The sequence below is a fragment of the Cupriavidus sp. MEYA8 genome (assembly GCF_059278825.1).
Genome location: NZ_CM181221.1, coordinates 2,470,328 through 2,526,681, shown reverse-complemented (window position 1 = coordinate 2,526,681; position 56,354 = coordinate 2,470,328). Strand labels below are relative to the sequence as shown.

The following is a 56,354-nucleotide window of genomic DNA, read 5'->3' as shown; positions in this document are numbered from 1 at the left end:
GCTCTACCGGTACGTCGTCAACCATCCCAATATCAAGACCGTCGAGCCGCTGATCCACCAGATCGCCAGCAGGCAGGACGTCGATCCCGCGCTGGTCAAGGCGGTGATGGCGGTCGAGTCGGGTTTCAACCCGGGTGCGGTCTCGCCAAAGGGTGCGATCGGGCTGATGCAGGTGATTCCCGACACCGGCGCGCGCTTCGGCGTCAGCGCCGACCAGCGCCGCACGGTCGAACAGAAGCTGGCCGACCCGCGCACCAACATCACGGCTGGCGTGCGCTACCTGCGCTGGCTGATGCAGCTGTTCCCGAACAACCTGGAACTGGTGCTGGCGGCGTATAACGCGGGCGAAGGTGCGGTGCAGCGTTACAACAACCGGATTCCGCCGTACCCCGAGACGCGGCAGTATGTCAGCACGGTCCTGCAGTTCTACCGGTTCTACCAGCCCGCCCAGGGCGCGGGGCCCATGCGCGCCAGTGCCATTGCCGACGGGCCGCGCGTAAAGATGGTGATCGGCGGGCGGCGCAATATGCCCTGACCGGCATGACCGAACCACAAGCAACCCGGCGCGCTGCTGCAATATGGCGCGCCGAATTCTTGCCTATCCATGGAACAACAAGACATCACGTTTCAACCTGAAGAGCCGGCCGATTCGCTGACGCTGGCCCGCTACGCCGAGCGCGCCTACCTTGACTACGCCGTCAGCGTGGTCAAGGGCCGCGCGCTGCCGGAAGTGGCCGACGGCCAGAAGCCGGTGCAGCGCCGCATCCTGTTCGCGATGCACGAGATGGGCCTGCGCGCCGATGCCAAGCCGGTCAAGTCCGCGCGCGTGGTCGGCGACGTGCTGGGCAAGTTCCACCCGCACGGCGACCAGTCCGCCTATGACGCGCTGGTGCGCCTGGCGCAGGACTTCTCGCTGCGCTACCCGCTGATCGACGGCCAGGGCAACTTCGGCTCGCGCGACGGCGACGGCGCCGCGGCGATGCGGTACACCGAAGCGCGCCTGACGCCGATCTCGCGGCTGCTGCTCGACGAGATCGACCAGGGCACGGTCGACTTCGTCCCCAACTACGACGGCTCGATGCAGGAGCCGAAGCTGCTGCCGGCGCGGCTGCCGTTCGTGCTGCTCAACGGCGCCTCCGGCATCGCGGTGGGCATGGCCACCGAGATCCCGCCGCACAACCTGCGCGAGGTCGCCGCGGCCACCGTGGCGATGATCCGCAACCCGAATATCTCGCTGGCCGAGCTGCTGGCGCTGATGCCGGGCCCGGACTATCCCGGCGGCGGCCAGATCATTTCGCCGGCGGCGGACATTGCCCAGATCTACGAGAACGGCCGCGGCAGCCTGAAGGTGCGCGCGCGCTGGACCATCGAGGAAATGGCGCGAGGCCAGTGGCAGATGGTGGTGAACGAACTGCCGCCGAATACTTCCGCGCAGAAGGTGCTGGAAGAAATCGAGGAAATCACCAATCCCAAGATCAAGGCCGGCAAGAAGGCGCTGACGCCGGACCAGCAGCAGCTCAAGGCCACCGTGCTGGCGGTGCTGGACGCGGTTCGCGACGAATCCGGCAAGGACGCGCCGGTGCGGCTGGTGTTCGAGCCCAAGAGCAAGAACATCGACCAGCAAGAGTTCATCCAGGCGCTGCTGGCGCATACCAGCCTGGAGTCGGGCGCGCCGATCAACCTGGTGATGATCGGCACCGATGGCCGCCCGCGCCAGAAGGGCCTGCGCGAGATCCTGGGCGAGTGGATCGCGTTCCGCTTCGACACGGTCACGCGCCGCACGCGCCATCGCCTGGGCAAGGTCGAGGACCGCATCCACATTCTCGAAGGCCGGATGCTGGTGCTGCTCAATATCGACGAGGTGATCCGCATCATCCGCGAGAGCGACGAGCCCAAGCCCGCGCTGATCGAAGCCTTCGAGCTGACCGACCGCCAGGCCGAGGACATCCTGGAAATCCGCCTGCGCCAGCTGGCGCGGCTGGAAGCGATCAAGATCGAGAAGGAACTGAAGGACCTGCGCGAAGAGCAGGCCGACCTGGACGTGCTGCTCAAGTCCGAGACCATGATGCGCCGCCGCATCATCAAGGAGATCGAGACCGACGCCAGGCAGTACAGCCCGGAAGACAAGGATCCGCGCCGCACGCTGATCCAGGAAGAACGCCGCGCCGCGGCCGAAGTGCGCGTGATCGACGAGCCGGTGACGGTGATCATGTCGCAGAAGGGCTGGGTGCGCACGCGCCAGGGCCATGGCCACGATCCGCAGCAGTTCACCTTCAAGGCGGGCGATGCGCTCTACAACACCTTTGACTGCCGCACCGTCGACGTGCTGCTGGTGTTCGGCACCAATGGCCGGGTCTATTCCGTGCCGGTCTCCAGCCTGCCGGGCGGGCGCGGCGACGGGGTGCCCATCACCACGCTGATCGAGTTGCAGTCCGGCAGCCAGGTGGCACACACCTTTGCCGGCAGCGCCAGCCAGCGCATGCTGATCGCCACCGCCGGCGGCAACGGCTTCCTGACCACGGTGGCCGACATGACCGGCCGGCAGAAGGGCGGCAAGTCGTTCCTGACGCTGGACGACGGCGATGCCCCGCTGCCGCCGGCGCCGATCGGCGACGAGGCCACGCATGCGGCCTGCCTGTCCGGCAATGGCCGCCTGCTGCTGGTGGCGCTGGATGAGGTCAAGGTGCTGTCGGCCGGCGGCCGCGGCGTGATCCTGATGGAGCTGGAGCCCAGGGAGAAGCTGCTGCAGGCGGTGGCCGTGGGCGCGCCGGGGCTGATGCTGTCGGGCGCGGGCCGGGGCGGCAAGCCGTCGTCGCAGAAGCTGGCCGGGCAATCGCTGCTGCCGTATGTCGGCAAGCGCGCGCGCAAGGGCAAGCAGATCGAGGCGAAGCTGAAGGAGCCGAGGATCGATCCGGTGCGGGTGGAGGCGCCGGGCAACGGCAACTGAGTTTCGCCGGAGCCAGTGTTTGCTCCCCTCTCCCATTCATGGGAGAGGGGAGCAAACAGCAGGATCAATCCACCCCCACAAATCCCCCCGTCTGATGCGCCCACAACCGCGCATACAGCCCCCCATGCGCGAGCAATTCCGCATGCGTGCCGCTCTCCACGATATGCCCGTTGTCCAGCACCACCAGCCGGTCCATGCGCGCGATCGTCGACAGCCGGTGCGCGATGGCAATTACCGTCTTGCCTTGCATCAGCGTTTCCAGGCTGTCCTGGATCGCCGCTTCCACTTCCGAATCCAGCGCCGAGGTCGCTTCATCGAGGATCAGGATCGGCGCGTTCTTCAGCAGCACCCGCGCGATCGCGATGCGCTGGCGCTGTCCGCCTGACAGCTTCACGCCGCGTTCGCCCACCTGCGCCTCCAGTCCGGTATTGCCGTGGGCATCGACCAGGCCGGGAATGAACTCGTCCGCGCGCGCGCCGTGCAGCGCATTGGCCAGGTCGGCCTCGGTGCTGGAGGGTTTGCCGTACAGCAGGTTCTCGCGGATCGAGCGGTGCAGCAGCGAGGTGTCCTGCGTCACCATGCCGATCTGCGCGCGCAGGCTTTCCTGCGTGACATCGGCGATGTCCTGCCCGTCGATCAGGATGCGGCCGCTTTCCACGTCATAGAGCCGCAGCAGCAGGTTGACCAGCGTCGACTTGCCCGCGCCGGACGGGCCGACCAGGCCGATCTTCTCGCCCGGCCGCACCGTCAGGTTGACGCCCTCGATCACGCCCGAGCCCTTGCCGTAGTGGAATCCCACCTGCTCGAAGCGGACTTCGCCCTGCGTCACGCGCAGCGGCTGCGCATTGGCGCGGTCATTGACCTTGCGCGGCACGGCGATGGTCTTCATGCCGTCCTGCACCTGCCCGACGTTCTCGAAGATGCCGTTGACCACCCACATGATCCAGCCGGACATATTGTTGATGCGGATCACCAGGCCCGTGGTCAGCGCGATCGCGCCAGTGGTGACATGCCCGGTGCTCCACAGCCACACCGCCAGCCCGGTGGTGCCGGCGATCAGCGCGCCGTTCATGGCGGTGATGGTGACGTCCATGCCGCTGACCATGCGTCCGGCCAGCCGGGTCTTTTCGGTCTGCTCGGCCATGGCGTCGCGCGCGTAGTCCTCTTCCTGCCGGGTATGGGCGAACAGCTTGAGCGTGGTGATGTTGGTATAGCCGTCGACGATGCGCCCCATCAGCCGCGAGCGCGATTCGGTGGCGATCACCGAGCGCTCCTTCACGCGCGGCACGAAGTACAGCAGCGCGGCCACGTAGCAGGCGATCCACAGCAGCAGCGGGATCATCAGCCGCCAGTCCGCCTGCGCGAACAGCACCAGCGAACTGACGGCGTAGATCACCACGTGCCACAGCGCGTCGACCGCCTGCACGGCGGAGTCGCGCAGCGAGAAGCCGGTCTGCATGATGCGCTGGGCGATGCGCCCGGCAAAGTCGCTCTGGAAGAACGACAGGCTCTGCTTGAGCACGTAGCGGTGGTTCTGCCAGCGGATCAGGTTGGACAGGCTGGGGTTGATGACCTGGTGCACCAGCACGTCGTGCAGGCCGAAGAAGATGGGCCGCAGCAGCACCGCCACCACCAGCATCCACACCAGCTCGTTGCGATGCCGGCTGAAGAATTCCGCGCCGGGCGTGGTCTGCGCCATGTCGACCAGCCGGCCGAGGAAGCTGAACAGCGCCACCTCGATCAGCGCGCCGACCAGGCCCACCAGCAACAGCAGCACGAACACGCCCCAGACTTCGCGCAGGTACCAGGTGTAGAAGCGCAGGACCTGGCCTGGCGGCTCGCGGTCGGGCATGGGACGGAAGGGGTCGATCAGTCTTTCCAGGCGACGCAACATGGCAGGGTTCCCGTTGTGTGCCACGGCGCGCCCAGTCGTCCGTGTTGTCCTTGCAGGATCCGGGGGGCGCTTGCGGCGGATCAGACGCAACATGATACGCGCGTTGCCCAATGGAAAAGCCCCACCAGGGGCGGGGCCTTGTCCGAAACGCCTTGCCGAAATTGCCGCGGCGGCAGGGCACTCAGGGGTGGTGGATCACCATATGCGTGAACGGCGGCACGTAGGCCTGCAGCGTCACGAACAGGCCCACCAGGATCGCCAGTACGATCGAGTGGAAGAACACGTAGCGCAGGATGTCGCCTTCGTGGCCGTACCACTTGGTCGCCGTGGAGGCCACCACGATGGACTGCGCGTCGATCATCTTGCCCATCACGCCGCCCGAGCTGTTGGCCGACGCCATCAGCACCGGCGACAGGCCCAGCTGCTCGGCGGTGGTCTTCTGCAGGCCGCCGAATAGCACGTTCGAGGCCGTGTCCGAGCCGGTCAGCGCCACGCCCAGCCAGCCCAGCATGGTGCCGAACAGCGGGTAGAGCACGCCGGTGTGGGCGAAGGCCAGGCCCAGCGTGGCATCAAGGCCCGAGTAGCGGGTCAGGTAGCCGACGCCGAACATCGCGCAGATGGTCAGCAGCGAGTAGCGCACCAGCTTGATGGTTTCCCAGTACTCCTTGAACAGGCGCGGCACCGAGTAGCCCATCAGCAGGCCGCCGGCGATCGCCGAGACAAAGATGCCGGTGCCGGCCATCGACAGCACGTTGAAGTTGAACACGGCGCCTTCGATGACTTCCTTGGGCACCACCGGCGGCACCTTGACGATGGCCTTGTCGAGACCCGGGATCGGGAATTTCCAGGCCCACACGCTATCCATCAGCTTCTTGAACTCGGGGATGCCCCAGACGAACACGAACACCGTCAGGATCACCCACGGCATCCAGGCCTTGGCCACCGAGATGCCGGCCGAGGCGGCGCTGGCGGCGGCATCGGCTTCCAGCGCTTCGGGATGGTCAACCTTGGATTCGTCGTGGCGGCCCAGGATCTTGGTCGAAGTCCAGATTTCCTTCGGATGCCAGACCTTCAGGAACAGCGTCAGCGCGCCCATCGACACCAGCGCCGCGATCACGTCCACCAGCCACGGGCCGTGGAAGTTCGACACCAGGAACTGCGGGATGGCAAAGCTCACGCCCGCGACCAGGATCGCCGGCCAGATCGCCAGCATGCCGCGGAAGCCGGCAAAGGCCCAGATCAGCCAGAACGGCACGATCACCGAGAAAAACGGCAGCTGGCGGCCGATCATGGCCGACAGGTCGAGCAGGTCCAGCCCCGTCACCGAAGCCAGGCCGATGATCGGCGCGCCCAGCGCGCCGTAGGCCACCGGCGCGGTATTGGCGATCAGCGCCAGCCCCGAGGCGGCCAGCGGCGAGAAGCCCAGGCCGATCAGGATGGCGCCGGTCACGGCCACCGGCGTGCCAAATCCGGCGGCACCCTCGAAGAAGGCGCCGAAGCTGAACGCCACCAGCAGCAGTTGCAGGCGGCGGTCCTCGGTGATGCCGGAGATCGAGTTCTGCAGCACCTTGAACGATCCGTTCAGGGTGGTGAGCCGGTGCAGGAAGATGATGTTCAGCACGATCCAGCCGATCGGGAACAGCCCGGAGACGATGCCGAGCCCCGCCGCCTTGCCGGCCATCGCCGCCGGCATGCCGAACACCGTGGATGCGACCACGATGCCGATCAGCAGCGCCAGCCCCGCGGCCAGGTGTGCCTGCATATGAAAGAACGCCAGCGCTGCCAGCAGCACGGCGACGGGAATGCCCGCGGCAATGGTCGACAGCGCCATATTGCCCAGCGGGTCATAGACTTGACTCCACACGATCGAAATCCTCCTCAGGTTGGCTCGGGAGCCCGGGCGATCTGCGTGCCCTGGGGCGACCCGCTTGCGCTTTGCACCGGCGCGCGGCATCCGCCGCGCGCGGGAAAGAACCAGCGATTGTAGGAACGGGTTCCGTGTTCGCTTCCGTACATTGCGTCATGCATGGCATGAGCCACATTCAGGGACTAGGGATTCCCCGAAGGGCATGGCAGCGCACGTGGGACGCACCCGGCACACCGCCCAGAGTACTCTAAACGGCGCCTGTTGCAAAAGTATGCCTGCCTGCGCGTGGCCCGGATGACTGGCCTGGCAGCCATGGCGGGGGACTGGCGCGAGCGCGGTGTAGCGGCGCATACTGGCGTTCGCCATGACGCGGGCGCTGCCCGCATGCCAACATCGAACGAGCTGCCCCATGACTGAATTCCTGCCCGCGTGGCCGCTGCTGACCGCCTTCGTGCTGGCCAGCCTGGCGCTGGCCATCACCCCCGGCCCGGCCGTGGTCTATATCGTGACGCGCACGCTGGCGCAGGGCCGGCAGGCCGGGCTGGCGTCGATCGGCGCGGTGGCGCTGGGCAACCTGGGTAACGCCATCGGCGCGTCGCTGGGGCTGGCGGTGCTGTTCTCGGTGTCGGCGCTGGCGTTCTCGGTGGTCAAGTACGCAGGTGCGGCCTACCTGATCTGGCTCGGCATCCGCGCGCTGCGTGGCGGCGCTGCGGCGGCGGGCGGCGGTACGCCGGAGGTGGCGCAGCGCAGCCTGCGCCAGGTGATGCGCGACGGCTTCGTGGTGGCGCTGCTCAACCCCAAGACCGCGATCTTCTTCGCCGCCTTCCTGCCGCAGTTCATGAACCCGGCCGGCTCGGCGCTGGCGCAGAGCCTCGCGCTGGGCGTGGCCTTCGTGCTGATCGCCGCCACCACCGACGCCTGCTACGTCATGGCCGCGGCCGCGGTGATGCCGGCGCTGCGCCGCGCCGGGCGGGCACGCGCATTCGGCCGCTACCTGACGGGGGCGGCGTTTATCGGGCTGGGGATCTTTACGGCGACTTCGGGCTCGCGTGCCGCGAAATAGGCAGCTAGAAGCAGAGGAAGGAAAAACTGCCGCCGCTCAGCGCAGCGGCAGTTCCAGGATGCCGCCGGCGGCAGGGCGGGCACGCATTGCCGCCAGCCAACGCTGCAGGTCGGGCCGCGGCTGGTGCTGGATCGGCAGGCCCATCCAGCGGTGCGCGGCGCAAGCCAGCGAGATATCCGCCATGGTGAAGCGGTCGCCGCCGATGAACTCCCGGCCCGCCAGCGCCTTGTCCAGCAGCGCCGCCAGCCGCTCGGTGCGGGCGCACGAGGCCTGGATGGCGGCTTCGTCGCGCTCGCCGTCGGGCGTGCGCACCAGGTTCAGGAACGCCGTCACCATGGCCGGGCTGAAGGCCGTGGTCTGCCAGTCCATCCAGCGGTCGGCCGAGGCGCGCGCCTTGACGTCTTCGGGCCACAGCGTGCCCTCGCCGTAGCGCGCGCACAGGTAGCGCACGATCGCGTTCGATTCCCACAGCACGAAGGGCTCGCCGCCCACGTCCGTGCCGCGGAAATCCTCGATCACCGGGATCTGGCGGTTCGGGTTCAGGCGGACGTAGGCCTCGGTGTCGAGGTCGCCCTTGTTGACGCCGATATCGACGCGCTCATGGTCCAGGTGCAGCTCGCGCGCGCACCAGACCACTTTCTGCACGTTGATGGAGGAGAGTCGGCCCCAGATACGCAGCATGTCGGCTCCTGGATTGCGCGCCCGTGCGGCGTCAGGCCGCGCGCGCTTGCCTGGCGGCAGCGGCGGCGATGGACTCGCGGAACAGCTCGCCCAGGATCGCCACGCCCTGCTCGATGCGCTCGGGCGGCACCGTGACGAACGCCAGGCGCAGCGCATTGCGCTTCGGGTTGCTGGCGTAGAACGGCGCGCCCGGCACATAGGCCACGTTGCGCTTCACCGCTTCTTCCAGGATAGCCATGCTGTCCAGCCCTTCGGGCAGCTCCATCCAGATAAACATGCCGCCTTCGGGCGTGTTCCAGGTCACGCCTTCCGGCATATGGCGCTTGAGCGCGTCCAGCATGGTCTGGCACTGCTTGCTGTAGAGCTCGCGGATGGTCGGGATATGGCGGTCGAGCAGGCCGTCGCGCACGGTCTCATAGGCCACGCGCTGCGTGAAGGTCGGCGTATGCAGGTCCGATGCCTGCTTGGCCTGGCACAGCTTGAAATGCAGCTCGGGCGGGGCGATCACGTAGCCCAGGCGCATGCCGGGAGCCAGGATCTTCGAGAACGAGCCCATGTAGATCACGCCGTCCGGATTCATCGACAGCAGCGTCGGCAGCTGGTCGCCGGTATAGCTGAGCGCGCCGTACGGATCGTCTTCCACCACCAGCACGCCCAGTTCCTGCGCGCGCGCCACCAGTGCCTGGCGGCGCTCCAGCGGCAGGCGGCGGCCGGTTGGGTTCTGGAAGTTGGGCAGGGCGTACAGGAAGCGCGCGCCGGCGGTCAGCTCGGGCGTCAGCGCCTCGGGCACCAGGCCCTTGTCGTCGGTCGGGATCGAGACGAACTCGGGTTCGAACAGCGAGAACGCCTGCAGCGCGCCGAGGTAGCTGGGGGTTTCCACCATCACCTTGCTGCCCGGGTCGATCATCACCTTGGCGATCAGGTCCAGCGCCTGCTGCGAGCCGGTCACGATCAGCACGCGCTCGACGCCCACGCCGTGGCGCTTGGCGATGAATTCACGCAGCGGCAGGTAGCCTTCGGTGGCGGCGTATTGCAGCGCCGCCTGCGGGTTGTCGGCGAATACGCGGGCCGTCGCTGCCTCCATGGCCGCTACCGGGAACGATGCCGGCGAGGGCAGGCCGCCGGCGAAGGAAATGACTTCCGGACGCTCGGTGACCTTGAGGATTTCGCGGATGGCCGAGCTGGTCAGTTGCTGCGCCCGGCGGGAGATGGCCCATTTCATGATGTGTCTCTTGTGGTCTGGGAGGGTGTTTCTGTGTGGCAAGGCCGGCCGGTGGCGGTCGCCCGGGCCGCCGGCCGGCGGAAATTACTGCACCTCGACGATCATCTCGATCTCGACGCAGGCGCCCAGCGGGACCTGCGCCACGCCGAAGGCGCTGCGCGCGTGCTTGCCCTTGTCGCCAAAGACTTCGGCCAGGAACTCGGAAGCGCCGTTGGTGACCAGGTGCTGCTCGGTGAACTCGGTGGTGGAGTTGACCAGGCTCATCACCTTGACGATGCGGGTGACGCGGTTCAGGTCGCCCACGTGCGCGTGCAGCGTGGCTAGCAGGTCGATGGCGATGGCGCGCGCGGCGGCCTTGCCCGATTCGGTGTCGATGTCCTGGCCCAGCTTGCCGGTCCATACCTTGCCGTCCTTGCGGGCGATATGGCCCGACAGGAATACGGTATTGCCGGTCTGCGCGGCCATCACGTAGGCGGCGGCAGGGGCGTTGGCGGTCGGCAGTTCGACGCCGAGGCGGGCAAGGGTGTCGTAGACGGACATGCGTTGGACTCCTGGTCAGTGAATGCGTCCTGGAAGGACAGGGGACGTTTCCGGGGCGGCGGCAGGTGCGCTCTGGCGCACGGCGGCGTTGCGGCCGAGGGCCACGACAGCGATCACCGCCACCGCGAAGGCGATGGTGGGGGCGTCAAGCGGCTCGGCCAGGATCAGCGCGCCGCCCGCCAGCGTCAGGAACGGCTGCAGCAATTGTATCTGCCCGACGCGGGCCACGCCGCCTTTTGCGAGGCCGGCGTACCAGAAAAGGAAGCCGACAAACATCGAGAACACCGAGACATAGGCCATGCCGGCCCAGGCACGCGGCGAGGCCGCGGCGATCGCCGGCAGGTCGCGCAGCGCCAGCCAGGCCACCACCGGCACCAGCACCGGCAGCGACGCCACCAGCGCCCAGCTGATCGTCTCCAGCCCGCCCAGCTCGCGCGACAGCTTGCCCCCCTCGGCATAGCCCAGTGCGCCCAGCACCACCGCGGCAAACAGGTACCAGTCGGCGTGCTGCAGGCCGCCGGCGCCTTGCCAGGCGGCAAAGCCGACCACCAGCGCGCTGCCGGCCACGGCCGACAGCCAGAACGCCGGCGACGGCCGCTCGCGCCCGAACCAGGCCGCGAACACGGCCGTGACCAGCGGCAGCAGGCCGACCACGATGGCGCCGTGGCTGGCCGGCACCTCGCGCATCGCCAGCGACGAGAACACCGGGAAGCCGGCCACCACGCCCAGCGCAGTCACCGCCAGCCGTTGCCACTGGCCGCCGCGCGGGCGGCGTGCCGCGGCCAGCGCGCCGCGCATGGCCAGCAGCGCCAGCGCCAGCAGCGCGGCCAGGACGGCGCGCGCCAGCGCGACGAAGATCGGGTCCAGCTCGGCCACTGCCATGCGCGTGAACGGCAGGGTCTGGCTGAATATGGCCACGCCGATGAAGCCGAGCAGCATGCCGCCTGAATGGGGCGCGGCCGGTATGGAAGCAGGCGAGGGAGTTTGCGAGGGAGTTTGCGAGGGAGTTTGCGAGGGAGTTTGCGAGGGAGCGGACATGGTTGGCGTCTTGTGTTCTTGTCGTTCGGTTCAATGCACGCCGGGCCGGGCGCTGACAGCGATCCACAGCGCGGTCAGCGCCAGAGCCGCGCCCATGGCACGGTTAAACCAGCGCACGCGCTCGCCCTCGCGCAGCCATTGCCGCAGCGCCGCACCCAGCACGCCGTACACGCCGTTGCTGACGAAGCCCAGCAGTGCGAATACGCCGCACACCAGCAGCAGGCGCTGCAGCGGCGCGGTGGCGCCGGCCATATAGGACGCCGCCACCGCCAGCGCCAGCATCCACGCCTTGATGTTGGCGTACTGCAGCACCGCCGATTGCCACACGTTCAGCGGCCGCAGCACCTGCCTTTCGGCCAGTGTCGTGCCGCGCGCGATCTTCCACGCCAGCCACAGCAGGTAGGCCACGCCGGTTAGATGCACCGCCGATGCCAGCGCCGGCTGGCCGAGGACCAGCGCGCCCACGCCGACCGCGCACAGCGCCAGGATGCTGGCAAAGCCGAACGCTACGCCGACGCAGTGCGGCAGCGTCGCGCGCAGGCCGAAGTTGGCGCCGGTCACCGCGGCAATGGCGGTGTTGGGGCCGGGCGTGAACAGGCCGACCGTCAGCAGCGTCAGCAGGGCCAGGAACTGCGCCGCGGTCAGGCCGGTGAGCAGGCCGGAGGTCACGGCCGTCATGCGAACGCCACCACGACGCGGCGGTTGGTGCGGCTCTTCTTCTCGATTTTGGTTACCGCCACGGTGCCGATCTCGCAGGTATTGCCCACATGCGTGCCGCCGCAGGGCTGGCGGTCGACGCCGGGGATCTCGACGATGCGGATGCTCGAGGTCCCCGCCGGCGGCGCCGCGCCGATGGTGCGCACCAGTTCCGGCTGCGCGGCCAGCTCCTGCGGCGTGATCAGCGTGATCCGCACCGGCGTTTCCGCGCGGATCAGCGCGTTCAGGCGCTCGGTCAGGCCGGCCTTGTCCAGCGTCGACTCCGGCAGGTCGAAGTCGATCCGCGCCGAGTCCGGCGAGATGCCGCAGCCGGTCACCGGCACCGGGATCAGCGAGCCCAGCAAATGCAGGCAGGTATGCAGGCGCATCAGCCGGTGGCGGCGCGCCCAGTCGATGGTGACCGTGACGCGCTCGCCCACGCGCGGCAGCGCGGCGTCCGGCGCAGGCATATGCAGGATGCGGCTGCGGTCTTCGGCATAGATCGTGTCGACGATGGTCACGGTGCGGCCGTCGGGCAGCGCCAGCGTGGCGGTGTCGCCGGCCTGGCCGCCGCTGCGCGCGTAGCAGACGGTCTCGTCCAGTTCGATGCCTTCTGCGCTGGCCGCCAGCACGGTGGCGGTGCAGTGAACGAGATAGGGATCGTCGTCGAAACGCTTGCGGGTCGCGGACATCGGTGTCTCCTTGGGATTCTTGTTGCTTGTCTGGTCTGGCTAGCGCAGCGTGCGGATGCCCTGCGGGGTTTCGATCTCGGCCGACAGTTCCGGCTGGCCCTCGCCCTGTTCGATCGCGATCAGGTGGTCCGCGCCCAGCCAGGCCAGGCCCTGCCGCAGCAGTTCGGCGCGCGGATGGCGCCCGGACAGCTTGCGCAGCGCCAGGTCCTGCCGCGGCAGGCTGATGCCAGGGTAGGCGGCCACGTCCCACTGGATCAGGCTGGGGAGCAAGCCGTCGCCGGCGGCATCGGCCTCGCCTTGCCAGCCGGGCAGGGCGCCGTCTTCGGGCACCGTGATGCGCCAGCGCAGGTCGCCGCGCGTCATCGGGATCACCGGCGCGATCCGGGCCGGGTATTGCGACTGCCACAGCGTCAGGTCGGCGGGGCGCTCGACGCGGGCGGCCCAGTGCAACAGGAACGGACCGTTCTCCAGCCGTTGCCGTACCGCCTCGGTGTCGAGGCCGAACCAGCGCGGCCGCGCTGGCGCGGCGGCGGCCGGGTCGATCGCGATCACTTCCAGGTAGATGCCGCCGAACATGCCGAGCACGCGGTTGTGCGTGCCCATGGCGGCATGCGCACCGCCACCCTGGGGAGCAATCCCCAGCAGGTCGGCGACATGGGCGGTGCCGGCGTCCAGGTCGGGCGCGGCGATGACGAGGTGGTCGAGGGCGAGCTTCATCTTGGCTTGATGGTAGACAAGGTAGTCGGTACAGTACCGGTACAGTTCTGCGTATCGTCTTCAGTACAGTTGCAGGAGCCGCACATGGATGCGAACACCAGGGACGCGGATACCACCGCCGCGAATCCCCAGCAGCATAGCGGAAGCGGCGCGCGCGGCACCTCCGCCCAGGCCGGCGGACGCCCGCTGCGCCTGGTGCTGCCGCCCACCGAGCGCCTGCCCGACCCGATCCCGTCGGCCCAGATGACGCTGGTCGAGCAACTGACCGAATGGGCCCGCATGCGCATAGACGAACGCGTGTTCCGCGCCGGCATGCGCATGCCGTCGATCCGCCAGCTGGCGCAGGAAAAGGGCATCTCGCGCTTTACTGTGGTGGAGGCTTATGAGCGGCTGGTGGCGCTGGGCTACCTGGAATCGCGCCGCGGCTCGGGCTTCTACGTGCGCGAGCGTGCGCCGGCCGCGCCCGCGGCGCCGGTGTCGTCCAACGCGGCCGAGGCGCGCAATATCGACGTCACCTGGCTGCTGCGCAGCATGTTCCATACCGCCGAGGCGCACAAGGCGCCGGGGCTGGGCTTCCTGCCCAACGAATGGCTCGATGGCGAGCTGATCGCCAGCGCGCTGCGCGGCCTGGGACGCCAGCCGGGCAACCATTTCCTGGCCAGCGGCACGCCGCAAGGCTTCCTGCCGCTGCGCCAGCAGCTGCGCACCCGGCTGGAGGAACTGGAGATCCGCGCCGGCGCCGAGCAGATCGTGCTGACCTCCGGCATCACCCAGGCGCTCGACCTGATCGCCCGGCTCTACCTGCAGCCCGGCGACGCTGTGCTGGTCGGCGACCCGGCGTGGTTCGTGATGTTCGCGCGCTTTGCCGCGCAGGGCGCGCAGGTGATCGGCGTGCCGTACACCGCCGAGGGGCCGGACCTGGAGGCGCTGGAGCGCATCGTGCAGGCGCGGCGGCCCAAGCTGTTCGTGATCAACTCGGTGCTGCACAACCCGACCGGCACCTCGCTGTCCGCCGCCAAGGCCTTCCAGCTGCTGAAGCTGGCCGAGCAGTACGACTTCCTGATCGTCGAGGACGATATCTACTGCGACCTGTGCCCGCCCGGCCACGCCGCCACGCGGCTGGCCAGCCTGGACCAGCTGCGCCGGGTGATCTACCTGGGCAGCTTTTCCAAGACGCTGGCGGCCAACCTGCGCGTGGGCTTTATCGCCGCGCACCCGGAGATGGCATCGGCACTGACCGACAGCAAGCTGCTGGCGGGCCTGGCTTCGCCCGAGATCAACGAGAGGGTGCTGTACAAGGTGCTGACCGAGGGGCACTACCGCAAGCATGTCGAGCGGGTGCGCACCCGGCTGGACCGCGCCCGCGACGAAACCCGGCGCGAGCTGGAGCGGCTGGGCCTGCGCCTGTTCCCGGGCCAGCATGCCGGCATGTACCTGTGGGCCGATACCGGGCGCGATACCAACGCGATCGCCACCGCGGGGCATGAAGAGGGCTACCTGTTCGCCCCCGGCAGCCTGTTCTCGCCGTCGCAGATGCCGTCGGGGTGGATGCGCTTCAATGTCGCCAGCAGCGGCGACCCGGACATGCTGCGCTTTCTCGGGCGCCAGCTGGAACGGCTCTGAGCCCTCGTTGCCCTGCACGCGTTACATTCCCCGGGCCTTGAAAAATGGCCCGGGCGGCCCTATTTCTGGCGTCACTGGCCCCCGACGGCCACCCGACCATCCCAGATTCGCCTGTTTTCGAGATTCAAAAGGAGAACCATGACCGCACCGCACGAGACGATGAGCTTCCAGGCGGAAGTGAAGCAACTGCTGCACCTGATGATCCACTCGCTGTACAGCAACAAGGAAATCTTCCTGCGCGAGCTGGTCTCGAATGCTTCGGACGCCACTGACAAGCTGCGCTTCGAGGCGATCGCGAATCCGTCCCTGCTGGAAAACGACGCCGACCTGGCCATCCGCATCGAGGCCGATGCCCAGGCACGCACGCTGAAGATCACCGACAACGGCATCGGCATGAGCCGCGACGAGGCCATCCGCAACCTCGGCACCATCGCCCGTTCGGGCACCAGGGAATTCTTCCAGCAGCTGTCCGGCGACCAGCAGAAGGACGCCGCGCTGATCGGCCAGTTCGGCGTGGGCTTCTATTCGGCCTTTATCGTCGCCGACAAGGTCACGGTGGAAACCCGCCGCGCCGGCGTGGGTGCCGAGGAAGCCGTGCGCTGGGAAAGCACCGGCGACGGCGAGTTCAGCGTCGACGCGATCGCGCGCGCCGAGCGCGGCACCACCATCACGCTGCACCTGCGCGAGGGCGAGGACGATTTCCTGTCGGCCTGGCGCCTGAAGAGCATCATCCAGAAATACTCGGACCATATCTCGCTGCCGATCCGCATGCCCAAGGAAGTGTGGGACGCCGAGGCCAGCAGCTACAAGCGCACCGACGAGTGGGAAAGCGTCAACCAGGCCAGCGCGCTGTGGACCCGCAACAAGTCCGACATCACCGACGAGCAGTACACCGCGTTCTACCAGCACATCGCGCACGACAACGAAACGCCGCTGGCCTGGACCCATAACCGCGTCGAAGGCCGCAGCGAATACACCCAGCTGCTGTACATCCCGGCGCGCGCGCCGTTCGACCTGTGGGACCGCAACCACAAGGCCGGCCTGAAGCTGTACGTCAAGCGCGTCTTCATCATGGACGACGCCGAGCAGCTGCTGCCGGGCTACCTGCGCTGGGTCAAGGGCGTGGTCGATTCCGCAGACCTGCCGCTGAACGTATCGCGCGAACTGCTGCAGGAAAGCCGCGACGTCAAGGCGATCCGCGAAGGCTGCACCAAGCGCGTGCTGTCGATGCTCGAAGCGCTGGCCGACAGCGAGGACCAAGCCGAACGCGCCAAGTACGACACCTTCTGGCAACAGTTCGGCCAGGCGCTGAAGGAAGGCACCGGCGAGGACCAGGCCAACCAGGAGCGCGTGGCGAAACTGCTGCGCTTTGCCTCGACCCACAACGACACCGCCGAGCAGAACGTGTCGCTGGCCGCCTATGTCGGCCGCATGAAGGAAGGCCAGGACAAGATCTACTACGTCACGGCCGATACCTGGTCCGCCGGCAAGAACAGCCCGCACCTGGAAGTGTTCCGCAAGAAGGGCATCGAAGTCCTGCTGCTGACGGACCGCGTCGATGAATGGATGCTGTCGTTCCTGCGCGAATTCGACGGCAAGGAACTGGTGTCGGTGGCGCGCGGCGACCTCGACCTGGGCAAGCTGGCCGATGAAGCCGAGAAGGCCGAGCAGGAGAAGGCCGAGGCCGACTGGAAGGACGTGGTCGAGCGCGCCAAGACCGTGCTGGCCGGCAAGGCCAAGGACGTGCGCGTGACGCTGCGCCTGACCGAGTCGGCATCGTGCCTGGTGTCGGACGAGGGCGGCATGAGCGGCTACCTGCAGCGCCTGCTCAAGCAGGCCGGCCAGAAGGCGCCGGACGCCCAGCCGATCCTGGAGCTGAACCCGGAGCATGCGCTGGTCAAGAAGCTGCGAGATCTTCCGGAGGGCGATGCCTTCAGCGACCGCCTGCAGGTGCTGTTCGACCAGGCGCTGCTGGCAGAAGGCGGCATGCTGGAAGACCCGGCCGCCTACGTGCAGCGCGTCAACAAGCTGCTGGCCTGACGGCCGGCGACCGACGCAGCGGCCCCGAAGCAGGTAGTCGGGGCCGCTGCGTTTCTGCCATGCCAGACCCCATCCCGCCCCAGGCCGACCTGCACCAGGGCCTGCCGCCTGTCATCGACCGCAACACCCGCGTGCTGGTGCTGGGCAGCTTCCCCGGCGCCGCCTCGTTGGCCGCGCGCGAGTATTACGCCCATCCCCGCAACCAGTTCTGGCCGCTGATGGCCGCGCTGACCGGCGAACCGATGCCGGCGCTGCCGTATGCCGAACGGCTGGTGCGGCTGCTGGCGCATCGCATCGGCGTCTGGGACGTGCTTGGGGCGTGCATGCGCGAAGGCAGCCTGGACAGCAATATCCGCTACCCGCAGGCCAACGATTTCACGCGGCTGCGCCAGCTGGCGCCGGCGCTCGAGCGCATCGGCTTCAACGGTGGCACATCGGGACGGTTCGCGCCGCAGTTTGCCGCGCAGGGGTATCAGACGGTGGTGCTGCCTTCGTCCAGCCCGGCGCACGCGGCGCGCAATTTCGAGCAGAAGCTGGCGCTGTGGCGCGCGCTGATGGCGTAGCGCCGCGGCCCTGCGCGCGGCCGGCGTGCCCGGGAACATGGCTGCGCCGGCGTTTCGAATGCGGGCGAGGCAATGTGACGCCCGCCGGATTGCCGTGTGCCATCGCGCACCTATACTGGATCAGGGTGACAGATGATTCGAAACCGAGGGTATCGGTCGCTCCTTGTTGTGCGCCTTGCGGCTCCCACTTTCGGACGCAAGGCGATGTCGCATCGGAAGTGAGCGCAATGCGCAGGCGAGGAGGCAATCATGTTCAAGCATCTCCTGCTGGCGGTCGATGGCTCCGACCTGTCCGAATCCGCATTCCGCAAGGCACTTGTGCTGGCGCGGGAGATGGGCGCCCGTGCCACCGTGGTGCGCGTCTGTCCGAACTACCATGTGTTGACCTACCAGGTCGAAATGCTGGAGGACACCCGCGAGACCTACGTCAAGCAGGCCTGGGAAGACGCAACCCGCTACTTGCGCGGCCTGGCCGACGAGGCCGGTGCAGCGGGCGTGGCCTGTGACACGACCTACGCGGTCAATGACCATCCGTACGAGGCCATCATCAAGGCGGCCGAGGACAAGGAATGCGACCTGATCGTGATGGCGTCCCACGGGCGGCGCGGGGTCAAAGGGTTGGTGATCGGCAGCGAGACCCTCAAGGTGCTGACCCACAGCAAGATCCCGGTGCTGGTCTACCGGTAGGCGCGCGGCCGCCGGCCCGCGCCGTGGGCTAGCGCCGCCGCATCCGCGCCGCCAGGCGCGGCAGCGGACCCGTGCGCCAGACGCGGCGGCGCAGGTCGGCCGATATCCGGCCCGTCAGCCCGGATGCGCAGCGGCGTGCCGGGCGGCACGCGCAGCCGCATCACGGCCATGACGTCGCGCGCGTTGGCCGAGCCCGAGGCGGTCGCCAGCATGATGCTGCTGGCAAAGCGGCTGGCGGCCAGGCTCAGGTGTGCGGAACTGCGGCCCTGGAAGATCAGGCCGGCGAGCCCGTCGATCGTTGCTTCTGCCACAGACAGTCACATCCACACGGCGGCCGGGGCTGTGGCGCGAAGAGCGCATTGCAGTGCCTGCCGATCGTCGCGCCGGATCCGGGAAACTGGATTTGGGCAGCACGCTTCTGGCATCCTGAGGGCCTGATCCAATGCCCCGGCCGCCGCGCCCGCAAGCCACCCATGCCACTTTCCGCCTGGACCCACGAAGCGATCCGCAAGATCGAAGCCGACTTCAACCGCTCCGCCGATACCCACCTGATCCCGCTGGACCTGCCGGGCTACCCCGACATCCGTGTCTACTTCAAGGACGAATCCAGCCACCCGACCGGCAGCCTGAAGCACCGGCTGGCGCGCTCGCTGTTCCTGTATGCGCTGTGCAATGGCTGGCTGCGTGAGGGCAGCACGGTGGTGGAAGCGTCCAGCGGCTCGACCGCGATTTCAGAGGCGTATTTCGCCAGGCTGCTAGGGCTGCCGTTCGTGGCGGTGATCCCGGCCGGCACGTCGCGCGCCAAGGTCGAGGCGATCGAGTTCTATGGCGGGCGCTGCCACCTTGTCGACAGCCCGTCGGAGATCTATGCCGCGTCGCACCGCATCGCGCAGGAAACCGGCGGCCATTTCATGGACCAGTTCACCTACGCCGAGCGTGCCACCGACTGGCGCGCCAACAACAATATCGCCGAATCCATCTTCAAGCAGATGGCGGAGGAGGAGCACCCGGTACCGGCCTGGCTGGTGTCCAGCGGCGGCACCGGCGGCACCATCGCCACGCTCGGCCGCTACGTCGCCTATCGCCGCCACAAGACGCGCGTGCTGTGTGCCGATCCGGAGAACTCGGTGTTCTTCGATTATTTCCGCAGCGCCCTGGCGGGCAAGCCTGAACCGGACCTGTCGCTGCCGACCGGCTCGCGAATCGAGGGTATCGGCCGGCCGCGCGTGGAGCGCTCGTTTATCCCCAGCTGCATCGACGCCATGCTGAAGGTGCCCGATGCGCTGTCGTTCGCCGCCATGCGCTACCTGGCCAGGCGCTTCGGCCGCCGCGTCGGCGGCTCGACCGGCACCAACTTCGTCGGCGTGCTGTACCTGGCGCAGCAGATGCGGGCGGCAGGGCAGGCGGGGGCCATCGTCGCGCTGCTGTGCGACAGCGGCGACCGCTATGGCAATACCTACTACGACGAAGACTGGTATGCCGAGCAGCGCATCGCAATCGACGCCGCCGATGCGCTGGTGGCGCGCGCGGTGAAGGGTGAGGCGGTGCTTACGCCGCAGGCGGTGGCCGGGCTGCAGCCGGCCGGCGCCGGCATTCCGGGCTGAATGCAAGGGAATCGCGCCGCCGTCTTTCTGTCAAAATGCCGGCGGCCAGCGCTTCGGCGCCGACCCTTTGCCCACTGATGACCTCATACGATCCCATAGGTTGACTTATCCATGCGTATCTTCGGTATCAGCATCCATATCATCGTTGCGCTGTTCTTCGCCGTGCATGCGGTGCGCACGCACCAGAACATGTACTGGCTGCTGATCCTGTTCCTGTTCCCGGGGCTGGGCAGCCTGGTCTACTTCTTTGCCATCTTCCTGCCCGAGCTGCGCCAGTCGCGCGGCGCGCGCGCGGCCACGCGCGCCATCTCGCAACTGGTGGACCCCAACCGCGCGGTGCGCGAGGCCCGCACCGACTTTGACCGGGCGCCGACCGTGGCGCACCGCATGCGCCTGGGCGCCGTGCTGCTCGAAGCCGGCGAGCCGTCCGAGGCGCTGCAGCACTACCAGGCCGCGGCCAACGGCCCGTTCGCGTCCGATCCGGCGCTGCTGCAGGGCCTGGCCCAGGCGCAGTTCGCCACCGGCGACGCGGCCGCCGCGCTGGCGACGCTGGAAAAACTGTTCGGCGCCAGCCCGCATGCGCGCCAGCAGCCCGACCCCGCCTTGCTGTATGCTCGCGCGCTGGCTGCCACCGGCGCGCCCGGCACGCGCGCCGCGTTCGAGCAGGCACTGACCAGCGCCAGCGACGCCGCGCCGCGCTGCCTGCTCGCCGACTGGCTGGCGGCGCAGCCCGATGCCGCCGACCGCGAACGCGCGCGCGAACTCTACGCCGAAATCGTCCACGACGCCCGCCACTGGCCGCGCCATGCCCGCGAGCACAACCGCGAGTGGCTGCAGCGCGCGCAGGCGGCGCTGGGCAAGTAAGGCGCGTGCCGGCCCGTTGCATGGCCACCGTGTATTTCTCGACAATATGACCCTACTGAAACGCAAATCGATTGAAGCCGTGGCCTCGCGCCGTCCGGCACGTGGCACACGCAACCGTGGCCAGGCGCCGGACTCGCGCGCGGCCCGCGAAGAAAAACGCATGACGCCGCGCTTTGCGCCGGTGACCTTCTCGGAGCTGGACGGCGTGCGCTACCTGCATTTCGGCACGGAGTGGGTGCAGGGCGCGATGCGCCTGCGCAAGCCGGATGCGATCGAGCTGGAATACGCGCAGCAGATGATGGCCTGGCTGCTGTTCCTGTCGCCTTCTGTGGATGAATTCCACGTGGTCCAGCTCGGCCTCGGGGCGGCGGCACTGACCAAGTTCTGCCACCGCCAGTTCAGCCGCGCGCGAGTGACCGCGGTCGAGCTGAATCCGGCGGTGATCATCGCCGGGCGCAGCATGTTCGGCCTGCGCCAGGATGACGCGCGCCTGACCGTGCGCGAGCAGGACGCGTGGGACTACGTGATGGACGGCACCCACGCAGATGCCATCGACGTGCTGCAGGTGGACCTGTACGACGCCACCGCGCGCGGCCCGGTGCTCGACACCACCGCGTTCTACCGCGCCTGCCGCCGCACGCTGAAGGAGCCGGGCGTGATGACCATCAACCTGTTCGGCGACCACGACAGCTTCCCGAAGAATATCGAGCGCATCTGCGAAGCCTTCGATAACCGCGTGCTGGTGTTCCCTGAGGTCCATGACGGCAACATCATCGCACTGGCGTTCAACGGCCCGGAGATCGATGTGGCGTGGGAAGTGCTGGAAGCGCGCGCCGACGTGGTCGAGAAGACCACGGGGCTGCCGGCGCGGGACTGGGTGCAGAAGCTGCGCGCGGCGAACGCGCGGCAGGAAGAGCGGTTGAGGATCTGATCCAAACGCGCCCAAAGAGGAGGTTTGGGTGCTCCAAAGCCGCCTGAACTAGCCCAAGCAAGGTGTTCTCCCTCTCCCGCAAGCGGGCGAGGGAGAACACCGCGAGCCGATGACCAGCCGCCGCCCTCACTCCTTGTGGAAAAACTGCGCCAGCGACCACTCGTCCGTCCGCGCCTCATACTTCAGTCCCTTCTTCATCGCCCACATCGCCAGCTGGCTGTGCGACGGAATGATCGCGTGGTCGGCCAGCGCGAACCTGGCCGCCGTGCGCGCGTTCTCCTCGCGCGCTTTCTCGCTGGAAACGGTGGTCAGCGATTTTTCGATCAGCTGGTCCAGTTGCGGGTTGCTGTACTTGCCCCAGTTCCAAGTGCCATACCCGGTCTTGGGGTTGGGCGTGCCCGTGATCGAGCGCAGCGCCACATCCGCGGCTGCCGAACCCCACCCCAGCATCTGGAAGGCAAAGTCGCCCTGGCGCGCGCGCGTGAAGTAGGCCGCTACCGGCATGGTCTCGACCCTGGTCTGGATGCCGATGCGCGTCAGCATGCTGGCGGTGGCCTGCGCCACCGCGGCGTCGTTCAGGTAGCGGTTGTTGGTGGCATGCAGCGTCAGCCCGAAGCCGTCCGGGTAGCCCGCCTCGGCCAGCAGCTTTTTGGCGCCTTCGGGATCATAGGCGTCGGGTTTGGTGCCCGGATGCCCGAAGATCTGCGGCGACACGATCGACGATGCCGGCACCGCCAGCCCCTCCATGATGCGGTTGACGATGGCGTCGCGGTTCAACGACTTGCTGATCGCGGCACGCACGCGCGCATCCTTGAACGGGTTCTTGCCCAGCGGCTTGCCGGCCTTGTCGGTGACGAAGGGCGGGTTGTCGCGCGAGTGGTCCATTTGCCAGAAGATGGTGCGCCACGAAACCTGCTGCTCGATCTTGAACTTCGGGTTCTGCCTGAGCTTGGCCACGTCGGCCGACGGCACGCTCTCGATCACGTCGACATCGCCCGCCAGCAGCGCGGCGCTGCGCGCGCCGTTGTCGGTGATGATGCGGAACACGGCGCGGTCCCACTCCGGCTTGGGCCCCCAGTAGTTGGGATTGCGCTCCATCACGATTTCCTGCCCGCGCGCGAAGCGCACGAACTTGAACGGCCCGGTACCGATCATGGCCTTGCCCGAGTCGAAATCGGCCTGCGTCAGCGTCGCGGCGACCTTTTTCGGCATGATCGGCACGCTGTTCAGGTCGTTGGCCAGGTTGGCGTAGTTGGGCACGCTCATGGTCAGGCGCACCGTCAGCGGATCGGGCGTGTCGATGCGGGCGATCGGCTTGGTGTAGCTGGTGAACGAGCCGGGGCTGTTGGTCAGCTTGTCCGGGCGCTCCAGCGACGCCTTGACGTCTTCGCTGGTGAAGGGCGAGCCGTCGTGCCACTTCACGTTGGGGCGCAGCTTGATTTCCCAGGTGATGGCATTGACCGGCTTCCACGACAGCGCCAGGCCGGGGATATAGCGGGCGTTCTTGTCCATGAACACCAGCGACTCGAAGACATGCAGCGCGATCGCGTTGTTGGGGCCGGAGTTGTTCCAGTGCGGGTCCATCGAGGTGACGTCGGCGGCCAGCCCGATGCGCAGGTCCTCGGCATGGGCGGCGCCGGCCGGCACCAGCGCCAGGGCGGCACAGGCGGCACTGCCCAGCACCAGCGCGGCGGTGGCGTGGAGCAAGGTGCGGCGGGCGGGCTGGCTGGGCGTGGCGGTTGTCGATGGCATGGGACTGGCTCCTCGTACAGGTCCGGCGCTTGCGGACGGGTTCTCAGGCGGTTTGTCCCGCATTGTGCCGCTAAAGTGGCATGGTTGCAGCGTCCGATGCAAGGCTGCCGGGTCCGGCCCCGGTAAAATGGGGCCATGTTTGCCAATTCCCGCACCATCGTCTCGGCGCAGTCCGATGTCCACGAACACCTTGCCGCGCGTGTCGCGCGCCACCTGGCCGAGCCGTTCCGCAAGCCCATCGGCGAAGCCAGCCGCCGCGCGCTGAGCGCGGCGCTCGACAATTGGCAGCAGGCCGGCGGCGCGCCGCTGATCCTGGATGCCGGCTGCGGCGTGGGCGAAAGCACGCTGCGCCTGGCGACATCATTCCCGGACCACTATGTGATCGGCGTCGACCAGTCCGAAAAGCGCCTGGCCGCTGGCAAGGACTGGTGGGGCGAGGCGCCGATGCCGGCCAATTTCTGCTGGGCGCGGGCCGACCTGGTCGATGTCTGGCGCATGCTGCAGGCCGACGCGGTGCCGGTGGCGCGCCACTACGTGCTGTACCCGAACCCATGGCCAAAGATCGGCCACCTGGGGCGGCGCTGGCAGGGCCATGCGGTGTTCCCGGCGCTGGCGGCGTGCGGCGATTACCTGGAATGCCGCAGCAACTGGCAGGTCTACATCGACGAGTTCGCGCAGGCGCTGGCGCTGGTTGGGCGTCCGGCGCAGGTGGTCGAGCCCTGGCAGCCGGCGCAGGCGATGACGCCGTTCGAGCGCAAGTACGCGGCATCGGGGCATGGGCTCTGGCGCTGCGTCAGCGAGCGGGGTGCCTGAAGCCAGCCAGGAAAACAAAAACGGCCCACGATGTGGGCCGTTTGCTTGCGTGGGCGCGGGAACTCAGTGGAACAGCGGCTGCTGCGTGGGCGCGTCTTCCGGCAGCTCCGCATGCACGATCTCGCCATTGCGGTCGGCATACAGCGGCGTGCCGCAATCCTCGCAATATTCCGGATCGAACAGCGCCGCATGGCGGAAGATATCCTCCACGCCGGCGTTGCGCAGCTCTTCGCAGATCTGTTCGAGCGGGTTGCCCTTCTCGTCGGCATCGACTTCGCCGGCTTCGCGGCCGTAGACCGGCCAGACGATGCCGTAGATCACGTCCTTTTCACCGCGCATGGTGAAGCCGACGCGGTATTCCTCGACCACTTCCTCGCCGAACGCGGCCACCACCGCGGCCAGCTGGCCGGCGGAGATATCGAGCGTGCCGGCCAGGTAGTTGACGGCGGCACGCACGGTCAGAGGACGGATGCTCTTGTCGGACTCACGGCACGACAGGAAGAAGGCGTCGGGGAGCAGCAGCTCGAACTCGCAGCCGGGCAGCAGCAGCGCCACCGACGGCTGGACCTGGGTGCGCCATTGTTCCAGGCACACCGAGCGCTCGGCGTGGTGCTCCTTGGCATCTTCTTGCCAGCGGAACAGCGCCTGCTCGTGCGGGGCTACCACCACGGCCAGCAGGTAGCGCGGGTCGGCCAGGATCGGCGCGGTCTCGGGCAGGTCGCGCAGGTCGACCTTGGGTACCGAGCCGGCCAGCGCGGCCGCGGCCAGCTTGTGCGTCAGCGCAAAGGTGTCGCTGTGGGTGCGCGGCAACTGGTCGATGCTGTACAGGTACGGCGACAGCGCCACCTTGGTGTCGGAAGCCAGTACATGTGCCTGCAAGTGCACGGCGAGCGTCTGGGCCAGCTCCGGCTTGAGCGCGCCCGAGGGGATGGCGTAGCGCGTGTGCGCCAGGATTGGCGCGGCGATCAGCAGCGCGTCGTAGCGCTGGCCATCGACCTCGATGGTGGCCGATTCGGCCAGTGTCTCGGCCTGCTCGGCCAGCACGTCGGAGGCATCGGCGTTGTGCTTGAACAGGTGCTCCAGCGCCGCGTCCAGCGCGGTCTGGCTACCGTTCTTCAACAGGCGGCCCAGGCGCTGCGAGAGCCGCCGTTCCCAGTAGCCATCCTCCATGCGGCTGCCCGATGCGTCGAGGGCGAGCGCATCGGCCACCAACCGCTCGGCGTCGGGGGAAAGACGTGGGGAAGCCTTGGGGCGAAAACCTGCCATAGAAAGAAACCGTTCGTTTATGCGTAAAACGGTATTCTACTCGTTGCGTTGACAAGGCGGCCGCGCGATGCGGCGCGACTTGCCACCGGCGAGGCCGAAGACTTCTTTTTATTTCTGTCCGCCGGCTGCCGGCGCCGTCGGTACGTGGGTCTCGACGCCGTGCTGCTCGCCGGAAATCGACACGTCGCTGCCGCCCTTGGTCAGCAGGTAGAGGGCTGCGCCGGCAACGACGACGAATGCGATGATGATCTTTGCCATGTTGTCTCCAGTGTATGTCTGAAGCGGGGTGGCCCCGCCTCCGGGCCATTGCGGCCCATGTTGTTTGGGACACAGTGTGGCAGCACTGCCTTGCGTGGAACTTACACGCGCGGGATAGGCGCCGAGTGATGCCGGGGCCGCATCATGCGCACCATGACAAACGCCGCCCGGGAAGGCGGCGCTTGCATGGACCATCCGCGGGCGTCAGGCCGCCAGCAGCTGGCGCAGCACGAACGGCAGGATGCCGCCGTGGTTGTAGTAGTCGACCTCGATCGGCGTGTCGATGCGCAGCAGCACCGGCACGCGCTGCACGTCGCCGTTGGCGCGCTTGATCACCAGCACCAGGTCCTGCTGCGGCTTGAGGTCGCCCGGGTTGTCCAGGCCCGTGCCTTCGATGTCGAAGGTCTCGTTGCCGGTGATACCCAGTGCCTGCGCGCTGTCGCTGCCCTTGAACTGCAGCGGCAGCACGCCCATGCCGACCAGGTTGGAGCGGTGGATGCGCTCGAAGCTGCGCGCCACCACGGCCTTCACGCCCAGCAGCTGCGTGCCCTTGGCCGCCCAGTCGCGCGACGAGCCGGTGCCGTACTCCTCGCCGCCGAACACCACCGTGGGCGTGCCCTCGGCGATGTACTTCATGGCCGCGTCGTAGATCGACATCTGCTCGCCGGTGGGCTGGTGGATGGTGATGCCGCCTTCCACGCGCGCGCCGTCCGGCTTGGGCGGGATCATCAGGTTCTTGATGCGCACGTTGGCGAAGGTGCCGCGCATCATCACCTCATGGTTGCCGCGGCGCGAGCCGTAGCTGTTGAAGTCGGCCTTGAGCACGCCATGCGCCTGCAGGTACTTGCCCGCGGGCGAGGTGTCCTTGATCGAGCCGGCCGGCGAGATATGGTCGGTGGTCACCGAGTCGCCGAAGATGCCCAGCGCGCGCGCGTCGCGCACGCTGGCCGAGGCGCCCGACGGCTCCAGGCTGAAGTCCTGGAAGAAGGGCGGCTCGGCGATGTAGGTCGACTTGGGCCAGTCGTACACCTGGCCCTTGGTGCCCTGGATCGCGCCCCACAGCTTGCTCGGCTTCTTGACCTGCTCGTAGTTGCCCTTGAAGGTCTTGGCGTCCATCGCGAACTTCATCAGCGCGTGGATTTCCTCAGAAGTCGGCCAGATATCGCCCAGCCAGACGTCACGCCCGCCCTTGCCCTTGCCGACCGGCTCGGTCATCAGGTCGCGCGTGACATTGCCGGCGATGGCATAGGCCACCACCAGCGGCGGCGAAGCCAGGAAGTTGGCGCGGATGTTCGGGTGGATGCGGGCCTCGAAATTGCGGTTGCCCGACAGCACCGCGGCCGCGACCAGGTCGTTCTTGACGATGGCCTCGTTCAGCTCGGGCGTCAGGTCGCCGGCATTGCCGATGCAGGTGGTGCAGCCGTAGGCGGTCACGCCGAAGCCCAGCTGCTCCAGGTACGGCAGCAGGCCGGCGGCCTTCAGGTATTCGGTGACCACGCGGCTGCCCGGCGCCAGCGAGGTCTTGATGTGCGGCGCCACTTCCAGTCCGGCTTCCACCGCCTTCCTGGCCAGCAGGCCAGCCGCCAGCAGCACGCTGGGGTTGGAGGTGTTGGTGCACGAGGTGATCGCGGCGATCAGCACGTCGCCGTTCTTCACTTCAATGCCGTTGCTGGTGCGGTAGGGCCGATCCAGCTCGGCCGCATCCTTGTTGAAGCCGTTCTCGGCCACCGGCTTGCTGAACAGCGACGCGAACGTGCTCTTGACGTTGCCGATCTCGATGCGGTCCTGCGGGCGCTTCGGCCCGGCCAGCGACGGCGCGACCGTGGACAGGTCCAGCTTCAGCGTCTTGCTGAAGTCGATGTCGCCTGCCTGCGGAATGCCGAACATCTGCTGGGCGCGGAAATAGCCTTCGAACGCGTCGATCTCCGCGTCGGTGCGGCCGGTGCCGCGGAAGTAATCGATGGTCTTTTCGTCGACCGGGAAGAAGCCCATGGTGGCACCGTACTCCGGCGCCATGTTGCCGATGGTGGCGCGATCCGGCACTGACAGGCTGGCCGTGCCTTCGCCGAAGAACTCGACGAACTTGCCGACCACCTTCTCCTTGCGCAGCATCTCGGTGATGGTCAGCACCAGGTCTGTGGCGGTGACGCCTTCGCGCAGGCGGCCGGTCAGCTCCACGCCGACCACGTCCGGCGTCAGGAAGTACACCGGCTGGCCCAGCATGCCGGCCTCGGCCTCGATGCCGCCGACGCCCCAGCCGACCACGCCGATGCCGTTGATCATGGTGGTGTGCGAATCGGTGCCGACCAGCGTGTCAGGGTAGTAGACCCCATCCTTCTTATGAACGCCGCGCGCCAGGTATTCCAGGTTGACCTGGTGCACGATGCCGAAGCCCGGCTGCACCACGCCAAAGGTGTCGAACGCCTGCATGCCCCACTTCATGAACTGGTAGCGCTCGTTGTTGCGCTGGAATTCCAGCTGCATGTTCAGGTCCAGCGCCTTCTTTTCGCGGAAATGGTCAACCTGCACCGAGTGGTCGACCACCAGGTCGACCGGCACCAGCGGCTCGATCTTCTTGGGGTCCTGGCCCATCTTCTCGGCCACGTTGCGCATTGCGGCCAGGTCGGCCAGCAGCGGCACGCCGGTGAAGTCCTGCAGCACCACGCGGGCCACGACGAACGGGATCTCGTCCACACGCTCGGCATTCGGCTTCCAGCCGGCGAGTTGCCTGACGTGTTCTTCGGTAACTTTCTTGCCGTCGCAGTTGCGCAGCACGGCTTCCAGCACGACGCGGATCGATACCGGCAGGCGCCCGAGATCGAGGTCCAGTTCCTGCGCGAGTTGCGGCAGGGAATAGAACTGGCCCTTGCCGGAAGCGCCGATCTTGAATTCTTTTAGCGTGTTCTTGAGGTTATGGGGCATTGCCGTACTCCGATCGAAGGATGATGCGATGGCATTTGGCTCGGACCTCTGAAACTGGATTCAGACCCCGGTGCGCTGCCGCGGCGTATGGCCGCGGTCCGAGGTCGGCAGCGCACTGCAACTGCATACTCTAACCGCCGCGCGGCCTTGCCGCCACCCGGTCTCGATCGGCCGGGCCCCGGCCATGCCTTCCCGCGGCGCGACAGCGTGCCCGCGGCGGGTTGGCCCGCCCGCAAGGCAAAAGGGTGCCGGCGGCCGGAATTCAGGCGGCCGCCGGCACCCTGTACGGATTTACTGCTTCGGTGCCGCGCTTTGCTGGGTCGCGTCAGGCTGCTGCGCCTGCTGCGGCTGGACCGTCGGGCCGCCCGGGGGCGTGGCCAGCAGCGGGGCGCTGACCGGGGCGCGCAGGCCGCCGGCCTGCGTCGGCGCCGCGGCGCCTGCCTGCATGGCGGCGCTCTGGCAGTCGTCGGCCAGGCGCTGGCCCAGGTTCTTGTTGAACAGCATGGCCTTGCTCGGGATCACCACCAGGTCCAGGCCGGTGCGGGCGTCGTAGTAGCGGTCGGCGCCGGTCACGGTGGACTGACGCGGCAGCTTGTAGTCACGGCCTTGCCAGTGCACGGTCAGCACTTCGTCACGCAGCATGTCGCCGGAGATATAGATGCTGTTGCCCAGTTCGCACTGCCACTTTTCACCGGTCGGGGTGACTGCGGCGGCGGCGCCGGCAGCGGCGGCGGTGCCGGCTGCGGCCTTCTTCTTGGTCGAGGACTTCTTCTTGGTGGTCTGCTTGGCCGGCTCTTGCGCCATCACGGTGGTGGCGGTGGTCAGGCTGAACGCGCCGATGCAGGCGGCAAGTACGAGATGTTTCATTTTGTGAGTGCCTCTCGGATTTTGAAATCTGGTCTGTTTGTCGTTCGCCGCCGTCACATCAGGCGGCGCCTGGAAGGAAAGTCCGCCGCTATTCTCTACGATTTGCCGGAGCCCGCGAAGTGCGCTGGCCTTTGGTTACATAATCGGGGTGTCCGGTTAGTCCGGGTTCACTTACGCTTGCCGATCGGCACGAATTTGAGGTTTTCGGGGCCCACGTAGTTGGCGCTGGGGCGGATGATCTTGTTATCGATGCGTTGCTCGATGATGTGCGCGGCCCAGCCGGAAGTGCGTGCGAGCACGAACAGCGGCGTGAACATTGCCGTCGGCACGCCCATCATGTGGTAGCTCACCGCGCTGAACCAGTCCAGGTTCGGGAACATCTTCTTGACGTCCCACATGACCGTTTCCAGGCGCTCGGCAATGTCGAACATCTTCGTCGAACCGGCGTCCTTCGATAGCGTCTTCGCCACTTCCTTGATCACCTGGTTGCGCGGGTCGCCCGTGGTGTACACCGGGTGGCCGAAGCCGATCACGACTTCCTTGTTCCCGACGCGGCGGGTGATGTCGGCCTGCGCCTCATCCGGGTTGTCGTAGCGCTTCTGGATCTCGAACGCGACTTCGTTGGCGCCGCCGTGCTTGGGGCCGCGCAGCGCGCCGATCGCGCCGGCGATCGACGAATACATGTCCGAACCCGTGCCGGCGATCACGCGCGCGGTGAAGGTCGAGGCGTTGAACTCGTGTTCCGCGTACAGGATCAGCGAGGTATGCATGGCACGCTCCCACAGCGCCGACGGCTGCTCGCCGTGCAGCAGGTGCAGGAAGTGGGCGCCGATGGAGTCATCGTCGGTCTCCACCTCGATGCGGCGGCCGTTGTGGCTGTAGTGGTACCAGTACAGCAGCATCGAACCCAGGCTGGCCATCAGGCGGTCGGCAATGTCGCGCGCGCCCGGGCCGTTGTGGTCGTCCTTTTCCGGCAGCACGGTGCCAAGCACCGACACGCCGGTGCGCATCACGTCCATCGGGTGCGCGCTGGCCGGGACCCATTCCAGCGCCAGCTTGACGTTGGCCGGCAGGCCGCGCAGTGACTTCAGCCTGGCCTTGTAGGCGGCCAGTTCGGATCTGGTCGGCAGCTTGCCGTGCACCAGCAGATGGGCGATTTCCTCGAACTCGCAGGTGTCGGCGATATCGAGGATGTCATAGCCGCGGTAGTGCAGGTCGTTGCCGGTACGGCCAACGGTGCACAGCGCGGTATTGCCGGCGGCAACGCCGGACAGCGCGACGGATTTCTTGGCTTTCGGCGCCGCGGGCTCTGCCGCGGCGGCCGGTGCTGCGGTCTTCGAAGCGGACATCCGGGTCTCCTTCGGTCGCGTCCGTGCTTTGTTGTTGTGGCGGGTCAGGCGAAGAACAGCGCTTCCACGTTGTCCGGCAGCGGCGTGCCGGTGGCCTGGGCGCGCTGCAGCAGCGACCAGTAATAGCGGTAGCTGGCGCGGTCGTGCAACTGGCCGTCGTGGCGGATCGGTGCCCAGTTGTTCTCGTGGGCAGCCAGCAGGATCTGGCTGGCGGCGCCGATTTCATCCGCGCCCGGGCGGAAGGCGGCGACGATCGGCGCTATCTGGCCCGGATGGATGCTCCACTTGCGCAGGTAGCCGAACTCGGCGCGCGCGCGCAGCGCGTCATCGCCCGCCCGCTGGGGTGCCTGCACATCGGTGCTGACGTTGTGCGACGGAACCTTGCCATGGCGGTGGCAGGCGGCGGAGATTTCCAGCATGGCGCGGCGGATCAGAGGGTGCTCGAACTGCTGCGGCGAGCGCATGGCCTCGCCGGGAATCGCGCCGTGGTGCGCCGAGACGAAGTCCATCAGGCCGAAGCTCAGGCACTCCACCTGCACCAGCGCGGCGATGTCGAAAGCCTGTTCGAGCGCGGCGTGTGTCTCGATCAGCACATGGATCGGGATATGGCGGGCGATGCCGGCATTGCGCGCCACCTGGTTGACATGGTCGGTCACGCGCGCGACCTCGACCACGTCGGTCACCTTGGGCACGACGACGTAGGCCAGCCGCGCGCCGGCGGTGCGCACCAGCACGTCGACATCCTGGCGCCAGCTCGGGTGGGCAGGGTCATGAATGCGCACGCCGACGCGGTTGTGCGCGTTCAGCGGGCTGTTGACCAGTTGCGCGCACAGCTCGGCGTGCTCGCGCTCGTGGCCGACGGCGGCGCCGTCCTCGCAATCGAAGGTGATGTCGAAGACCGGCCCAAGCTCTTGCTGCAGGGCAAGCGACTTGCGCATCAGCTTTTCGCTGCCCGCATAGTGGTCACACACCGGCAACTGGACCGGGATGGCTTCGCCCTGGAACAAGACCTCGGATGGATGCACGGGAATTCAGGTGGGTTGGGGTTGGACGGGAAGGCACATCATAGCGCCCCAATATGAAAAAACCGGGGTCCGCGCCGATTCTTGAATCGTTGCGGAACCCCGGTCTTTCCTGGAACGCGCTGAAGATCAGCCCAGCAGGTGCTGCACGCCGGCCTTTTCTTCTTCCAGTTCGTTCAGGGTGATGTTGATCTTTTCCTGGCTGTAGGCGTCGATCTCCAGACCCTTGACGATCTCGTACTTGCCGTTGGCGCAGGTCACCGGATAGCCGAACATGGTGTCGGCGGGGATGCCGTACTCGCCGTTCGACGGGATGCCCATGGTGACGACCTTGCCGTTGGTGCCCAGCACCCAGTCATGCACGTGGTCGATGGCGGCGTTGGCGGCCGAGGCAGCCGACGACAGGCCACGGGCCTCGATGATGGCGGCGCCGCGCTTGCCGACGGTCGGCAGGAACACGTCGTTGTTCCACACCGGGTCGTTGATCATGTCCTTGACGCTCTTGCCGTCGACGGTGGCGTAGCGGTAGTCGGCGTACATGGTCGGGCTGTGGTTGCCCCACACGAACATCTTCTCGATCGACGACACCGGCTTGCCGGTCTTGGCGGCGATCTGCGACAGGGCACGGTTGTGGTCCAGGCGCAGCATGGCGGTGAAGTTCTCGCGCGGCAGGTTCGGTGCCGACTTCATGGCGATGTAGGCATTGGTGTTGGCCGGGTTGCCGACCACCAGCACCTTGACATTGCGGCTGGCGACTTCGTCCAGCGCCTTGCCCTGCACCGTGAAGATCTGGGCGTTGGCCTCGAGCAGGTCCTTGCGCTCCATGCCCTTGCTGCGCGGACGGGCGCCAACCAGCAGGGCCACGTCGGCATCCTTGAAGGCGACCTTGGGGTCATCGGTGATGACCACGCCGGCCAGCAGCGGGAACGCGCAATCTTCCAGTTCCATCACGACGCCCTTGACGGCGGCCTGGGCTTGCGGGAGGTCGAGCAGTTGGAGGATGACCGGCTGGTCTTTGCCCAGCATGTCGCCGTTGGCGATGCGGAACAGCAGGGAATAGCCGATCTGGCCAGCGGCGCCGGTCACTGCGACGCGCATTGGGGCTTTAGCCATGAGTAAATCTCCAAACGATAGAAGGGGGTAACCGGTCGGCGGCACGCAGTCGCCAACTCAAGGCGGCGTGCACGCCGGATGCTGGTTGTCGCCACAGCGGGGAGCGGCCGTCCGCCGGAACCAGGTGGCGGGGCCACGGGGCGGAACCGGTGAGGATGAGCCACAACGGGTCATGGTGATGCAACGAAGCGTAAGTCTACTGCGAAGCGAGCCGCCATTTCCAGACCGATTTCCAGTCCGGGCCGCGGGAGAGGGTGCCGGGGACGGCATCCGCCGGCGGCACGAGCACGGCATTCACGACATTCGCGGGCGTGGACCAGCGCGAGTGTAGGCCCGGCCTCACTGGCTGTCAATTCATATGTCTTATATAAGACATAAGACAATTAACGTCAGGCTGGCGCCCGCCGCCCTTTTATGGTGAAATCCCGCCTATGTCCTCCCTGTCTACGTCCCTCTCCGGCGCTGCCGCCCACGGTGCGCAGGACTCCGGCGCGGCCACGCCTGGCGCCGGGACGCAGGCGCCTTCGTCGACCCCGCCTTCGTCGACCCCGTCTTCGTCGGCCTCGTCATCGACTCCGTCGTCGACCCCGCCGTCGAACTCTCCCGCGCCGTCGTCATCTCCTGCGCCCCAGGCCGCCGCCCAGCAGCCGGGCCCGCAGACCGCCCCGTCGCCCACCTTCAGCCCGCTGTACCAGCAGATCAAGGCGCTCATCATGCGCAGCCTGCAGTCCGGCGAGTGGAAGCCGGGCGAGATGATCCCCAGCGAAATGGAGCTGGCGGCGCGCTACAAGGTAAGCCAGGGCACAGTGCGCAAGGCCATCGACGAACTCGCCGCCGAGAACCTGGTGGCGCGGCGGCAGGGCAAGGGCACCTTCGTGACCACGCACCATGAGGACGTGGTCAAGTTCCGTTTCCTGCGCCTCGTCCCCGACGAAGGCGAGCCCCACTACGGCGCCAGCCACGTGCTGGAGTGCAAGCGCCTGCGCGCGCCCGCCGAAATCGCGCGGCTGCTCGATATCCGCACCGGCGACAGCGTGGTGCAGATCCGCCGCGTGCTGAATTTCTCCGGCGAGTCGACCGTGCTCGACGAGATCTGGCTGCTGGGCGCCAACTTCAAAGGCCTCACCGCGGAAAAGCTGACCGAGTGGAAGGGGCCCATGTATGCCTTGTTCGAGGCCGAGTTCGGTACGCGCATGATCCGCGCCTCGGAAAAGATCCGCGCCGTGGCCGCCGACGAGACGGCGGCCGAGCTGCTGTCCGTGCCTCTGGGCTCGCCGCTGTTGTCGGTCGAGCGCGTTTCATATACCTACGGGGATCGCCCTGTCGAGGTGCGCCGCGGGTTGTATGTGACGACGAAACACTATTATCAGAACGACCTGAGCTGAGTCATGGGGCCGGCGCGGTCCCTGCGTCGGCTGCGATTATTGCGGGTTTGGTGATGGTGGTGCGGGTTGTTGCGCAGCGCCGGTGAATATTGCTTGGCAATCGCCGTGTCATGTGTATGGTGTGCGATTGTCGGGCGGCGCCTGTTGGGCGCGATAGCTGAAAATTATTGGTGCAGCGCGCAACAAAGGCGCTAAAATCTCGTGGATTTGCCTCAATGCATCCCGTTGCATGCAGGCAATGGCAGTCTCGTTTCTTTGTTTACCGCTAATTGGGGTCTCGCATGGCTGAAGCCGTCAAACAAGCCAGGCCGGAGTTCCGGAATATCGGTATCTCGCAGATCGCGAAATACCGGTTGCCCTGGGCCGGCAAGGTATCCATCCTGCATCGCGTGAGCGGTGCCTTGATGTTCCTCCTCCTTCCCTTCGTCCTGTACCTGTTCGAGCAGAGCATTACCTCCGAACTGAGCTTCGCAAAGTTCTCGGCCCTGTTGTCCGGCGGCTTTGTCAAGCTGGTTGTGCTGGCCCTGATCTGGGGTTATCTGCATCATTTCTGCGCCGGTATCCGCTTTCTGCTGCTGGATGTGCACGTTGGTGTTTCCAAGCCCGCCTCGGCCAAGTCTGCCATCAGCGTGCTGGTTGTCAGCCTGCTGCTTACCCTGATTTTCGGCCTGAAGCTGTTCGGCCTGTTCTGAGGAGAATCACGGTGGCAAACAACAATATCGGTCCCAAGCGCCTGGTCGTCGGCGCCCATTACGGCCTGAAAGACTGGCTCGCGCAACGCGTCACGGCCGTGATCATGGTGGTGTTCACCGTGGTGCTGGCCATTGCCTTCCTGCTGTCGAACGGCGCTTCGTACGAAGCGTGGGCAGGGCTCTTCGCCAACCAGTGGATGAAGATCATCACGTTCCTGACCATCCTGTCGCTGCTGTATCACGCCTGGATCGGCGTGCGCGACATCTGGATGGACTATGTCAAGCCGATGGCGGTGCGCCTGGTGCTGCAAGTTCTTACGATTCTGTGGCTCGTCGGTTGCGCGGGCTACGCTGCTCAGATTCTCTGGAGGGTGTAATAAATGGTCGCAGTCAAGACTGGATTGCCGCGTCGCCGCTTTGACGTGGTCATCGTCGGTGCTGGCGGCGCCGGGATGCGCGCATCCCTCCAGCTCGCGGAAGCCGGCCTGAACGTGGCCGTGCTGTCCAAGGTGTTCCCGACCCGCTCGCACACGGTGGCGGCGCAGGGCGGCATCGGTGCTTCGCTGGGCAACATGAGCGAAGACAACTGGCACTATCACTTCTACGACACCATCAAGGGCTCGGACTGGCTGGGCGACCAGGACGCGATCGAGTTCATGTGCCGGGAAGCGCCGAAGGTCGTGTACGAACTCGAGCACTTTGGCATGCCGTTCGACCGCAATCCGGACGGCACCATCTACCAGCGCCCGTTCGGCGGCCATACCGCCAACTACGGCGAGAAGCCGGTGCAGCGCGCCTGCGCCGCGGCGGACCGTACCGGCCACGCGCTGCTGCATACGCTGTACCAGCGCAACGTGCGCGCCAAGACCCACTTCTTCGTCGAGTGGATGGCGCTGGACCTGATCCGCGACCAGGACGGCGACGTGCTGGGCGTGACCGCGCTGGAAATGGAAACCGGCGAGGTCTACATCCTCGAAGCCAAGACCACGCTGTTCGCGACCGGCGGTGCCGGCCGTATCTACGCCGCGTCGACCAACGCCTTCATCAACACCGGTGACGGCCTGGGCATGGCCGCACGCGCGGGCGTGCCGCTGGAAGACATGGAGTTCTGGCAGTTCCACCCGACCGGCGTGGCCGGCGCGGGCGTGCTGATCACCGAAGGCGTGCGTGGCGAAGGCGGGATCCTGCGCAACAAGGATGGCGAGCGTTTCATGGAACGCTATGCGCCGACGCTGAAGGACCTGGCGCCGCGCGACTTCGTCTCGCGCTCGATGGACCAGGAAATCAAGGAAGGCCGCGGCTGCGGCCCGAACGGCGACTACGTGCTGCTCGACCTGACCCACGTCGGCGCCGAGACCATCATGAAGCGCCTGCCGTCGATCCGCGAAATCGGCATGAAGTTCGCCAACGTCGACGCGATCAAGGAACCGATCCCGGTGGTCCCGACCATCCACTACCAGATGGGCGGCATCCCGACGAACTACCACGGCCAGGTCGTGGTGCCGAAGAACGGCAGCCCGAACGAAGTGCTGAATGGTTTCTACGCGATCGGCGAATGCTCGTGCGTGTCGGTGCACGGCGCCAACCGCCTGGGCACCAACTCGCTGCTCGACCTGGTGGTGTTCGGCCGTGCCGCCGGCAACCACATCATCGCGCAGAACCTGAAGCAGAAGGAACACAAGCCGCTGCCGGCCGACGCCGCTGACCTCGCGATGTCGCGCCTGGCCAAGCTGCAGGCCACGTCGTCGGGTGAATACACGCAGGACGTCGCCAACGACATCCGCAAGAACATGCAGTCGCATGCCGGCGTGTTCCGCACCCAGAAGCTGATGGACGAAGGTGTCGACCGCATCCTGGAAGTGGCCGAGCGCGCCGACAACATCCACCTGAAGGACAAGTCCAAGGTCTTCAACACCGCGCTGGTGGAAGCCCTGGAAGTGGCCAACCTGGTGGAAGTGGCCAAGGCCACCATGATCTCGGCGGCCGCCCGCAAGGAATCGCGCGGTGCGCACGCGCACAGCGACTTCCCCAACCGCGACGACCAGAACTGGCTCAAGCACACGCTGTTCTACAGCGAAGGCAACCGCCTCGACTACAAGCCGGTGAAGATGGAACCGCTGACGGTGGAAAGCGTGCCGCCGAAGGCCCGTACCTTCTGAGCACCGCATCGTAGAGAAAACAGGACCCACAGAAATGAAGCGTATTTTCGAAGTCTACCGCTACGATCCGGACAAGGATGCGGCGCCGCGCATGCAGACCTACGAGGTCGAGCTCGACGGCCACGAGCGCATGCTGCTGGACGCGCTGGTCAAGCTCAAGAAGCTGGACGAGACCATCTCGTTCCGCCGTTCGTGCCGCGAAGGCGTGTGCGGCTCGGACGCGATGAACATCAACGGCAAGAACGGCCTGGCCTGCCTGACCAACATGCGCGAGCTGCCGGACCGCATCGTGCTGCGTCCGCTGCCCGGGCTGCCGGTGGTGCGCGACCTGATCGTCGACATGACGCAGTTCTTCAAGCAGTACAACTCGATCAAGCCGTTCCTGATCAACGACGAGCCGCCGCCCGAGAAAGAGCGCCTGCAGTCGCCGGAAGAGCGCGACGAGCTGGATGGCCTGTACGAGTGCATCCTGTGCGCCAGCTGCTCGACGTCGTGCCCGTCGTTCTGGTGGAACCCGGACAAGTTCGTCGGCCCGGCCGGCCTGCTGCAGGCTTACCGCTTCATCGCGGACAGCCGCGACCAGGCCACCAATGAGCGCCTGGACAACCTGAACGACCCGTACCGCCTGTTCCGCTGCCACAGCATCATGAACTGCGTCGACGTGTGCCCGAAGGGTCTGAACCCGACCAAGGCCATCGGCAAGATCAAGGAACTGATGGTTCGCCGCGCGGTGTGATCCTGCGGCTGTCTAAGTAGTAAGCGGTGCGTCAGCCAGAGCGGCTATATCTGGCGGGCGCACCGAAAGTAGGAAGCCATGACCGAGAGTCCTGCCACCACCTTCTCCCATCAGGCCGATCCGCACAAGCGCGCACGGTTGCGCTGGCGCGCCCGCCGCGGCCTCCTGGAGAACGACATCATCGTCGAACGTTTTTTCAACCGTTACGAGGAGAGCCTGTCCGACGAGGATGTGGCTGCGCTGAGCCAGCTGTTCGAGCTCAGCGACAACGAGTTGATGGACCTGCTCCTTGCCCGCAAGGAACTGGACGGTGAGCTCGACACGCCCCCGATGCAGCGCGTAGTGAACCTGCTGCGTTCGGTCTGAGTTTTGGTCAACATTATTATTCACAGCATTTGAAGGATCCGACATGACGCCGTCCGATGTGAAAGCCACGCTATCGTTCTCCGATGGTTCCCCCAGCGTTGAGCTGCCGATTTATACGGGCACCGTTGGCCCGGACGTGATCGACATTCGCAAGCTGTACGGACAAACCGGTAAGTTCACCTACGACCCCGGTTTCATGTCGACGGCTTCGTGTAATTCCAAGATCACCTATATCGACGGTGACAAGGGCGAGCTGCTGTATCGCGGCTACCCGATCGAGCAGCTGGCGCAGAAGTGCGACCACCTCGAGACCAGCTACCTGCTGCTCAAGGGTGAACTGCCCAACGCCAAGCAGAAGGAAGAATTCGTCGGCCACGTGATGAACCACACGATGGTCCACGAGCAGCTGCAGTTCTTCATGCGCGGTTTCCGCCGCGATGCCCACCCGATGGCAGTCCTGACCGGCCTGGTGGGTGCCATGAGCGCGTTCTACCACGACGCGATGGACATCGATGATCCGCACCAGCGCGAGATCTCGGCCATCCGCCTGATCGCCAAGATGCCGACCATGGTCGCCATGGCGTACAAGTACAACATCGGCCAGCCGTACATCTATCCGCAGAACGACCTGTCCTACTCGGGCAACTTCCTGCGCATGCTGTTCGCCACGCCGTGCGCCCCGTACACCGTGAACCCGGTGCTGGAGCGCGCGCTGGACCGCATCTTCATCCTGCACGCCGACCACGAGCAGAACGCGTCGACCTCGACCGTGCGCCTGGCCGGCTCGTCGGGCACCAACCCGTTTGCAGCTATCGCCGCGGGCGTGGCCTGCCTGTGGGGCCCGGCCCACGGCGGCGCCAACGAAGCCGCGCTGAAGATGCTGGAAGAGATCGGCAGCGTCGACAACATCCCCGAGTTCATCAAGCAGGTCAAGGACAAGAACTCGGGCGTGCGCCTGATGGGCTTTGGCCACCGCGTGTACAAGAACTACGATCCGCGCGCCAAGCTGATGCGCGAAACCTGCCATGAGGTGCTGAACGAGCTGGGCCTGCACAACGACCCGCTGTTCAAGCTGGCCATGGAGCTGGAAAAGATCGCGCTGGAAGACGAGTACTTCGTCAGCCGCAAGCTGTACCCGAACGTCGACTTCTACTCGGGCATCGTCCAGCGCGCGCTGGGCATCCCGACCTCGCTGTTCACCTGCATCTTCGCGCTGGCCCGCACCCCGGGCTGGATCTCGCAGTGGGAAGAGATGATCACCGATCCGGAATACAAGATCGGCCGTCCGCGCCAGCTGTTTGTCGGCGCCGCCACCCGCGACGTGCCGGACGTGTCCAAGCGCTGAGCGCAAGCTCATCCGATTCGCTGCGCAGTGCAGCAATTGCAAACGCCCCGGCCCGCCGGGGCGTTTGTCTTTTCTGGGGCGGCTCGCGTTGTGCGGTGCAGCGCGGGAAAGGGCAGGAAATCGCACCTCGAATGGTCCGGAGCGCAATTCGTGGAAAATTGTGTCGCGTTTTCCCAATGTGGTTCCGCATTTATTGTGCGATTGTCGCGTAGCGCAGGAAATTTGACCCTATAATGCGGGCTGCTTTGCCGACGGCAGCCGGGCCATCCCTCCGGCATGCGGTGCGGCAAGCGGGGCAGGCGAATCGCTTGCGCAATAGAGAACGCATCAAACGTTGTCTTTCCGAACCTTGGTCCCACACCACAGCGGGACTGACACATGCCGGGCCCCGCATCTCTTGAGCTTTTCCGCAGGCCCGTCTTCCGCGTCTCGGGCCGCTTTTCTGCCGTTCCGATCTCTGTAGTCCGCGGGTGTTGTTCGATTGCGCAGGTCATTCCGCTTCTGCCCGGATGACCCAAACATAAATCGAGGAGCTCCTGATGACGCTGTCCCGTCTTACCACCATTTCGCTGGCTGCTATGCTGGCCACCTTTGGCGCCGCCGCCAACGCCGAAACCGTGAAGATCGCCATTGCCGGCCCGATGAGCGGCTCGGTGGCGCAGTACGGTGACATGGTCAAGGCCGGTGCGCTGACCGCCGTCGAACAGATCAACGCAGCCGGCGGCGCCGGCGGCAACAAGTTGGAAGTGGTGATGATGGACGACGCCTGCGAACCGAAGCAGGCCGTCGCGGTGGCTAACAAGGTCGTCAGCCAGAACATCAAGTACGTGATCGGCCACGTGTGCTCGGGCTCGACCATCCCGGCCTCGGACATCTACGAGAACGAAGGCATCGTGATGGTCACGCCGTCGGCCACCGCGCCGCAGCTGACCGAGACCAGGAAGCGCAAGTTCATCTTCCGCACCATCGGCCGCGACGACCAGCAGGGCCCGGCCGCCGCCCAGTACATCATCGGCAAGGTCAAGCCGAAGAAGGTCGCCGTGCTGCACGACAAGCAGTCGTATGGCCAGGGCATCGCCAGCTCGGTGAAGAAGGACCTGGAAGCGGCCAAGATCCCGGTCGCCGTGTTCGAGGGCATCAACGCCGGCGATTCGGACTACTCCGCCGTCATCACCAAGCTGAAGTCGCAGGGCGTGGACTTCGTCTACTTCGGCGGCTACCACCCGGAAATGGGCCTGCTGCTGCGCCAGGCGCGCGAGCAGGGCGTGAAGGCCACCTTCATGGGCCCCGAGGGCGTGGGCAACAAGGACGTGACCGCGATCGCCGGCCCGTCGTCGGAAGGCATGCTGGTGACGCTGCCGGCCGACTTCTCGGCCGACCCGGCCAACGCGGGCCTGGTGAAGGCATTCGCCGACAAGAAGCGTGACGCCAACGGTCCGTTCCAGATGCCGTCCTACGCCGCCGTCAAGATCATCGGCGACGCCATCGCCGGCGCCAAGAGCACCGATCCGGCCAAGGTCGCGGCGTACATGCACAAGAACGCCTTCACCACCCCGATCGGCAAGGTCGAGTACGACGACAAGGGCGACCTGAAGTCCTTCAAGTTCGTGGTCTACACCTGGCACAAGGACGCCAGCAAGACCGCCGCAAACTAAGCAGGCGCTCCTTCCCGCACACGCCCCGCCCGGCCTCCGGGCGGGGCGTTCTGGTATCGGGCTTCAAGTTCCTGAGGCTTCCCCTATGAATGAATTCCTTCCACAGTTCACCCAGCAGCTGGTCAACGGCCTGACGCTGGGTGCGATCTATGCGCTGATCGCCATCGGCTACACAATGGTCTACGGCATCATCGGCATGATCAATTTCGCGCACGGCGAGATTTACATGATCGGTGCCTACGTCGGCCTGGTCACGCTCACCGCGATCGGCGCCCAGGCAGGCTACCCCCTGCCGCTGGTGCTGGGCGCCGCCCTGCTGGTCTCGGTGCTGGTCACCGGCGTCTACGGCTTTGCGGTCGAGCGGGTGGCATACCGGCCCCTGCGCGGCGGTCCGCGGCTGGTGCCGCTGATCTCCGCCATCGGCATGTCGATCTTCCTGCAGAACTATGTCCAGATCGGGCAGGGCGCGCGCGACGTGTCCGTGCCGGTGCTGATCTCGGGCGCCATCGAGTTCCAGATGGGCGGCGATTTCACCGTGACCGTGCCGTATTCGCGCCTGCTGATCGTCGGCGTAACGCTGGTGATGATGATCGCGCTGACGCTGTTCATCGGCCGCTCGCGCATGGGCCGTGCCTGCCGCGCCTGCGCCGAAGACATGCGCATGGCCAATCTGCTCGGCATCGACACCAACAAGGTAATCTCGTTCACCTTCGTGCTGGGCGCGATGCTGGCCGCCGTCGGCGGCGTGCTGATCGGGCTGAGCATCGGCAAGCTCAATCCCTTTATCGGCTTTATCGCCGGCATCAAGGCCTTTACCGCGGCGGTGCTGGGCGGCATCGGCAGCATCCCGGGCGCGATGCTCGGCGGCGTGCTGCTGGGCCTGGCGGAAACCTTCGCCTCGGGCTACATGCCGGCGGAATACAAGGACGTGGTCGCATTCAGCCTGCTGGTGCTGGTGCTGCTGTTCCGTCCGACCGGGCTGCTGGGCAAGCCTGATGTCGAGAAGGTGTGAGGGAGGGCGAGACAATGACTAACCAAACTTTCGCAATGTCCGCCGGGCAGGTAGCGCGCGGCGGCGCCACGCCGGGCCAGTCGCTCAAGAACGCGATCACGGCGGCCGTGATGACGGCAATCCTGACCATTCCCATCCTGGGCCTGCAGCTCAGGCTGGAAGGCTACAAGGTGGTGCTCGAGCCGCACTGGCGTCCGGTATGGATTGCCGTGGCGGCAGTGTTCCTGTTCCAGCTGTTCAAGCCGTTGCTGTCGCGTGCCGGCAGTGCCGTGCGCCTGCCGTCGGTGCCGCAGCTCGGCGCGCGCCAGCAGCGCGTGGCGATATGGGTGCTGCTGGCGGTCGGGCTGGTGTGGCCGTTCTTCGGCTCGCGCGGCGCGGTCGACGTGGCCACGCTGGCGCTGATCTACGTGATCCTGGGGCTGGGCCTGAATATCGTGGTGGGCTATGCCGGCCTGCTCGACCTGGGCTACGTCGGCTTCTATGCGATCGGCGGCTATACCTATGCGCTGCTGAACCAGCACTTCGGGCTAGGCTTCTGGGAATGCCTGCCGATCGCCGCGGCGATGTCGGCAACCTTCGGCTTCCTGCTCGGCTTCCCGGTGCTGCGGCTGCGCGGCGACTACCTCGCCATCGTGACGCTGGGCTTCGGCGAGATCATCCGCCTGCTGGCCAACAACCTGACCAGCCTGACCGGCGGCCCGGATGGTGTCTCGGGCATTCCCAAGCCGTCCGTATTCGGCATCGAAATGGGGCGCAGCGCCAGCGTGGAGGGCACGAAGACCTTCCATGACCTGATCGGCCTGGACTACAGCGGCCAGCACATGGTGATCTTCCTGTACCTGCTGGCGCTGCTGCTGGTGGGCTTCACGCTGTTCGTCACCAGCCGCCTGATCCGCATGCCGATGGGCCGTGCCTGGGAAGCGCTGCGCGACGACGAGATCGCGTGCCGCTCGCTGGGCCTGAACCCGACCCGCATCAAGCTGTCGGCGTTCACGCTGGGCGCATCGTTCGCCGGCATCGGCGGCGCGTTCTTCGCGGCGCGCCAGGGGCTGGTCAATCCGGAATCGTTCACCTTCATCGAGTCGGCGCTGATCCTTGCCGTGGTGGTGCTGGGCGGCATGGGTTCGCAGCTGGGCGTGATCCTGGCGGCGATCCTGTTGACGGTGCTGCCTGAAGTGGCGCGCGGCTTTGCCGAATATCGCATGCTGATCTTCGGCCTGGTGATGGTGCTGATGATGATGTGGCGTCCGCAGGGCCTGCTGCCCGCGAGCCGTCCGCACGTGGAGCTTCCCCGATGAACGCGCCGATGACTAGTTTGCAACAAGCCGAATTGTTGAAAGTATCCGGCCTGCAGATGCGCTTCGGCGGCCTGCTCGCCGTGGACGGCATCGATTTCGATGTCCGCAAGGATGAGGTCTTCGCCATCATCGGCCCCAACGGCGCCGGCAAGACCACGGTGTTCAACTGCGTCGGCGGCTTCTACAAGCCGACCGCGGGCGAGGTCACGCTGGATGGCCACGACATCGCCGGCCTGCCCAGCCACAAGGTGGCGCGCCAGGGCCTGGTGCGGACCTTCCAGAACATCCGCCTGTTCAAGTCGCTGACGGTGGTGGAAAACCTGCTGGTGGCGCAACACCTGCAGGTGCAGTCCGGCATCCTGCGCGGCCTGTTTGCCACCCCGGCCTATCGCCGTGCCGAGCGCGAGGCGCTGGAACGCGCCGCGGTCTGGCTGGAGCGGATGGGCCTGACCAAGGTGGCCAACCGCGAGGCCGGCACGCTGTCGTACGGCCACCAGCGCCGGCTGGAGATCGCACGCTGCATGATCACCAAGCCGCGCCTGCTGATGCTGGACGAGCCCGCCGCAGGCCTGAACCCGCAGGAGAAGGTCGAGCTGCAGCAGCTGATCGACCAACTGCGCCGCGAATTCGGCATTGCCGTGCTGCTGATCGAGCACGACATGAGCCTGGTGATGGGCGTGTCCGACCGCATCCTGGTGATGGAGCACGGCAAGCCTATCGTGATCGGCAAGCCCGACGAAGTGCGCAATGACCCGCGCGTGATTAAGGCCTACCTGGGAGAGGACTGATGCTGAAGCTGGAACAGGTCCATACCCACTACGGCGCCGTCGAGGCGCTGTCGGGCGTATCGATCGAAGTCAACAAGGGGGAGATCGTCACCCTGATCGGCAGCAACGGTGCCGGCAAGACGACGCTGATGATGACCGTGTGCGGCACGCCGCGTGCGTCCAGAGGGCGCGTGCTGTTCGAGGGCGAGGACATCACCAACCGCTCGACGCACGAGATCATGCGGTTGGGGCTCGCGATCTCGCCCGAGGGCCGGCGCGTGTTCCCGAGCCTGACCGTGCTGGAAAACCTGAAGATGGGCGGCTTCTTTGCCAGGCGCGACGAGATCGAGGCCGGCATCGAGCACGTGTTCAAGCTGTTCCCGCGGCTGAACCAGCGCGCCAGCCAGCGTGCCGGCACCATGTCGGGCGGCGAGCAGCAGATGCTGGCGATCGGCCGCGCGCTGATGAGCCGGCCCCGGCTGCTGCTGCTGGACGAGCCCACGCTCGGCCTCGCGCCGCTGATCATCGCGCAGATCTTCGACATCATCCGGACCATTCGTGACGAGGGCGTCACCGTGTTCCTGGTCGAGCAGAACGCCAACAAGGCGCTGCAGGTCGCGGATCGGGGCTATGTGCTGGAGACCGGCAAGGTGGTGCTGGCCGATACCGGTGCTAACCTGCTGGCCAATGACCGGATCAAGGCTGCCTACCTGGGCGGCTGATGCCGGCGGCCGTCGCCCTGCAACGGGGCGACGGCTCTTTACCGATTCGTTTTCGTGATCGGCGAAAGCCCCCTTTCGCCAATCACATTACATTCCAGGCGCCGTCCCGGCCGGGCAGGGCGCTGATCCCCATATCCCCTGTGGCATAATCGATTGCCAAGTCAAGCATTGCAGCAACGCTTGAAATAACGCTCGCTTCAGGCGGCTTCCGGCGCGATCATCGCAATCACGCTATCGACGCCCGTGTTCGCCACCGCGACCGAAGCGAACAAAAACCCCTGCAAACTACTGCGCGGTCACCGCGGCCTCTCCTGCAAGGGAGCGGTCATTCGGTCCGCCATCGCATCATGGCCAAGACGCTCTACGACAAACTCTGGGATGACCACACCGTCCACGTCGAGGAAGACGGCACCACGCTGCTCTACATCGACCGCCACCTGCTGCATGAAGTGACCAGCCCGCAGGCGTTCGAAGGCCTGAAGATGGCGGAGCGTCCGGTATGGCGCATCAGCGCGAACCTGGCCGTCTCGGACCATAACGTGCCGACCACCGACCGCAGCCAGGGGATCGCCGACCCGGTGTCGAAGCTGCAGGTCGATACGCTGGATGCCAACTGCGACAGCTTCGGCATCACCCAGTTCAAGATGACCGACCACCGCCAGGGCATCGTGCACGTGATCGGGCCGGAGCAGGGCGCGACGCTGCCGGGCATGACGGTGGTGTGCGGCGACTCGCATACCAGCACGCACGGCGCCTTCGGCGCGCTGGCGCACGGCATCGGCACCTCTGAAGTCGAGCACGTGCTGGCCACGCAGACGCTGCTGGGCAAAAAGGCAAAGAACATGCTGGTCAGGGTGGAAGGCAAGCTGCCGCGCGGCTGCACCGCCAAGGACATCGTGCTCGCCATCATCGGCAAGATCGGTACCGCCGGCGGCACCGGCTACACCATCGAGTTTGCCGGCTCGGCCATCCGCGACCTGACCATGGAAGGCCGCATGACGGTCTGCAACATGGCCATCGAAGCGGGCGCGCGCGCCGGCCTGGTGGCGGTGGACGACGTCACGCTGGAATACGTCAAGGGCCGCCCGTACGCGCCGCAGGGTGTGGAGTGGGAGCAGGCCGTGGCCTACTGGCGCACGCTGCATTCGGATGCGGGCGCCAAATTCGACCAGGTGGTCGAGCTGCGTGCCGAAGAGATCCGCCCGCAGGTGACCTGGGGCACCTCGCCGGAAATGGTCATCAGCATCGAAGACCGCGTGCCGGATCCCGAGAAGGAAAAGGACTCGACCAAGCGCAACGCCATGGAGCGCGCGCTGGAATACATGGGCCTGCAGCCCAACGTGCCGGTGGAGAGCATCAGTATCGACAAGGTCTTCATCGGCTCGTGCACCAACAGCCGTATCGAAGACATGCGCGCCGCCGCGTGGGTGGTGCAGAAGCTGGGCCGCAAGATCGCATCCAACGTCAAGCTGGCGCTGGTGGTGCCGGGTTCGGGCCTGGTCAAGGAACAGGCCGAGCGCGAAGGCCTGGACAAGATCTTCAAGGCCGCCGGCTTTGAATGGCGCGAGCCGGGCTGCTCGATGTGCCTGGCCATGAACGCCGACCGCCTCGATCCGGGCGAGCGCTGCGCGTCGACCTCGAACCGCAACTTCGAAGGCCGTCAGGGCGCCGGTGGCCGTACCCACCTGGTGAGCCCGGCGATGGCAGCGGCTGCCGCCATCGAAGGCCATTTCGTCGACATCCGCAAGCTGGGCTGAGCGGAGCGCGGCAGATGAAAAGGACCCTGATCGCATGGCTGGCATGCCTGGGCATGCTGCAGCTGGCTGGCTGCAACACCATGGCCGGCCTGGGCAAGGACACGCAGGCCGCCGGCAGCTCGCTCGAGCGCGCGGCCAAGAAGTAAGGAAAGAGACATGGACAAGTTCACTGTACACAGCGGCCTCGTGGCTCCGCTCGACCGCGAGAACGTCGACACCGACGCCATCATCCCGAAGCAGTTCCTGAAGTCGATCAAGCGCACCGGCTTTGGTCCCAACCTGTTCGACGAGTGGCGCTACAAGGATGTCGGCGAGCCCGGCATGGACAACAGCAAGCGTCCGCTGAACCCGGATTTCGTGCTGAACCAGCAGCGCTACCAGGGCGCATCGATCCTGCTGGCGCGCCGCAACTTCGGCTGCGGCAGTTCGCGCGAGCACGCGCCGTGGGCGCTGACGCAATACGGCTTCCGCGCCGTGATCGCGCCCAGCTTTGCCGATATCTTCTTCAACAACTGCTACAAGAACGGCTTGCTGCCGGTGGTGTTGAGCGAGCAGCAGGTCGACCACCTGTTCAACGAGACCAACGCGTTCAACGGCTACCAGCTGACCATCGACCTGGACAAGCAGGCCGTGATCACACCGTCGGGCCAGGGCTATGAATTCGACATCGCCCCGTTCCGCAAGTACTGCATGCTGAATGGCTTCGACGATATCGGCCTGACCCTGCGCCATGCCGACAAGATCAAGGCCTACGAGGCCGAGCGCGTGGCGAAGATGCCGTGGCTGAACAACCGCCTGGTCGGATAAGACTCAACCGAGGAAGACAACAATGAAGATCGCAGTCCTGCCGGGTGACGGCATCGGTCCCGAAATCGTTGCAGAGGCCGTCAAGGTCCTGAACGCGCTCGACGAGAAGTTCGAACTCGAAACGGCGCCCGTGGGCGGCGCCGGCTACGAGGCCGAAGGCCATCCGCTGCCGGAGAACACGCTGAAGCTGGCCAAGGAAGCCGACGCCATCCTGTTCGGCGCCGTCGGCGACTGGAAGTACGACAGCCTGGAGCGCCCGCTGCGCCCCGAGCAGGCCATCCTGGGCCTGCGCAAGCACCTGCAGCTGTTCGCCAACTTCCGTCCGGCGATCTGCTACCCGGAACTGACCGGTGCCTCGAGCCTGAAGCCCGAGCTGGTGGCCGGCCTGGACATCCTGATCGTCCGTGAGCTGAACGGCGACATCTACTTCGGCCAGCCGCGCGGCCTGCGCGAAGCGCCGGACGGCCTGTTCAAGGGCGCGCGCGAAGCCTTCGACACCATGCGCTACAGCGAGCCGGAAATCCGCCGCATCGCGCATGTGGCGTTCCAGGCCGCGGCCAAGCGCGGCAAGAAGCTGTGCAGCGTCGACAAGGCCAACGTGCTCGAGACCTTCCAGTTCTGGAAGGACATCGTGATCGATGTCAGCAAGGAATATCCGGAAGTCGAGCTGTCGCACATGTATGTCGACAACGCGGCCATGCAGCTGGTCAAGGCGCCCAAGAGCTTCGACGTGATCGTCACCGGCAATATGTTCGGCGACATCCTGTCGGACGAGGCCGCCATGCTGACCGGCTCGATCGGCATGCTGCCGTCGGCGTCGCTGGATGCGAACAACAAAGGCCTGTATGAGCCTTCGCACGGCTCGGCGCCGGACATCGCCGGCAAGGGCGTGGCCAATCCGCTGGCCACCATCCTGTCGGCGGCGATGATGTTGCGGTACTCGCTGAACCGCGCCGAGCAGGCCGACCGCATCGAGAACGCCGTCAAGAAGGTGCTGGCTCAGGGCTATCGCACCGGCGACATCCTGACGCCGGGCTGCAAGCAGGTCGGCACCCGCGAGATGGGAGAGGCCGTTCTGGCCGCACTGTAAGTCACACGCAAAAGGGCACCGCCGGCGCGGTGCCCTTTGTTTTATTTGTCCCTAATTTGCACGCTGCGGCGGCGCCGCAAAATCGTGTAGACTCTGCGAATGGCCCGATTTTCCCAGTCCACCCTGACTGCTGTTGTCGCCCTGACCGCCACCCGCGGCCCGGTCGGCACGATTTCGCTCGGCCAGACCGCAACGACGATTAAAACCATCATTAAAACCGCGATCGCCTAGATCCGTTCGTCGTGCCTGCCCGTCTTCCCCGCGCAGCCACGCCGGGCGAGGAAAATGGCGGGGAAGTAAAAATCACATCCGAGGTAAATCATGATTGTAGGTCTCGTCGGTTGGCGGGGTATGGTCGGCAGCGTCCTGATGCAGCGCATGCAGGAAGAGCGTGATTTCGACCACATCGAGCCCGTCTTCTTCAGCACGTCCAACGCCGGCGGCAAGGCGCCCGCCATGGCCAAGAACGAAACCACGCTCAAGGATGCCAACGACATCGAGGCACTGAAGAAGTGCGACGTGGTGCTGACCGCCCAGGGCGGCGACTACACCAACGAGGTCTTCCCCAAGCTGCGCGCGGCTGGCTGGAAGGGCTACTGGATCGACGCGGCCTCGTCGCTGCGCATGAAGGACGATGCCATCATCGTGCTGGATCCGGTCAACCAGGGTGTGATCAAGGACGCGCTGTCCAAGGGCGTCAAGAATTTCATCGGCGGCAACTGCACGGTCAGCTGCATGCTGATTGGCCTGGGCGGCCTGTTCCAGGCCGACATGGTCGAATGGATGACCTCGATGACCTACCAGGCCGCTTCGGGCGGCGGCGCCCAGCACATGCGCGAGCTGCTGACGCAGTTCGGCACGCTGAACGCGTCGGTCAAGCCGCTGCTGGATGACCCGGCGTCGGCCATCCTGGAAATCGACCGCCAGATCCTGGCGACCCAGCATGGCCTGTCCGCCGAGGAAACCAAGCAGTTCGGCGTGCCGCTGGCCGGCAACCTGATCCCCTGGATCGACAAGGACCTGGGCAACGGCCAGTCCAAGGAAGAATGGAAGGGCGGCGCCGAGACCAACAAGATCCTGGGCCGTGGCGAGGGCTTCCTGGGTGCGACCGGCGCCACGCCGATCGCCGTCGACGGCCTGTGCGTCCGCATCGGCGCGATGCGCTGCCACTCGCAGGCGCTGACCATCAAGCTGCGCCGCGACGTGCCGCTGGACGAGATCGAAGGCATGCTGGCGGCCCACAACCAGTGGGCCAAGGTGGTGCCAAACACGCGTGAAGCCAGCATGACCGACCTGACCCCGGCGGCCGTGACCGGCACGCTGACGATCCCGGTCGGCCGCCTGCGCAAGATGCAGATGGGCGGCGAGTACCTGTCGGCCTTCACGGTCGGCGACCAGCTGCTGTGGGGCGCGGCCGAGCCGCTGCGCCGCATGCTGCGTATCCTGATCGAATCCTGATGGGTGGCTGATAGCTGCGTGCCTGGTTGCGTCCGTTGCAGCGAGGCAACAGAAAAGACCGCTTTGCCGACAACGCCGCGCCCACGCGCGGCGTTGTTGTATCCGGACGCCTATTTTCCCGGGCGATGCGTCACAATACGGCGGCATGCGCCCCGGCCCGCAGGGGTCGGCGCCTGTTGGTCAAGGGGTGCAATCAGAATGCCCCGCCAGCTTGACGGACCTGTCTATGGGGTCGGTTTGTCGATGTATATCGCTACTAAAACATAACGGAGCATAAGGTGAGTGTGAGCCAACATCGCCGGAAAGATGCGCCTACTGCCCGTCAGCGCTGGTCAACGCTGGCCGTCACGGCACTGGGTCTGCTGCTTGCGCAGCCGGCCGCATATGCCGCGGGGTTCGGGCAATTGCGGGTTCAGTCGAATCTGGGGCAGCCGCTGCAGGCTGAGATCGACATCAGCGGGGTCACACCCGATGAGGCCGCCGCGCTGAACGTCAAGCTGGCGTCGCCTGGGGCGTACGCCGCGGCCGGGCTGATCTACCAGCCCGCGGTCAGCACGCTGCGGCTGGAGATCGAGCGCCGCCCGAACGGCAGCTATGTCGCCAAGGTCCGTTCGACGCAGCCGATCAGCGAGCCGTTCGTCGATATCCTGGTCGACATGAGCTGGGCCAGCGGCAAGGTTTCGCGCGCCTACACATTCCTGCTTGATCCCGCCGGGGTCAAGCCTTCCAACGAGAGCTATTCGCCGTCGACGGTGGTGCAGGCTGCAACGCCCGACGCTTCGCCCGCCACCGCGCAACAGCCCGCGGCTGCGGCGGCGCCGCAGGCGGCCGCACCGGGAGCCGCACAGGGGGCCGCGCCCGCCGCAGAATCCGCCCGTCCGGCAGCGCCGGTGCGTCCCGCACGGCAGGCCAGGCGCGCGCCGTCCGCGCCCGCCGCCAGCGCCGACACGGCGCCGGGCAGTGGCTATACCGTCAAGCGCGGCGATACGCTGTACGGGATTGCCGGCGAAGCCGTACAGGGCGCCGAATCGGTGTCGCTGGACCAGATGCTGGTCGCGCTCTACCGCAACAATCCCAACGCCTTTATCGGCGGCAACATGAACCGGCTGCGCAGCGGCGCGGTGCTGCAGGTGCCGACCCCGCAACAGGCGCAGTCCGTCACGCCGAAGGAGGCGCGCCGCGAGGTGGTGGCGCGCACGCAGGGCTTCGACGCCTATCGCAGCCGCCTGGCGAGTGCCGCCGCGGCCAAGTCGGTCGTACCCGACAGCGGCCGCCAGCAGTCCGGCAACGTGACGGCGCGCGTGCAGGAACAGGCCGCCCCGACCGATGGCCCACGCGACGAGCTGAAGCTGAGCAAGGGCGAGCGGGGCGCGCAGGCCGATGCTGCCGCCAAGGCCGAAGCCAACGTCGCGCGCGAGCGCCAGGTCAAGGAAGCCGAGGCGCGCCTGGCGCAGCTGGAAAAGAATATCGGCGACATGCAGAAGCTGCTCGAGCTGAAGAACGCCGAGATCGCCAAGCTGAGCCAGACCAACCAGGCTGCGCTGGCTGACAAGGAAAAGGAGAAGGAAAAGGCGGCCGCGGTGGCCAAGCCGGAAGCAGCCGCACCGAACGTGGTGGCTGCCCAGGCGCCAAAGGCCGATGCCGCTGAACCGGCAGCGGCAGCGGCAGCAGCCACTGCCGCCGCCGTGCCGGATGCCGCCGCCAGTGCCGCTGCTGCCGCAGCGCCGGCGGTGGCAGCCGCCGGGGCTTCGGCGCCGCAGGCCGCAGCAGCGGCTGCCGCGCCGGCATCGGCCCCGGCAGCCAAGCCGGCGCCGCCCGTGGTGGCCCCGCCCGCACCGGTGCAGGAGCCGTCGTTCCTTGACGGCCTGCTGGCCAACCCGCTGCTGCTGCCCGGCGGCGGCCTGGTGGTGGCGCTGCTCGGCGTCTACGCGATCTATCGCCGCCGCCGCCAGCAGAAGGAAGGCGAGGCGACCGGCTTCGGCGACAGCATCCTGTCGCAGGAAAGCACGGTGATGGCCGGCACCAATTCGCTGTTCGGTGCCGCCGGCGGCCAGAGTGTCGATACCTCGCAGCACAGCGTGTTCGGTGCCGACTTCCGCATCGGCAACAACACGCCGGAAGCCAACGAGGTCGACCCGATCGCCGAGGCCGAGGTCTATATCGCCTACGGGCGCGATGTGCAGGCGGAGGAAATCCTGCGCGAAGCCCTGGAGAAAAGCCCGGAGCAGCAGTCGGTGCGGCTCAAGCTCCTGGAGATTTACAGCAACAGACAGGATGTGGAAGGTTTCCGCGTGATAGCAGAAGAAATGTTCGCCCAGACCGGCGGGCACGGTGCGGAATGGCTGAAGGCAGCGGAAATGGGGCGCGCGCTCGAGCCGGGCAACGCGATGTACCTGGCGGTGACGCCGGAGGCCGCGGGTCAGGATACGGCCTCGCCGGCGACGGACCAGTGGCGCACACAGGACCCGTCGCAGGATCCGGCTTCGATCCCGCGCCTGGAGCCCTCGCTGGGCGACCTGGCGTTGCCGCTGGACGCCTTCCCGGCGCCCGCGGCGGGCGACCCGATCGTGGCGCCGGCGTCGGCGGCAATGATGTTCGGTGCGGATTCGGACCCGACCGAGCCGGCGGTGCGCCTGGACGGCGGACTGGACCTGGACTTCCCGGCCCGTGCCAGCGACCCGCTGGCGGACGAGCACGCGCACGACGTGCCGCGCCTGGACACGCCGACGCGCTCGCGGCCGCTGGAGTTCGACATGTCGGCCCTTTCGCTGGACCTGGGCAGTGGGCCGTCGGCCAACAGTGATGCGCCGGTCGCGGCGGACGAGGCTTTCGCGCCGCTGCCAGCGACCACCCTGCTGCGCGACGGCAAGCTGGCTGCGCCGATCGACCTGTCGCGTGTACCGGACGAAACCAATCCCGACACGGCCCGCGGCGTTTCGCCCAGCACGCTGTCGACCGATGGCTTCGACGGCGGGCGCGACATGCAGATCAAGCTCGACCTGGCACGCGCCTATATCGAGATCGGCGACAAGGAAGGGGCCCGCGAGCTGCTGCAGGAAGTGGTCGAGCAGTCGCAGGACCCGCTGCAGGCCGAGGCCCGTTCGCTGCTGCTGGAAGTGGCCTGAGCTATCATTGACGGTCCGCCGCGGCACGCGCTGCCGCGGCCTGAAGCGATGCGCCGGAAGCGTCCCTTCCGGCGCATTTGCTTTTCCGGCGCGCATCGCCTGCTCGCCGCCATGCTTTTTCCCCTGACATGAACCGCATCGCACTTGGCCTGCACTACGACGGCGCCGCCTTTTCCGGGTGGCAGTCGCAGCCGCACCGCAATACCGTGCAGGATCACCTCGAAGACGCCATCGAGCGCTTTGCCGGCGTGCGCCTGCTGACCACCGTGGCGGGGCGCACCGATGCCGGCGTGCACGCGCTGGGGCAGGTGATCCACCTGGATACCGGGCTGGAACGCGAGCCCTTCTCCTGGGTGCGTGGCGTCAATGCCTTCCTGCCGCGGTCGATCGCGCTGCAGTGGGCGCTGCCGGTCGACGAAGGCTTCCATGCCCGCTTCCTGGCCTATGAGCGCATGTACTACTACGCGCTCTACACCGGTCCGCACCGGGTGCCAATGGTTCATGGCCGCGCCGGCTACCAGATGCTGCCGCCCGGACAACGCCTCGACGTGGACGCCATGCGCGAAGCCGCGGCGCACCTGATCGGCGAACACGACTTTTCCGCGTTCCGCGCCGCCGAATGCCAGGCCAAGTCGCCGGTCAAGACCATGTACGACGTCACCATCCGCGACGACGGCAACTGGGTGTTCCTGCGCTTTCGCGCCAGCGCCTTCCTGCACCATATGGTGCGCAACCTGATGGGCTGCCTGGTGGCGGTGGGCCGGCGCCGCTACCCGCCGCAGTGGCTCGCGCAGGTGCTCGCCGGGCGCGACCGCAAGCTGGCGGCGCCCACGTTCATGCCGGATGGCCTCTACCTGGTCGGGGTCAAGTATCCTGATGCTTACCCGATCCCCGCGGCCGACCCGTCCGCGAGCCTGTTCCATGGAGTGTTCGATGACGCAGCCTGAGGGCAGTGCGGCGCACCTGCCGCAGCGCACCCGCATCAAGATCTGCGGCCTGACCCGCGAAGACGACGTGCGCGCCGCCGTCGACGCCGGCGCGGACGCGATCGGGCTGGTGTTCTACCCGAAGAGCCCCCGCTACGTCGACGTGGCGCAAGCCGCGGCGCTGGCCGAGGCCGCCGGGCCGTTCGTCGCGGTGACGGGACTGTTCGTCAACGCCGAACTGGAAGACATCGCCCACGTGGCCGAGCGCGTGCCGCTGACGCTGCTGCAGCTGCACGGCGACGAAACCCCGCAGTTCTGCACCCAGGCCGCCCAGCGCTGCCGGCTGCCGTTCCTGCGCGCCGCCCGTGTCCGTCCGGGGCTCGATTTGGTAGAATTTGCCGACCAATACCGTGATGCCGCTGCCTTGCTGCTCGATGCCTTCGTCGAAGGCTACGGCGGTGGCGGCCACGTCTTCGACTGGACCCTGATTCCTCCGGCATGGCTTCCGCCCAATCCTCCGGTCCCGGCAACCGGCAACCCGAACGCAAGCGGCGCTCCTCGCATCGTTTTGAGTGGTGGGTTGAACGCGCAAAACGTCGCTGGCGCGATTGAACGCGTGCGGCCCTACGCTGTGGACGTCAGCAGCGGGGTAGAGGCCGCCAAGGGCGTGAAAGACCACGCCCGCATTGCCGAATTCGTGCGCGCTGTCCGCAGCGCCTGCGCAGGATGAACCGGGCCGAAGCCCGATCCCTTCCGCAGACCGCGCCCCGCAGTTCCAGGGCGGGCATCGCACACCCAGTCAACCAGGCGAGCCTTGCCGAGCCAAGGCAAGGCCGCTGATTCAAAGAGCCCAGACATGTACGACCTGCCCGATTCCCGTGGCCATTTCGGCCCCTATGGCGGCACCTTCGTTTCCGAGACGCTGGTCCACGCGCTGGACGAACTGCGCGAAGCCTATGCGCACTACCAGAAGGATCCGGAGTTCGATGCCGAATTCCGCCGCGAGCTGAAGCACTTCGTCGGCCGCCCGTCGCCGATCTACCACGCGCAGCGCTGGAGCGAGACCCTCGGCGGCGCGCAGATCTACTTCAAGCGCGAAGACCTGAACCACACCGGCGCGCACAAGATCAACAACGTCATCGGCCAGGCGCTGCTGGCCAAGCGCATGGGCAAGCCGCGCGTGATCGCCGAGACCGGGGCAGGGCAGCACGGCGTGGCCACGGCCACCATCGCCGCCCGCTTCGGCATGGAATGCGTGGTCTACATGGGCGCCGAGGACGTCAAGCGCCAGGCCGCCAACGTCTACCGCATGAAACTGCTGGGCGCGACCGTGGTGCCGGTGGAAAGCGGCTCGCGCACCCTCAAGGACGCGCTCAATGAAGCCATGCGCGACTGGGTCACCAACGTCGAGAACACCTTCTACATCATCGGCACCGTGGCCGGCCCGCACCCGTACCCGATGATGGTGCGCGACTTCCAGTGCGTGATCGGCGAGGAGGCCAAGGTGCAGATGCCCGAGCTGGCCGGCCGCCAGCCGGATGCCGTGATCGCGTGCGTGGGCGGCGGCTCCAATGCCATGGGCATCTTCTACCCGTACATCGAGCACCAGGACGTGCAGCTGATCGGCGTGGAAGCCGCCGGCGATGGCCTGGACACCGGCCGCCACGCGGCTTCGCTGACCGGCGGCACGCCTGGCGTGCTGCACGGCAACCGCACCTACCTGCTGCAGGACGACAACGGCCAGATCATCGAGACGCATTCGGTCTCGGCCGGCCTGGACTACCCCGGCGTCGGCCCCGAGCATGCCTGGCTCAAGGACAGTGGCCGCGCGCAGTACGTGCCGATCACCGACGAGGAAGCGCTCAAGGCCTTCCACGACTGCTGCCGCATCGAGGGCATCATCCCGGCGCTGGAATCGAGCCATGCGATCGCCTACGCGTGCAAGCTGGCGCCCACGCTGCCCAAGGACAAGCTGCTGCTGGTGAACCTGTCCGGACGCGGCGACAAGGACATGCATACCGTG

General features: G+C 66.7%; 51 protein-coding genes (2 of these 51 running past the window's edge). 33 read left to right on the top strand and 18 right to left on the bottom strand.

What is annotated here, in order from left to right:
* Window positions 1–535, top strand: partial view of a lytic transglycosylase domain-containing protein gene (locus tag AC5WJ1_RS11720; protein WP_133093038.1) — the 3' portion only. 278 nt of this gene lie to the left of the window's left edge; only the last 535 of its 813 coding nucleotides appear in the window; its start codon lies beyond the left edge, outside the window; the stop codon is at window positions 533–535.
* 69 nt (window positions 536–604) lie between these two features.
* Window positions 605–2,947 carry a DNA topoisomerase IV subunit A gene (parC, locus tag AC5WJ1_RS11715; protein ID WP_135705601.1) on the top strand — a complete coding sequence of 781 codons (2,343 nt, stop codon included), beginning with the start codon at window positions 605–607 and terminating at the stop codon, window positions 2,945–2,947.
* Window positions 2,948–3,011: 64 nt separating this feature from the next.
* Here parC and AC5WJ1_RS11710 read toward each other — a convergent pair whose 3' ends face one another.
* Together AC5WJ1_RS11710 and AC5WJ1_RS11705 are read right to left on the bottom strand one after the other, a co-directional pair.
* Window positions 3,012–4,841, bottom strand: coding sequence for an ABC transporter ATP-binding protein (locus tag AC5WJ1_RS11710; RefSeq protein WP_195431891.1), 1,830 nt, complete (start codon window positions 4,839–4,841; stop codon window positions 3,012–3,014).
* A gap of 181 nt (window positions 4,842–5,022) precedes the next feature.
* Complete coding sequence (locus tag AC5WJ1_RS11705) at window positions 5,023–6,705, bottom strand: L-lactate permease (RefSeq protein WP_135705599.1); 1,683 nt, start codon at window positions 6,703–6,705, stop codon at window positions 5,023–5,025.
* 412 nt (window positions 6,706–7,117) lie between these two features.
* Between AC5WJ1_RS11705 and AC5WJ1_RS11700 the strand changes: the two genes are divergently transcribed.
* Window positions 7,118–7,771, top strand: coding sequence for a LysE family translocator (locus AC5WJ1_RS11700; protein ID WP_135705598.1), 654 nt, complete (start codon window positions 7,118–7,120; stop codon window positions 7,769–7,771).
* Between the two features lie 36 nt (window positions 7,772–7,807).
* On the opposite strand, the gene AC5WJ1_RS11695 is transcribed toward AC5WJ1_RS11700, so the two are convergent.
* The 7 genes from AC5WJ1_RS11695 to AC5WJ1_RS11665 form a co-directional block, all read right to left on the bottom strand.
* Window positions 7,808–8,452 (bottom strand): glutathione S-transferase family protein, encoded by a 645-nt coding sequence (locus tag AC5WJ1_RS11695; protein ID WP_133093033.1) that lies wholly within the window; start codon window positions 8,450–8,452, stop codon window positions 7,808–7,810.
* 31 nt (window positions 8,453–8,483) lie between these two features.
* Entirely contained in the window at window positions 8,484–9,674 is a 1,191-nt protein-coding gene (locus tag AC5WJ1_RS11690) for an aminotransferase-like domain-containing protein (protein ID WP_133093032.1), read from the bottom strand.
* Window positions 9,675–9,758: 84 nt separating this feature from the next.
* Window positions 9,759–10,214: a RidA family protein gene (locus tag AC5WJ1_RS11685; RefSeq protein WP_133093031.1), complete on the bottom strand. Its 456-nt coding sequence runs from the start codon at window positions 10,212–10,214 to the stop codon at window positions 9,759–9,761.
* 15 nt (window positions 10,215–10,229) lie between these two features.
* Window positions 10,230–11,153 (bottom strand): DMT family transporter, encoded by a 924-nt coding sequence (locus AC5WJ1_RS11680; RefSeq protein ID WP_135705597.1) that lies wholly within the window; start codon window positions 11,151–11,153, stop codon window positions 10,230–10,232.
* Between the two features lie 129 nt (window positions 11,154–11,282).
* Window positions 11,283–11,930 carry a LysE family translocator gene (locus tag AC5WJ1_RS11675; protein WP_135705596.1) on the bottom strand — a complete coding sequence of 216 codons (648 nt, stop codon included), beginning with the start codon at window positions 11,928–11,930 and terminating at the stop codon, window positions 11,283–11,285.
* Window positions 11,927–12,640 carry an alanyl-tRNA editing protein gene (locus tag AC5WJ1_RS11670; protein ID WP_494476093.1) on the bottom strand — a complete coding sequence of 238 codons (714 nt, stop codon included), beginning with the start codon at window positions 12,638–12,640 and terminating at the stop codon, window positions 11,927–11,929. Before AC5WJ1_RS11670 ends, AC5WJ1_RS11675 begins: the two co-directional genes overlap by 4 nt.
* Window positions 12,641–12,679: 39 nt before the next feature.
* Window positions 12,680–13,357, bottom strand: coding sequence for a VOC family protein (locus AC5WJ1_RS11665; protein ID WP_135705595.1), 678 nt, complete (start codon window positions 13,355–13,357; stop codon window positions 12,680–12,682).
* 84 nt (window positions 13,358–13,441) lie between these two features.
* On the opposite strand from AC5WJ1_RS11665, the gene AC5WJ1_RS11660 reads away from it, so the two are divergent.
* The 4 genes from AC5WJ1_RS11660 to AC5WJ1_RS11645 all read left to right on the top strand — a co-directional run bounded on the left by AC5WJ1_RS11660 (window position 13,442) and on the right by AC5WJ1_RS11645 (window position 18,270).
* On the top strand, window positions 13,442–14,980 hold the full coding sequence (locus AC5WJ1_RS11660) for an aminotransferase-like domain-containing protein (protein WP_135705594.1): 1,539 nt from the start codon (window positions 13,442–13,444) through the stop codon (window positions 14,978–14,980).
* A gap of 138 nt (window positions 14,981–15,118) precedes the next feature.
* Window positions 15,119–17,020, top strand: coding sequence for a molecular chaperone HtpG (htpG, locus tag AC5WJ1_RS11655; protein ID WP_494476092.1), 1,902 nt, complete (start codon window positions 15,119–15,121; stop codon window positions 17,018–17,020).
* Window positions 17,021–17,079: 59 nt separating this feature from the next.
* Window positions 17,080–17,583 carry a DNA-deoxyinosine glycosylase gene (locus tag AC5WJ1_RS11650; RefSeq protein WP_135705593.1) on the top strand — a complete coding sequence of 168 codons (504 nt, stop codon included), beginning with the start codon at window positions 17,080–17,082 and terminating at the stop codon, window positions 17,581–17,583.
* Window positions 17,584–17,832: 249 nt separating this feature from the next.
* A complete protein-coding gene (locus AC5WJ1_RS11645) occupies window positions 17,833–18,270 on the top strand; it encodes a universal stress protein (RefSeq protein WP_133093023.1) in 438 nt (145 codons plus the stop codon).
* On the opposite strand, the gene AC5WJ1_RS11640 is transcribed toward AC5WJ1_RS11645, so the two are convergent.
* Window positions 18,261–18,581, bottom strand: a complete 321-nt coding sequence (locus AC5WJ1_RS11640) for an HPr family phosphocarrier protein (RefSeq protein WP_240745888.1) — start codon at window positions 18,579–18,581, stop codon at window positions 18,261–18,263. The two genes, AC5WJ1_RS11645 and AC5WJ1_RS11640, sit on opposite strands and share 10 nt — an antisense overlap.
* A gap of 162 nt (window positions 18,582–18,743) precedes the next feature.
* On the opposite strand from AC5WJ1_RS11640, the gene AC5WJ1_RS11635 reads away from it, so the two are divergent.
* The 3 genes from AC5WJ1_RS11635 to AC5WJ1_RS11625 all read left to right on the top strand — a co-directional run bounded on the left by AC5WJ1_RS11635 (window position 18,744) and on the right by AC5WJ1_RS11625 (window position 21,669).
* Window positions 18,744–19,874, top strand: coding sequence for a PLP-dependent cysteine synthase family protein (locus AC5WJ1_RS11635; RefSeq protein ID WP_133093021.1), 1,131 nt, complete (start codon window positions 18,744–18,746; stop codon window positions 19,872–19,874).
* 111 nt (window positions 19,875–19,985) lie between these two features.
* On the top strand, window positions 19,986–20,738 hold the full coding sequence (locus tag AC5WJ1_RS11630) for a tetratricopeptide repeat protein (RefSeq protein ID WP_135705591.1): 753 nt from the start codon (window positions 19,986–19,988) through the stop codon (window positions 20,736–20,738).
* 46 nt (window positions 20,739–20,784) lie between these two features.
* Window positions 20,785–21,669 carry a class I SAM-dependent methyltransferase gene (locus AC5WJ1_RS11625; protein WP_133093020.1) on the top strand — a complete coding sequence of 295 codons (885 nt, stop codon included), beginning with the start codon at window positions 20,785–20,787 and terminating at the stop codon, window positions 21,667–21,669.
* A gap of 126 nt (window positions 21,670–21,795) precedes the next feature.
* Here the strand turns inward: AC5WJ1_RS11625 and AC5WJ1_RS11620 are convergent, their stop codons facing one another.
* Window positions 21,796–23,421, bottom strand: a complete 1,626-nt coding sequence (locus AC5WJ1_RS11620; RefSeq protein ID WP_133093019.1) for an ABC transporter substrate-binding protein — start codon at window positions 23,419–23,421, stop codon at window positions 21,796–21,798.
* Window positions 23,422–23,556: 135 nt separating this feature from the next.
* Between AC5WJ1_RS11620 and trmB the strand changes: the two genes are divergently transcribed.
* Entirely contained in the window at window positions 23,557–24,234 is a 678-nt protein-coding gene (gene trmB, locus AC5WJ1_RS11615; RefSeq protein ID WP_135705589.1) for a tRNA (guanine(46)-N(7))-methyltransferase TrmB, read from the top strand.
* A 63-nt stretch (window positions 24,235–24,297) separates the two neighbouring features.
* Here the strand turns inward: trmB and AC5WJ1_RS11610 are convergent, their stop codons facing one another.
* The 7 genes from AC5WJ1_RS11610 to AC5WJ1_RS11580 form a co-directional block, all read right to left on the bottom strand.
* The gene (locus AC5WJ1_RS11610) at window positions 24,298–25,500 is read right to left on the bottom strand and encodes a DUF2863 family protein (RefSeq protein WP_133093017.1); all 1,203 of its coding nucleotides are present in this window, start codon (window positions 25,498–25,500) and stop codon (window positions 24,298–24,300) included.
* Window positions 25,501–25,608: 108 nt separating this feature from the next.
* Window positions 25,609–25,758 carry a hypothetical protein gene (locus AC5WJ1_RS11605; RefSeq protein ID WP_167884595.1) on the bottom strand — a complete coding sequence of 50 codons (150 nt, stop codon included), beginning with the start codon at window positions 25,756–25,758 and terminating at the stop codon, window positions 25,609–25,611.
* Between the two features lie 204 nt (window positions 25,759–25,962).
* The gene (acnA, locus tag AC5WJ1_RS11600) at window positions 25,963–28,680 is read right to left on the bottom strand and encodes an aconitate hydratase AcnA (RefSeq protein ID WP_135705588.1); all 2,718 of its coding nucleotides are present in this window, start codon (window positions 28,678–28,680) and stop codon (window positions 25,963–25,965) included.
* A 291-nt stretch (window positions 28,681–28,971) separates the two neighbouring features.
* On the bottom strand, window positions 28,972–29,547 hold the full coding sequence (locus AC5WJ1_RS11595) for a hypothetical protein (protein WP_494476091.1): 576 nt from the start codon (window positions 29,545–29,547) through the stop codon (window positions 28,972–28,974).
* A 167-nt stretch (window positions 29,548–29,714) separates the two neighbouring features.
* Window positions 29,715–30,896, bottom strand: coding sequence for a bifunctional 2-methylcitrate synthase/citrate synthase (gene prpC, locus AC5WJ1_RS11590; protein ID WP_494476090.1), 1,182 nt, complete (start codon window positions 30,894–30,896; stop codon window positions 29,715–29,717).
* Window positions 30,897–30,940: 44 nt separating this feature from the next.
* Complete coding sequence (locus AC5WJ1_RS11585) at window positions 30,941–31,921, bottom strand: HpcH/HpaI aldolase/citrate lyase family protein (RefSeq protein WP_133093013.1); 981 nt, start codon at window positions 31,919–31,921, stop codon at window positions 30,941–30,943.
* Between the two features lie 126 nt (window positions 31,922–32,047).
* Window positions 32,048–33,031 (bottom strand): malate dehydrogenase, encoded by a 984-nt coding sequence (locus tag AC5WJ1_RS11580; protein WP_133093012.1) that lies wholly within the window; start codon window positions 33,029–33,031, stop codon window positions 32,048–32,050.
* A gap of 431 nt (window positions 33,032–33,462) precedes the next feature.
* Between AC5WJ1_RS11580 and AC5WJ1_RS11575 the strand changes: the two genes are divergently transcribed.
* The 22 genes from AC5WJ1_RS11575 to trpB form a co-directional block, all read left to right on the top strand.
* Window positions 33,463–34,416 (top strand): GntR family transcriptional regulator, encoded by a 954-nt coding sequence (locus AC5WJ1_RS11575; RefSeq protein WP_494476089.1) that lies wholly within the window; start codon window positions 33,463–33,465, stop codon window positions 34,414–34,416.
* Between the two features lie 281 nt (window positions 34,417–34,697).
* Window positions 34,698–35,108: a succinate dehydrogenase, cytochrome b556 subunit gene (sdhC, locus tag AC5WJ1_RS11570; RefSeq protein WP_012353373.1), complete on the top strand. Its 411-nt coding sequence runs from the start codon at window positions 34,698–34,700 to the stop codon at window positions 35,106–35,108.
* Between the two features lie 11 nt (window positions 35,109–35,119).
* On the top strand, window positions 35,120–35,485 hold the full coding sequence (gene sdhD, locus AC5WJ1_RS11565; RefSeq protein ID WP_135705164.1) for a succinate dehydrogenase, hydrophobic membrane anchor protein: 366 nt from the start codon (window positions 35,120–35,122) through the stop codon (window positions 35,483–35,485).
* Between the two features lie 3 nt (window positions 35,486–35,488).
* Window positions 35,489–37,267 (top strand): succinate dehydrogenase flavoprotein subunit, encoded by a 1,779-nt coding sequence (sdhA, locus tag AC5WJ1_RS11560; protein ID WP_135705163.1) that lies wholly within the window; start codon window positions 35,489–35,491, stop codon window positions 37,265–37,267.
* A gap of 34 nt (window positions 37,268–37,301) precedes the next feature.
* Window positions 37,302–38,003 (top strand): succinate dehydrogenase iron-sulfur subunit, encoded by a 702-nt coding sequence (locus AC5WJ1_RS11555; protein WP_133098578.1) that lies wholly within the window; start codon window positions 37,302–37,304, stop codon window positions 38,001–38,003.
* Between the two features lie 78 nt (window positions 38,004–38,081).
* The gene (locus AC5WJ1_RS11550) at window positions 38,082–38,369 is read left to right on the top strand and encodes an FAD assembly factor SdhE (RefSeq protein WP_116322295.1); all 288 of its coding nucleotides are present in this window, start codon (window positions 38,082–38,084) and stop codon (window positions 38,367–38,369) included.
* Window positions 38,370–38,412: 43 nt separating this feature from the next.
* A complete protein-coding gene (gene gltA, locus AC5WJ1_RS11545; RefSeq protein WP_133098523.1) occupies window positions 38,413–39,714 on the top strand; it encodes a citrate synthase in 1,302 nt (433 codons plus the stop codon).
* Between the two features lie 539 nt (window positions 39,715–40,253).
* Window positions 40,254–41,369 (top strand): branched-chain amino acid ABC transporter substrate-binding protein, encoded by a 1,116-nt coding sequence (locus AC5WJ1_RS11540; RefSeq protein ID WP_133098522.1) that lies wholly within the window; start codon window positions 40,254–40,256, stop codon window positions 41,367–41,369.
* An 85-nt stretch (window positions 41,370–41,454) separates the two neighbouring features.
* Window positions 41,455–42,381, top strand: a complete 927-nt coding sequence (livH, locus tag AC5WJ1_RS11535) for a high-affinity branched-chain amino acid ABC transporter permease LivH (protein WP_133098521.1) — start codon at window positions 41,455–41,457, stop codon at window positions 42,379–42,381.
* Window positions 42,382–42,395: 14 nt separating this feature from the next.
* Window positions 42,396–43,679 (top strand): high-affinity branched-chain amino acid ABC transporter permease LivM, encoded by a 1,284-nt coding sequence (locus tag AC5WJ1_RS11530; RefSeq protein WP_494476088.1) that lies wholly within the window; start codon window positions 42,396–42,398, stop codon window positions 43,677–43,679.
* Window positions 43,680–43,687: 8 nt separating this feature from the next.
* Window positions 43,688–44,467: a high-affinity branched-chain amino acid ABC transporter ATP-binding protein LivG gene (gene livG / locus AC5WJ1_RS11525; protein WP_133098520.1), complete on the top strand. Its 780-nt coding sequence runs from the start codon at window positions 43,688–43,690 to the stop codon at window positions 44,465–44,467.
* Complete coding sequence (locus tag AC5WJ1_RS11520) at window positions 44,467–45,168, top strand: ABC transporter ATP-binding protein (RefSeq protein ID WP_133098519.1); 702 nt, start codon at window positions 44,467–44,469, stop codon at window positions 45,166–45,168. Before livG ends, AC5WJ1_RS11520 begins: the two co-directional genes overlap by 1 nt.
* A gap of 347 nt (window positions 45,169–45,515) precedes the next feature.
* A complete protein-coding gene (leuC, locus tag AC5WJ1_RS11515; protein ID WP_133098518.1) occupies window positions 45,516–46,925 on the top strand; it encodes a 3-isopropylmalate dehydratase large subunit in 1,410 nt (469 codons plus the stop codon).
* Window positions 46,926–46,939: 14 nt separating this feature from the next.
* The gene (locus AC5WJ1_RS11510) at window positions 46,940–47,071 is read left to right on the top strand and encodes an entericidin A/B family lipoprotein (RefSeq protein ID WP_116322288.1); all 132 of its coding nucleotides are present in this window, start codon (window positions 46,940–46,942) and stop codon (window positions 47,069–47,071) included.
* A gap of 10 nt (window positions 47,072–47,081) precedes the next feature.
* A complete protein-coding gene (leuD, locus tag AC5WJ1_RS11505; RefSeq protein ID WP_133098517.1) occupies window positions 47,082–47,732 on the top strand; it encodes a 3-isopropylmalate dehydratase small subunit in 651 nt (216 codons plus the stop codon).
* Between the two features lie 22 nt (window positions 47,733–47,754).
* A complete protein-coding gene (leuB, locus tag AC5WJ1_RS11500) occupies window positions 47,755–48,822 on the top strand; it encodes a 3-isopropylmalate dehydrogenase (RefSeq protein WP_133098516.1) in 1,068 nt (355 codons plus the stop codon).
* A 99-nt stretch (window positions 48,823–48,921) separates the two neighbouring features.
* Window positions 48,922–49,053 (top strand): hypothetical protein, encoded by a 132-nt coding sequence (locus AC5WJ1_RS11495; RefSeq protein WP_012353360.1) that lies wholly within the window; start codon window positions 48,922–48,924, stop codon window positions 49,051–49,053.
* Between the two features lie 90 nt (window positions 49,054–49,143).
* Window positions 49,144–50,280 (top strand): aspartate-semialdehyde dehydrogenase, encoded by a 1,137-nt coding sequence (gene asd, locus AC5WJ1_RS11490; RefSeq protein WP_133098515.1) that lies wholly within the window; start codon window positions 49,144–49,146, stop codon window positions 50,278–50,280.
* Window positions 50,281–50,558: 278 nt separating this feature from the next.
* On the top strand, window positions 50,559–53,405 hold the full coding sequence (locus tag AC5WJ1_RS11485) for a motility hub landmark protein FimV (RefSeq protein WP_195432120.1): 2,847 nt from the start codon (window positions 50,559–50,561) through the stop codon (window positions 53,403–53,405).
* A gap of 128 nt (window positions 53,406–53,533) precedes the next feature.
* Window positions 53,534–54,352, top strand: coding sequence for a tRNA pseudouridine(38-40) synthase TruA (truA, locus tag AC5WJ1_RS11480; protein ID WP_133095493.1), 819 nt, complete (start codon window positions 53,534–53,536; stop codon window positions 54,350–54,352).
* Complete coding sequence (locus AC5WJ1_RS11475) at window positions 54,339–55,061, top strand: phosphoribosylanthranilate isomerase (protein WP_195432119.1); 723 nt, start codon at window positions 54,339–54,341, stop codon at window positions 55,059–55,061. Before truA ends, AC5WJ1_RS11475 begins: the two co-directional genes overlap by 14 nt.
* 126 nt (window positions 55,062–55,187) lie before the next feature.
* Window positions 55,188–56,354: the 5' portion of a tryptophan synthase subunit beta gene (gene trpB / locus AC5WJ1_RS11470; RefSeq protein WP_116346157.1), read on the top strand. Its footprint extends 27 nt past the window's final position; the window shows 1,167 of its 1,194 coding nt (coding positions 1–1,167); its start codon is at window positions 55,188–55,190; the stop codon falls past the right edge of the window.

What these genes read in the sequence shown, in the direction of transcription:
- AC5WJ1_RS11700 (WP_135705598.1), top strand. Translation starts at nt 7,118, where the DNA reads ATGACTGAATTCCTGCCCGCGTGGCCGCTGCTGACCGCCTTCGTGCTG.
- parC (WP_135705601.1), top strand. Translation starts at nt 605, where the DNA reads ATGGAACAACAAGACATCACGTTTCAACCTGAAGAGCCGGCCGATTCG.
- sdhA (WP_135705163.1), top strand. Translation starts at nt 35,489, where the DNA reads ATGGTCGCAGTCAAGACTGGATTGCCGCGTCGCCGCTTTGACGTGGTC.
- AC5WJ1_RS11670 (WP_494476093.1), bottom strand. Translation starts at nt 12,640, where the DNA reads ATGTCCGCGACCCGCAAGCGTTTCGACGACGATCCCTATCTCGTTCAC.
- AC5WJ1_RS11665 (WP_135705595.1), bottom strand. Translation starts at nt 13,357, where the DNA reads ATGAAGCTCGCCCTCGACCACCTCGTCATCGCCGCGCCCGACCTGGAC.
- AC5WJ1_RS11695 (WP_133093033.1), bottom strand. Translation starts at nt 8,452, where the DNA reads ATGCTGCGTATCTGGGGCCGACTCTCCTCCATCAACGTGCAGAAAGTG.
- AC5WJ1_RS11555 (WP_133098578.1), top strand. Translation starts at nt 37,302, where the DNA reads ATGAAGCGTATTTTCGAAGTCTACCGCTACGATCCGGACAAGGATGCG.
- acnA (WP_135705588.1), bottom strand. Translation starts at nt 28,680, where the DNA reads ATGCCCCATAACCTCAAGAACACGCTAAAAGAATTCAAGATCGGCGCT.
- AC5WJ1_RS11685 (WP_133093031.1), bottom strand. Translation starts at nt 10,214, where the DNA reads ATGTCCGTCTACGACACCCTTGCCCGCCTCGGCGTCGAACTGCCGACC.
- AC5WJ1_RS11550 (WP_116322295.1), top strand. Translation starts at nt 38,082, where the DNA reads ATGACCGAGAGTCCTGCCACCACCTTCTCCCATCAGGCCGATCCGCAC.
- AC5WJ1_RS11690 (WP_133093032.1), bottom strand. Translation starts at nt 9,674, where the DNA reads ATGAAATGGGCCATCTCCCGCCGGGCGCAGCAACTGACCAGCTCGGCC.
- AC5WJ1_RS11575 (WP_494476089.1), top strand. Translation starts at nt 33,463, where the DNA reads ATGTCCTCCCTGTCTACGTCCCTCTCCGGCGCTGCCGCCCACGGTGCG.
- prpC (WP_494476090.1), bottom strand. Translation starts at nt 30,896, where the DNA reads ATGTCCGCTTCGAAGACCGCAGCACCGGCCGCCGCGGCAGAGCCCGCG.
- AC5WJ1_RS11680 (WP_135705597.1), bottom strand. Translation starts at nt 11,153, where the DNA reads ATGCTGCTCGGCTTCATCGGCGTGGCCATATTCAGCCAGACCCTGCCG.
- AC5WJ1_RS11630 (WP_135705591.1), top strand. Translation starts at nt 19,986, where the DNA reads ATGCGTATCTTCGGTATCAGCATCCATATCATCGTTGCGCTGTTCTTC.
- AC5WJ1_RS11540 (WP_133098522.1), top strand. Translation starts at nt 40,254, where the DNA reads ATGACGCTGTCCCGTCTTACCACCATTTCGCTGGCTGCTATGCTGGCC.
- AC5WJ1_RS11650 (WP_135705593.1), top strand. Translation starts at nt 17,080, where the DNA reads ATGCCAGACCCCATCCCGCCCCAGGCCGACCTGCACCAGGGCCTGCCG.
- AC5WJ1_RS11530 (WP_494476088.1), top strand. Translation starts at nt 42,396, where the DNA reads ATGACTAACCAAACTTTCGCAATGTCCGCCGGGCAGGTAGCGCGCGGC.
- AC5WJ1_RS11645 (WP_133093023.1), top strand. Translation starts at nt 17,833, where the DNA reads ATGTTCAAGCATCTCCTGCTGGCGGTCGATGGCTCCGACCTGTCCGAA.
- truA (WP_133095493.1), top strand. Translation starts at nt 53,534, where the DNA reads ATGAACCGCATCGCACTTGGCCTGCACTACGACGGCGCCGCCTTTTCC.
- AC5WJ1_RS11595 (WP_494476091.1), bottom strand. Translation starts at nt 29,547, where the DNA reads ATGAAACATCTCGTACTTGCCGCCTGCATCGGCGCGTTCAGCCTGACC.
- AC5WJ1_RS11620 (WP_133093019.1), bottom strand. Translation starts at nt 23,421, where the DNA reads ATGCCATCGACAACCGCCACGCCCAGCCAGCCCGCCCGCCGCACCTTG.
- leuC (WP_133098518.1), top strand. Translation starts at nt 45,516, where the DNA reads ATGGCCAAGACGCTCTACGACAAACTCTGGGATGACCACACCGTCCAC.
- livH (WP_133098521.1), top strand. Translation starts at nt 41,455, where the DNA reads ATGAATGAATTCCTTCCACAGTTCACCCAGCAGCTGGTCAACGGCCTG.
- AC5WJ1_RS11635 (WP_133093021.1), top strand. Translation starts at nt 18,744, where the DNA reads ATGCCACTTTCCGCCTGGACCCACGAAGCGATCCGCAAGATCGAAGCC.
- AC5WJ1_RS11510 (WP_116322288.1), top strand. Translation starts at nt 46,940, where the DNA reads ATGAAAAGGACCCTGATCGCATGGCTGGCATGCCTGGGCATGCTGCAG.
- leuD (WP_133098517.1), top strand. Translation starts at nt 47,082, where the DNA reads ATGGACAAGTTCACTGTACACAGCGGCCTCGTGGCTCCGCTCGACCGC.
- AC5WJ1_RS11520 (WP_133098519.1), top strand. Translation starts at nt 44,467, where the DNA reads ATGCTGAAGCTGGAACAGGTCCATACCCACTACGGCGCCGTCGAGGCG.
- AC5WJ1_RS11625 (WP_133093020.1), top strand. Translation starts at nt 20,785, where the DNA reads ATGACCCTACTGAAACGCAAATCGATTGAAGCCGTGGCCTCGCGCCGT.
- gltA (WP_133098523.1), top strand. Translation starts at nt 38,413, where the DNA reads ATGACGCCGTCCGATGTGAAAGCCACGCTATCGTTCTCCGATGGTTCC.
- AC5WJ1_RS11475 (WP_195432119.1), top strand. Translation starts at nt 54,339, where the DNA reads ATGACGCAGCCTGAGGGCAGTGCGGCGCACCTGCCGCAGCGCACCCGC.
- AC5WJ1_RS11610 (WP_133093017.1), bottom strand. Translation starts at nt 25,500, where the DNA reads ATGGCAGGTTTTCGCCCCAAGGCTTCCCCACGTCTTTCCCCCGACGCC.
- AC5WJ1_RS11580 (WP_133093012.1), bottom strand. Translation starts at nt 33,031, where the DNA reads ATGGCTAAAGCCCCAATGCGCGTCGCAGTGACCGGCGCCGCTGGCCAG.
- AC5WJ1_RS11675 (WP_135705596.1), bottom strand. Translation starts at nt 11,930, where the DNA reads ATGACGGCCGTGACCTCCGGCCTGCTCACCGGCCTGACCGCGGCGCAG.
- leuB (WP_133098516.1), top strand. Translation starts at nt 47,755, where the DNA reads ATGAAGATCGCAGTCCTGCCGGGTGACGGCATCGGTCCCGAAATCGTT.
- asd (WP_133098515.1), top strand. Translation starts at nt 49,144, where the DNA reads ATGATTGTAGGTCTCGTCGGTTGGCGGGGTATGGTCGGCAGCGTCCTG.
- htpG (WP_494476092.1), top strand. Translation starts at nt 15,119, where the DNA reads ATGACCGCACCGCACGAGACGATGAGCTTCCAGGCGGAAGTGAAGCAA.
- sdhC (WP_012353373.1), top strand. Translation starts at nt 34,698, where the DNA reads ATGGCTGAAGCCGTCAAACAAGCCAGGCCGGAGTTCCGGAATATCGGT.
- livG (WP_133098520.1), top strand. Translation starts at nt 43,688, where the DNA reads ATGACTAGTTTGCAACAAGCCGAATTGTTGAAAGTATCCGGCCTGCAG.
- AC5WJ1_RS11710 (WP_195431891.1), bottom strand. Translation starts at nt 4,841, where the DNA reads ATGTTGCGTCGCCTGGAAAGACTGATCGACCCCTTCCGTCCCATGCCC.
- AC5WJ1_RS11495 (WP_012353360.1), top strand. Translation starts at nt 48,922, where the DNA reads ATGGCCCGATTTTCCCAGTCCACCCTGACTGCTGTTGTCGCCCTGACC.
- AC5WJ1_RS11605 (WP_167884595.1), bottom strand. Translation starts at nt 25,758, where the DNA reads ATGGCAAAGATCATCATCGCATTCGTCGTCGTTGCCGGCGCAGCCCTC.
- AC5WJ1_RS11660 (WP_135705594.1), top strand. Translation starts at nt 13,442, where the DNA reads ATGGATGCGAACACCAGGGACGCGGATACCACCGCCGCGAATCCCCAG.
- trmB (WP_135705589.1), top strand. Translation starts at nt 23,557, where the DNA reads ATGTTTGCCAATTCCCGCACCATCGTCTCGGCGCAGTCCGATGTCCAC.